Raw genomic sequence first — 54,725 nt, forward strand, 5'->3', positions numbered from 1 at the left:
AGCCTTGAATCAGTCATCTGGTGATTTGGGAATCCACTTTGTCCACACTACCTAGAGAAGTCGTTCATAGAAGCCGAAAACGCCGCTTCACCCCAAGAGTTCCTAGGCTTGTGTGTTTTTATGCTCAAGCTTGTGTTTCGTGCGTGGAACCCTTGCGCGCTATGGGCGTTTTGACGGACTGGCGCGTCCTCAGATCGGGGACGCCGACTGTCGGGGAATTTGTATGAGTCTACTGGCCAGACTGGCGCCGCATCTGCCCTATGTCCGCCGCTATGCGCGCGCGCTGACCGGCGATCAGATCACGGGCGACAACTATGTGCGCGTGGCGCTGGAGGCGCTGGCCGCCGGCGAGCGGCAGCTGCCCACCGATATGACGCCGCGGGTGGCGCTCTATCATGTCTTCCACGCCATCTGGTCGTCGACCGGCGCCCAGCTGGAGGACGTCAGCGATCTGGAAGCGGGCGACGACGCCGCGCGCCGCCTGATGCGGATTGCGCCGCGCTCGCGACAGGCCTTCCTGCTGACCGCCTTGGAAGGCTTTACGCCTTCGGAAGCGGCGCAGATCCTGGGCGTTGACCCGCGCACGGTCGAACGCCTGATCGCCGAGGCTCAAACGGACATCGACGCCGAACTGGCCACCGACGTCCTGATCATCGAGGACGAAGCCATCATCTCGGCCGATATCGAGAGCCTGGTGCGGGAACTGGGCCATAAGGTCACCGGCACCGCCACCACGCATGACGAGGCTGTGGACGCCGTGACCAGGCACCGTCCGGGTCTGGTCCTGGCCGACATCCAGCTGGCTGACGGCTCGTCGGGCATCGACGCGGTCAAGGACATCCTGAAACGCTTCGACGTGCCGGTCATCTTCATCACCGCCTTCCCCGAGCGTCTTCTCACGGGTGAACGGCCAGAGCCGACCTTCCTGATCACCAAGCCCTTCCAGCCGGAAACGGTGAAGGCGGCGATCAGCCAGGCGCTGTTCTTCCATCCGTCGCGTCAGAAACAGGCCGCCTGACCCTTCGACGCTGACGACCTATCGGCCCCGACAGTTCGCTGTCGGGGCCTTTTCGTGTTGCCTAGGTCGCGGGCGGGCTGGCGGTCGCCGCAGGGGCCGGGGCAGGGGCAGGCGCCGCGCTGGGGGCGTCAAAAGCGGCGGAATCCTCGCGGGTGCCTCCGGCGTCGGCATTGACCGTCTGGAAGCCGCTATTGCTCAGCAGCCACATGCCCAGCAGCAGGACCGCTGCCGCCCCGGCGGAGACGATCAGCAGCCACAGAATACGCACCCCGCCACGGCCCTGACGGACATACTGGGCTTCGATCGGCGCATGGTGTTCGACAGCGTCGGCGGAATGGGAATGGGGGTCCTGATGGGTCATCGCGGTCTCCGTGGCGGCCCGTTCGGTTGTTCGGCCTAATGGCTTAGCAACGCGGCGCAAGGCGCCGTCGTTCCGGCGGGCGGGCCGCTCCATCGCTGATGGAACCCAAATCCGGCGCTGTCGTTATGCCAGTGCGGAGGCGACAAAGCCCCCCCGACTTGACCGGCTCGCCGGTCCGTCGCCTCCGCTCCTCATTCTCGATGATGCCACCTCAAGCGGACCCGAAACGGTCCGCTTTTTCTTTGGAAGCCTCTCGACAGGGGCTGTGCATCCGCCACTATGAGTTCTCAAAGAAAACGCATTGGAGACGCGCCATGAGCCTTCGCAATCGTCAGTGGGTTCTTCGTCAGAGGCCGCAGGGCCTGATCCAGGACGGCGACCTTGAGCTGATTGAGACGCCGGTGCCGGACCTCAAGGACTCTGAGGTTCTGGTTCGCACCATCTACCTGTCGCTGGACCCGACCAACCGCACCTGGATGAACGACAGCCAGGGCTATCTGCCGCCCGTCGGTCTGGGCGAGGTCATGCGCGGCCTGACCCTGGGCGTGGTCGAGCAGTCGAAGTCCGAACGCTTCAAGGAAGGCGACATCGTCACGCCTCTGTCGGGCGGCTGGGCCGATTATGCGGTCGTGCATGAACAGGGTCTGCGTCCGGTGCATCGCGCGCCCGGCATGCCGCTGACCGCCAATCTGTCGGTGCTGGGCATGACCGGCCTGACCGCCTATTTCGGCGTCACCGACGTGCTGAAGGCCAAGGCGGGCGAGACCCTGGTGATCTCGGCGGCGGCGGGGGCCGTCGGCTCCATCGCCGGACAGGTGGCCAAGCAGCGCGGCGCCCACGTCATCGGCATCGCCGGCGGACCGGACAAGTGCCGCTGGCTGACCGAGGAGCTCGGCTTCGACGCCGCCATCGACTACAAGAACGAGGACGTCGGCGAGGCCCTGGATCGTCTGGCCCCCAACGGCGTCGACCTGAATTTCGAGAACGTCGGCGGCGACATCATGATCGCGGTGTGGAACCGGCTGAACGTCCATGCCCGCATGGCCGTCTGCGGCCTGATCTCGTCCTACAACGCCACGCGGATGCCGCCCTCGCCGAACTTCAGCCGCATCATCACCCATCGCCTGAACGTCCAGGGCTTCCTGGTGCTGGACTACGCCCCGCGCGCCCGGGAGATGGTCGAGGAGATGGGCCCCTGGCTGGCTGACGGCCGGATCAAGTGGAAGGTCCATGTCGATGACGGCCTGGAAGGGGCGGTCACATCCTTGAACCGCTTGTTCACCGGCGACCATGACGGCAAGCTGCTGGTCCGGGTCTCGGAAGAGCCCGCCGCCTGAGGAGCCTGACGGGATGACCGAGCCGCTGCACGTCCATTTCGAGGATCTCGAGGTCGGTCAGGTCATCCCCCTGGGCGCCTGCGCGGTGGACGCGGGGGCGCTGGACGTCTTCGCCGAACGCTTCGCGCCGGGCTGGGACGTGGCCTACGGCGCGCCCGACGCCCTCGTCTACGCCCTGTGGAGCCGGCTCTCGGCGGAAAAGTCCGGTCATTGGGCCGGGACCAAGACCCTGGCCATCGACGGCCTGCGCTTCCTACGCAATCCGCCGCCGGGCGAACTGCTGCGCGGCCGGCTGACCATCATGGGCAAGGACCCGGTCGGCGACGAAAAGGGCATCGTCATCGCCCAGCAGGACCTGCTGGACGAGGCCGGTCGGCTGGTCTTTTCCTGCCTGACCCGCGCCCTGGTCGCCCGGCGCTAAAACACGGCCCAAGAAAAGCCCCGCTGTCGCCAGCGGGGCTTTTCATCTTTGGCTTCAACCGGGCCTCGCGGTAGGCCCCCCAAAGAAGGCCTCAAGCAGCGCGAATGCGCGATAGGCCCCTAAAAGAACGCCTTTAGGCGTTCGCCGCAACCGGCGTCGCGGCGGCGCGGGCGAAGGCCATGGCGATCAGACGGTCCCAGCCGAGCAGCGACACCAGGTGGGCGTAGATCTGGCCCAGGGCGCCGTTGTCGCGCAGTTCGGCCAGCTTCTCGACCGGCAGGGCCTTCAGCTTGTCTTCCGAGACGGCGTAGTATTCGGCCAGCTTCTGCACTTGACCGGCCGAGCCGTCGGCGTTGCGCGGGGTGAAGTTGGCTTCACGCGTTTCGAACAGGTCCAGATCCGTCAGCAGCTTGACGAAGGATTCGGTGCGCAGACGCTCCTGCTCGAAGTTGTTGCAGAACTCCATCGCATTGTTGACGTAGGCGCTGGGCTGGCCGTTCTCGAACAGCGGGGTTTCACCGCCTTCGCTGACGAAGGGGGCGGCGCGGTCGATGCACAGGATCATGCGCTTTTCGACGTCGTCGTTGGCGAAGACGAAGGGATAGCGGCGCACATAGGCCGGCAGGTAGGCCTCGGGGCGCACGTCGCCGTTGGCTTCGATGAACAGGTTCTCGCCCTGGCGCAGGCCCATGGCCGCGACCGGCTGCTTCTGATCACCGACGAAGATGACCGGGTAGGACAGGGCGGCGGGCGCGAACTCGGTCACGGTCAGCGGCACGATGTTGGTCTGGGCGACGAAGGCATAGGGCTTGTCAGCGGGCGTCACGCCCAGCTTGCCGTGCACGTCGGCCGACAGCGGCTCCGGCTGGGTGTAGAAAAGGACGGTGCCGGACAGCGGGCCGGACGATTGGGTCGTGGTGTCGGTCATGATTTGTCGGATCGGCTCTGAACAGAAAGGTCGAGCCTTCTAGCCTATGGTCGGACGCGCCGCAAACGCGTTGGTTCGACGAACGCGGGGCCGCGACGGCGGGGTGTGCGGCGGCGCACCCGGTTGCAGTGCGGCGGCGGAGCCCTTAGCTGTGAGGCATGGGCCTTGCTTGCGATCACGATCATTCCGACAGCCGACCCGGTCCCGCCGAGGTCGAGCAGGCCATTGTCTCGGTCGAGGCCCGCTGCGCCGCCGAGGGCGAGCGCATGACGGCTCCGCGCCGTCGCGTGCTGGAATTGCTGCTGGCGGCGGGCGAGCCGGTCAAGGCCTATGACCTGATCGCGCGCTACGGTCTGGACGGCCAGGCCGCCAAGCCGCCGACCGTCTATCGCGCCCTGGAGTTTCTGGAACGTCGGGGCGTGGTCCACCGCATCGCCTCCATCAGCGCCTATGTCGCCTGCACCGCCGCCGCCGGGGACGCCCCGGCCCACGCCGCGGCCTTCCTGATCTGCGACTGCTGCGGCGCGACCGAAGAGGTCGCCGTGGCGGGCGGCGACGCCTTCGCCGATGCCGCCAACGCCGCCGGCTACGCCATCGAACGCACCACCATCGAAGGGCACGGCCGTTGCCCGGCCTGTCGTATCGCGGCCTGACGATGGACGCCGCCGCCCTGTCGCCGCCGCGTCGCCTGACCGTTCCCATCCGCAACCGCTGGGGCGACGGCGACATGGCCGTGCTGGACTTCGGCGATCCCAAGCGCCCGGTCGACCTGGTCTTTGTCCACGCCAACGGCTTCAACGCCGCCACCTATCGCACCCTGCTGCAGCCGCTTGGCGGGTCGCTGCGCATCTGGGCCCCCGACCTGCGCGGTCACGGCCGCAGCCGTCTGCCGGCGGTGGTCGAGGGACGGCGCTGCTGGGGCGATCATCGTGATGATCTGGCCGCCTTGCTCGACGCGATCGACGGGCCGCCGGTGGTGATGGCGGGCCATTCGCTCGGCGGCGCCAGCGCCCTTCTGGCCGCCGCCGAACGGCCCGAGCGGGTGTCCGGTCTGGTGATGATGGACCCCGTCGTCTGGCCCCGCCCCATGGCCTTCGCCCTGAACCTGCCTGTGGTCGGACGGGTGGCGGCGAACAATCCGATGGTGCGCGGGGCGTTGAAGCGCCGCGCCCTGTTCGACAGTCGCGAGCAGGCGCTGAACGCCTATCGCGGGCGCGGCGCCTTCCAGGGTTGGCCGGACATGGTGCTGGCCGACTATCTGTCCGACGGCCTGATCGAGACCGATCAGGGGCTGGTCCTGACCTGCGCGCCGACGTGGGAGGCGTCCAACTACGGCGCCCAGGCCAATGATCCCTGGGGCGCGATGAAGCGGCTGGGGCGGCCCGTGCGCATCCTGAAGGCCGAGACCGGCACCACCTGCGCCGTGTCCGCCGCGCCGAGAGGGCTGTCCCACGTGTCGGTCGAGACCGTGGCCGGGGGGACGCATTTCTTCCCCATGCTGAAACCCGACATCGCCCGCGATGCCCTGTTCGACGCCGCTGTCTGAGGTGTGATAGCCGACGGCGGCTCGCGGGGTGGCTCGGTCCATCGGTTCGATGTTAGGCCTAGGGCCTCATGAGTTCGCCCGCCGCCAATGATCTGAACCGCATCCTGCTGGGCTCGGCCATCGGCGCGGGGATCGGCCTTCTGCTGTTGGCGCTCGGCGTGGCCATCCTGTGGACCGCCGCCGATCAGCGCCTGACTGAACCCGCGCCGCCGCTTCCAGAGGCGTCGGAAGCGCCCGCGCCGACGGCGGAGGCCATGACCTATCCGGCCCTGCCGCCCGCGCCGCCGGTCCCCGCGCCCCTTCCGGTTGAACCGCCTCAGGCCGCCCGACCCTCGCTGTGGGGCTCGATCTTCGACACGGACGACGAGGCGGCACCGACGCCGCGCGCCGATCCGCCCGCGCCCGCCGCCCGCCCTGCGACGCGTCCCGCCACGCCCCGCCGCGCGCCCGAGCCGCAGCGCCAGGAAGACAGTCTCTTCTTCTAGGCCGTCAGGTCAGGCGGGCGCAGGCATGGATCAACCGCTCCACGTCCTCCTCGGATTGATACAGGCCGAAGCCGAAGCGGATGACGTCGTCGCGCACGTCCGTGACCACGTTCATGTGTTGCAGATCGGCCTTCCAGCGCGCGGCCTCGTCCGAGCGCAGGGCCAGGAAGCGGGCGCGCGGCGCCTCGCCCTCGACCGGATTGAGGATTTCGGCCTGCGACAAAGCCCCGGCCTCGCCGGCCTCGACCGCCGCCTGGAACCGGGCCTGATGCCCGCGCGCATGGGCGGCGACGTCGGCGGTGGTCAGGCCCTGCTCCTCCAGCATCCGGCGCACGGCGTTGAGGCGGTACAGCGCGCTGACGTCGAAGGTGGCGCCCCAGAAACGCCCGCCGTCGGTGCGGTACTGCACCCCGCCGGGCGGGCCTTCCAGATGGCCGAACTCGGCGAACCAGCCGGTGATGACCGGACGCGGACAGAAGCCGGGCGGGGAATGCAGGAAGCAGGCGCCTTCGCCCGCCATGGCGTATTTGTAGCCGCCCGCCAGATAGAAGACCCTGTCCGCCACCGCCGACAGGTCGGTCGGCATGGCCATGAAGCCGTGATAGCCGTCGATGACCACCCAGGGCCCCGCCGGATCGGCCAGTTCGGCCAGTTCAGCCAGGGCGTCGAACACCTGGCCAGTGCGGAAGAAGACCTGGCTGACCAGGATCAGGTCATGGCCGCCCGCCCGCGCAGCCGCCACGAAGCGCTCGGCGAAGGTGGCGAAGGGCTGCAGCGGCACGCGCGTGACCACGGCCTCGCCGGCCTCTTCCCAGCGTTCCGACTGGCGGCGGAAAGAGTGAAACTCGCCGTCGGTGGACAGGATGCGCACCGGCTTTGTCTCCACGCCCGAGACGATGCGCAACAGGATGTCGTGGGTGTTGGGCGCAAAGATCAGGCTGTCGGGCGAGGGCAGGTTCAGCTCCTTCGCCACGTGCGTCTGCGCCTCGGGAATGACCTCGCCGAAGATCAGGTCCCACTTGCGGTCGGCGAAGCGGTTGGCCTCGGCCCAGGCCTGCACCTGGGCGTCGAAACTGGCGTCGGGCCACAGGTGATGGCTGTGGGCGGCGAAATGCAGCCGCTCGGGATCGAGACCCAGGGCGCGCGAGAAGAGGGCTTTGTAGCTCATGGGGCGAAGCTAGCGGGCGGAGGGGGCGGCGTCACCTGTCGTTCCTCCGTCATCCCGGGGCCGCGTAGCGGAACCCGGGACCCAGGCGTGAGCGACTGCACAGGTGGCGGATCGTTCAGGCGTCTGGGTCCCGGATCGACCTTTCAGGTCGTTCGGGATGATGGCGGTGGAGGAGAGAGCAAAGAAAAAGGCGGGCCGCTTTCGCAAACCCGCCTCATTATTTCTAGATCAAACTACCGTGGCAGTGCTTGAACTTGCGGCCCGAGCCGCAGGGGCAGTCGGCGTTGCGGCTGGTGCGTTCCCAGCCGAGGGGCAGGGCCTCGACCGGCAGTTTGGAGCGGTCGTCGCCGGTCAGCATGCCTTCCGGGTTCTGGGCCGACGGATTGGCCATTTCGTTCTCGCCGGTGCCGGGGTTCAGGTGGATTTCCTGGAACTCGGGCATCTCCATGGCGGGCGGAGCCTCGAAGCGGAACTCGACCGTCATCAGCCAGCGGGTGACGTTGTGGCGCAGGTCGTGCAGCAGCGTCTCGAACAGGTTGAAGGCTTCGGTCTTGTATTCGTTCAGCGGGTCGCGCTGGCCGTAACCGCGCAGGCCGATGACGCCGCGCAGGTGGTCCAGATGGACCAGATGCTCACGCCACTGCATGTCGATCATCTGCAGCATGAACTGCTTTTCCAGACCGCGGGTCTGGTCGGCGCCGATCATTTCCAGACGCTCGGCGGCGCGGGCTTCGGCGGCGGCCATCAGCCGCTCTTCGATTTCCTCGTTCGAGACGCCTTCTTCGGCGGCCCATTCCTTCAGCGGCAGTTCCAGGCCGAGGGTCGACCGGACCTTCTCGTCCAGACCGTCCATGTCCCACTGCTCGGCATAGGCCTTGGGCGGCATATAGCGTTCGACCAGGTCGTTGATCACGTCGCTGCGGAAGTCGGCCACCAGTTCGGACAGGTCCGTGGCGTCCATGAACTCCTGGCGCTGTTCGAACACGGCCTTGCGCTGGTCGTTCACGACGTCATCGTACTTCAGCACGTTCTTGCGCATGTCGTAGTTGCGGGCTTCGACGCGCTTCTGGGCGGTTTCGACGGCGCGGTTCAGCCAGGGGTGGCTGATGGCCTCGCCCTCGGCCACGCCGAAGGACTTCATGATCGAGTCCAGACGGTCGCCGGCGAAGATGCGCAGCAGGTCGTCCTCGCACGACAGATAGAATTTCGAGGTGCCGGGGTCGCCCTGACGGCCGGTGCGGCCGCGCAGCTGGTTGTCGATGCGGCGGCTTTCGTGGCGTTCGGTGCCCAGCACGAACAGACCGCCGGCGGCCAGGGCCGTCTGACGATGGACCGCGATCTCGGCCTTGTACTCGGCTTCCTTGGCGGCCAGGGCCTCGGGCGTGACCTCGATGGCCATGTTGCGCTGTTCCTGGGTCCAGCGCTGGATGCGCATCTCCAGGTTGCCGCCCAGCTGAATGTCGGTGCCGCGACCGGCCATGTTGGTGGCGATGGTCACCGCGCCGGGCAGACCGGCGTCGGCGACGATATAGGCTTCCTGCTCGTGCTGACGCGCATTCAGGACGTTGTGCGGAATGCCGCGGCCGGAGACATAGGTGATGTCATAGGCGTCGTCGCCGACCTTCTGCGCTTCCTTCTCGCGGCCGGCGTATTCGGCCTTGAGGGTGCGGCCGGTCTCGACCTTGTACTCATAGGTCTTCAGGACCTCGGACAGTTCCTCGGACTTTTCGATCGAGACGGTGCCGACCAGGATGGGCTGGCCCTTGACGTGGCACTCGGCGATCTGGGCGGCGATGGCCGCGTTCTTTTCCCTGAAGGTGCGATAGACCTCGTCGTCATAGTCCTTGCGCAGGACCGGACGGTTGGTCGGCACTTCCAGGACGTCCATCTTGTAGATGTCGAGGAATTCCTGGGCCTCGGTCGCCGCCGTGCCGGTCATGCCGGACAGCTTTTCGTAGAGGCGGAAGTAGTTCTGGATCGTCACCGAGGCCAGGGTCTGGTTCTCGGGCATGATCTTGACGTCTTCCTTGGCCTCGATGGCCTGGTGAAGACCTTCGGACAGGCGACGGCCCGTCATCATGCGGCCGGTGTATTCGTCGATCAGGACGATCTCGCCGCCCTTGATGATGTAGTCCTTGTCGCGCGTGTACAGGGTGTTGGCGCGCAGGGCCTGGTTGACGTGGTGGACCAGGCTGACATTGGCCGGGTCATAAAGATCGGTGGTGTCCTCGGCGAAGTGACCGCCGGCCTCCAGCATCTCCTCGATGCGCTCCGAACCCAGCTCGGTCAGCAGGGCCTGGCGCTGCTTTTCGTCGAGGTCGTAGGTGGCCTTGTCGACGATCAGATCCTTCACGATCGCGTCGACGATCTTGTAGAGGTCCGAACGGTCCTCGGTCGGGCCCGAGATGATCAACGGCGTGCGCGCCTCGTCGATCAGGATGGAGTCGACCTCATCGACGATGGCGAAGTGGTGGCTGCGCTGCACCATCTCGCGACGGTCATAGACCAGGTTGTCGCGCAGGTAGTCGAAGCCGAATTCGTTGTTGGTGCCGTAGGTGATGTCGGCGTTGTAGGCCGCCTGACGCTGGCCCTGCGACAGGCCGTTGACGATCACGCCGACCTCAAGACCGAGGAAGCGATAGACCTTGCCCATGGTCTCGGCGTCGCGGCGCGCCAGATAGTCGTTGACGGTGATGACGTGGACGCCCTTGCCCGCCAGGGCGTTCAGATAGACCGGGGCCACGGCCACCAGGGTCTTGCCTTCGCCGGTCCGCATTTCGGCGATGCCGCCTTCATGCAGGATCATGCCGCCGGCCAGCTGGACGTCGTACTGACGCTGGCCCAGGACCCGCTTGGACGCCTCGCGCACCACGGCGAAGGCTTCATTCTGGATCTTGTCCAGGCTGTCGCCGGCCTCGATCCGGTCCTTGAAGGTCTGCGTCATCATCCGCAGTTCGTCGTCCGAGAAGGCCTCGAACTTGGATTCCAGGGCGTTGATCTTCTGCGCCTGGGCCTGGAAGGCCTTGACCTTGCGGTCGTTGGAGGAGCCGAGGATTTTCTTGGCGAAGCCGAGCATGGGCGATCCGGTAAAGGCGGTCGAGCGGCTGAAGGCTCTGAAACAGGAAGCGTCTTGATCTAGAAGGCCCGGATCGACGACGGTCCCGGCGACCCTCGAAATACGAGGTGTGCGCAGGGGCCGCACAGACGATCGAAAACCCCTCGACTTGGGCGCAGTCGGGACTTAAGCACCGCCCTAACCCCTGTCAACGCGAGGGGCTTTCAAGGGCTTGCGGCGACCGGCCTCCAGCCCCTGTTTTCCGTCCTGTTTTCCGCCCCCGTCCGGAGCGCCTGATGCGAGTTTCGCGTCCCTCCTTCCGAACCGTCCTGCCTCTGCTGGCCTCGGTGCTGGCGGCGATGACGCTGACGGCCGCCTGCGGGCGCGGCGGTGCGGAAACGCCGCCCGAAAAGGATGACCTGGTCGTCGCCCGCGTTCAGGACCGTTCGGTCTGGGCCTCGGACGTGCGCCGCGAGGCGGTGGCCCAGGGTCTGGTCGGCGAAGGCGAGCCGCTGGACGTCAAGTCCGAACTGTTCCGCCGCGTGCTGGACGAGGTGGTCGATCAGAAGCTTCTGGCCGCCGAGGCCCGTCGTCGCGGCCTGGACAAGGACGCCGCCGCCCAGCGCCGGCTGGAGGCCGTGCACGAACGCATCCTCGGCGACATGCTGGTCGAATCCGTCGTCAGCGGCGCCGTGTCCGACCAGGCGGTCGAGCGCCTCTATCAGGAGCAGCAGCGCCGGGCGCAGACGAGCGAAGAGGTCCGCGTCCGCCTGATCCTGTCGCATACGAAAGAACAGGCCGACGCCGTAGTCGGCGTTCTGGGCCAGGGCGCCGCCTTCGAAGCCGTGGCCGCCCAGCGCTCGGTCGACGACGCCACCCGCTATTCCGGCGGCGACCTGGGCTATTCCACGCTGGACGTCCTGCCTGACGCCTACGCCGCCGCCGTGCGCGGCCAGGCGCCGGGCGCCGTTGTCGGTCCGGTGCAGGGCGAGGGCGGCTGGGCCGTGCTGCGCATCGAGGACCGCCGTCTGGAAACCCCGCCGACCCTGGATCAGGCCCGCCCTCTCATCGTCCGCTATCTGACCTATGAGGGCGTGCGCCAGCTGCTGGAGCAGCTGCGCGGCAAGGCCCAGGTCGAAGTCTTCCTCAATCCCGCCAAACCGGCGGCGCAACCGACCGCCCAGCCTGCGCCTGCCCAACCTGCGCCTGCCCAACCTGCGCCGGCCAAGCCTGCGCCCGTCTCTCCCGCCGCCCCTCCCGCCGGAACCGTCGCCTCATGAACCGTCCGCCCGCCAAATCCGGTTCGACCGGCCAGATGATCGAGTCCGCCATCGAAAAGGCGCTGGACCCGCTGGCCTCGGCCCTGAAGCGCGCCACCCAGCCGTCCAAGCCGGCGCCCGGCAAGCCGGGCCTGATGATCTCGCCCCTGGCCGTGCCCTTCCCGGCCATTCCGCCGATCAGGGGCGTCGAAATCGCCACCGCCCGCGCCGGTTTCTACAAGCACGAGCGCGACGACCTGGTGGTCTTCCACTTCCCCGAGGGCGCCGCCTGCGCCGGCGTCTTCACCCGTCACAAGGTCGGCTCGGCCCCCGTTGACTGGTGCAAGCGCCAGCTGGAGGCCGACAGGGGCGGCGGCGAGGGGGTCAAGGCCCTGGTCGTCAACGCCGGCTGCGCCAACGCCTTCACCGGCAAGGCCGGGGCCGACGCGGCCCGCCGCACCGCGGCAGAGGTCGCCAAGCGCTTCGATTGCCGCCAGCGCGACGTCATGCTGGCCTCGACCGGCGTCATCGGCGTGGTGCTGGACGAGACGAAGATCACCGCCCGGCTGCCCGACATCAAGGCCGGTCTGAAGGTCGACAACTGGACTCAGGCCGGTCTGGGCATCATGACCACGGACACCTTCCCCAAGGGCTCCTACGCGGAATGTGAGATCGACGGCGTCAAGGTCAGGATCGCCGGCATCGCCAAGGGCTCGGGCATGATCGCGCCGGACATGGCCACCATGCTGGCCTTCATCGTCACCGACGCCGACATCGCCCCGCCGGTGCTGAAGGCCCTGCTGAACCTGCACGTCCGCACCACCTTCAACTCGGTGACGGTGGACGGCGACACCTCGACCAACGATACGGCCCTGCTGTTCGCCACCGGCGCCTCGGGCGCGCCGCGCATCGGCCGGGTCGGCGACCGTCGCCTGAAGGACTTCTCGGCGGCTCTGGACCGGGTCATGCTCGATCTGGCCCACCAACTGGTCAAGGACGGCGAGGGCGCGACCAAGTTCGTCCGCATCACCGTGGACGGCGCCGCCAGCCCCGCCTCGGCCCGCAAGCTGGCCAAGTCGATCGCCGACAGCCCCCTGGTCAAGACCGCCATCGCCGGCGAGGACGCCAACTGGGGCCGCATCGTCATGGCCGTCGGCAAGACGGAAGAAGCCGTGGATCGCGACCGTCTGGCCATCCATTTCGGCCCCCATGTCGCCGCCGTCGACGGCGCCCCGTCGCCGACTTACGACGAGGCCCAGATGAGCGCCTATATGAAGAACGCGGAGATCGACATCACCGTCCACGTCGGCTCGGGCCGCGCCTCGGCCACTGTCTGGACCTGTGACCTGACCAAACGCTACATCGAGATCAATGGGGACTATCGCTCGTGAGCGAGGCCGCCCCCGTTCCGACTGTCCCCACCGTCCTCGTTGTCGCCGTCGCCCTGATCGACCCCGACGGCCGCGTCCTGATCGCCAAGCGTCCCGAGGGCAAACAGCTGGCGGGCCTGTGGGAGTTTCCGGGCGGCAAGGTCGAGCCGGGCGAGCGGCCTGAACAGGCCCTGATCCGCGAGCTGAAGGAAGAGCTGGGCATCGACGTGAACGAGGCCTGCCTGGCCCCCTTCGTGTTTACCAGTCACGCTTACGAATCCTTTCACTTGTTGATGCCACTCTACCTGTGCCGGCGTTGGTCCGGCGTGGTCACTGCGCGTGAACATGCGGGCTTGGCCTGGGTGAAGCCGAACAAGCTCTCGGACTATCCCATGCCGCCGGCCGACGAACCCCTGGTCGCCTGGTTGCGCGACCTGCTCTGATCAGCCGCCGCGGGAGGGGGCCAGGATGCGACGCTTCATCGGCCAACTCCATCGCGATGACAGCGGCGCCACCGCCATCGAATACGGCCTGATCTGCGGACTGATCTGCCTGGTCATCATCGGCGCCATGGGCGCCTTCGGCGCCGAGTCGAACGCCATGTATCGGAAGATCACCGACGCGATCGACGGCGCCATCAACGGCTGATCCGGGCTCAGTCCTCGCCCCTCTGTTCCCTGACGCCGAGCGCGTCGGCCAGTCGCGTTTTGGCCGAGCCGCGCCGCGCCGGCTGTTGCTGGCTCTCGTGCGGGGCCCAGCCGGCCAGATGCACCATTTCAAACGTCGCCGGGATGCGCCCGTCCGCCTCGGCGTGGCGCTCGGCATAGAGCTGGGCGGCGCGCGCCAGCACCGCGCGGCTCAAGGGCCGGATAGGCCCGGCCAGGACATTGGTCTCGCCCATGGCGCGCAGGTCGCGCATCAGGGCGAAGGGATCAGCATAGCGCACCGTCACCCGATCCACGTCTGTCACCGGCAGGGCGAACCCGGCGCGCTGCAACAGGGCCGCGCCGTCGAATCCATCGGCAAAGGGCGAAATCCGCGCCTGAGCCCCGCCGTTCACCTCCAGCTCGGCCTCGGTCAGCGCCCCGCGCAGCTCCTTCAGCGTCGCCGCGCCGAACAGGCTGGCGACGAACAGGCCGTCCGGCTTCAGCGCGCGCCGGATCTGGCTCAGCGCCCCCGGCAGGTCGTTGGCCCAGTGCAGGCCCAGCAGGTTGACGATCAGGTCGGCTGAACCGTCCTCCAGCCCTAGCGGCCCCGCCCCCGGCGCGGCGCGCTCAGACGTCGTGCCCACGGCGCGGACCTCGCCGACGCGATCCCTCGCCACGCTGTCGGCCACCGCGCGAGCGAAGACGCCAGGGTGCGGCGACAGGTCGACGGGCGTGTGAAACTCGCGCAGGATCACCTCCAGACTGTTCACCGCATTCTCGGCGGCGCGCAGGTGCAGGAAGTCGGCGTCGGGGAAACGTCGGGCTGCGCGGCTCAGGCGCGCGGCGCGGCGGGCGGCGTCGAAGATGATCGGGGGACCGGAGGAGGGGGCGCTCATGTCCGTTCAGGATGGGGGCTGGCGTGCCGAAATGAAAGACGGCGCCGCCCGTATATCGCTGGGCGCGCGTGGAATGGCGCGCGGTCTGCTCGACCTGCTGCTACCGCCCATGGCCCACGACAGCCGCGAGGCCACGGCCTCGGCGGGCCTGTCGCCCGACGCCTGGAGCCGGGTGGTGTTTCTGGAGGCGCCCGTCTGCGACGGCTGCGGCGCGGCGTTTGAGTATGACGGCGGCGACTTCGCCTCCGACCGCTGCCTGGCCTGTCAGGTCCAGCCCTACGCCTTCGCCCGCGCCCGCGCGGCCTGCGTCTATGACGAGGCCTCGCGCGGCCTGATCCTCAAGTTCAAGCATGGCGATCAGCAGCAGTTCGCCCCCCTGTTCGCCCGCTGGATCGCGCGTTCCGGCGCGGACGTCCTGGCCGAGGCCGACGCCGTGCTCCCGGTTCCCCTGCATCGCAGCCGCCTTCTGGCCCGGCGCTTCAATCAGGCCGCCGAGATCGCCCGGCCTCTGGCCCGCACCGCCGGACTCGACTACCTGCCTGACGCCCTGATCCGGTCCACGCCCACCGACACTCAGGGCGGCAAGTCGGCGCGCGGGCGGCGCCTGAACGTCAAATCCGCCTTCGCCGTCACCGAGGCCGGGCGTCGCCGGATCAAGGGGCGGCGCATCCTTCTGATCGACGATGTCCTGACCACGGGGGCCACCGCCGAGGCCTGCGCCCGCGTCCTTTTGTCCGCCGGAGCCCGCGCGGTGGACCTGGCTGTCATCGCGAGGGTGCGAACCGCGCGCGAACCGCCTAAGTAGGGCGCTGATCTGAGTTAAGGAGACTCTGCGTTGGCCGAAGTCGTCATCTACACCAAGCCCGGTTGCCCCTATTGCACCGCCGCCATGGCTCTGTTGAAGCGCAAGGGCGTCGACTTCACTGAAATTGTCGCCTCGCGCGATCCCGAGATCAAGGCCGAGATGGTCGCCCGTGCGAACGGCAAGTCGACCTTCCCGCAGATCTTTGTCGGCGACAAACACGTGGGCGGCTCCGACGACATCCACGCCCTGGACGCGCGCGGCGGTCTCGACCCCCTGCTGGCGGCCTGATGGACCAGCGGCTCGACATCGCGCTGATTCAGACGCGGACGCCGGCGACGGCGGACGCAGGGCTGGCCCATGTCGAGCCGCTGATCCGCGAAGCGGCGGCGGGCGGGGCGCAACTGATCCTGACGCCCGAGGGGACCAACTTCCTCGAACAGCGCCGGGGTCTGCGTGACGCGGCCCTGTCGAGCGAGGAGGCCGACGCCGCCGTCCTCGGGCTGCGCGCTCTGGCCGGCGAACTGGGCGTCTGGCTGCTGATCGGCTCGGTCCTCGTGCGCTCGGATGCGCCCGGCGACGACCGCGCCGCCAACCGTTCCCTGCTGGTCGATCCGTCGGGGGCGGTGGTCGCTCGCTACGACAAGCTGCACGTCTTCGACGTCGATCTGCCGGGGGGCGAGACCTATCGCGAGAGCGCCTCGGTCCGGCCCGGCATGGGCGCGACGGTAGCCGAGACCCCCTGGGGCCGGCTGGGCTTCAGCATCTGCTACGACGTGCGCTTCCCGCATCTGTACCGCGCCCTGGCCAAGACCGGCGCGGCGATGATCGCCGTCCCCGCCGCCTTCACCCGTCCGACCGGCGAGGCCCACTGGGAGACCCTGCTGCGCGCCCGCGCCATCGAGACCGGCGCCTTCGTCCTGGCCCCGGCCCAGGGCGGCGCCCATGAGGACGGCCGCCAGACCTGGGGCCGCTCCACCATTGTCGGCCCCTGGGGCGAGATCATCGCCAAGGCCGACCATGACGACCCGTGCGTCGTCGCCGCGACCCTGGACCTGAGCGCCGTCCAGCGCGCACGACAGGCGGTCCCCTCCCTGCTGCACGACCGCGATTTCGACTGGCCGCAATGATCGGGCCGTCATGATCCGCTACGCCCTGGCCTGCGACCACGACCACGGCTTCGAGGCCTGGTTCGCCTCCTCCTCCGACTATGACGATCAGGCCGCGCGCGGTCTGGTCGAATGCCCCTTCTGCGGCTCGACCGAGGTGCGCAAGCAGGTGATGGCTCCGGCCGTGGCGGGTACGAAGAAGGCCGCGCCCGCGCCGGACATGGCGAAGATGCAGGCCATGATGATGCAGGCGGCGCGCGAGGTGCGCGAGCACGTCGAGCAGAATTTCGACTATGTCGGCGACGCCTTCGCCCGCGAGGCCCGCGACATTCACGAAGGCCGTTCCGAGAAGCGCGAAATCTACGGCGAGGCCACCCCTGCCGACATCAAGAAGCTGAAGGACGACGGCGTGCCCTGCGCCGCCCTGCCCAGCCTGCCGCCCGATCCGAAGAAGGCCAACTGAAGCCACATGGGGGAGGGGGAGAGATACGAAGAGTTCGCGCCGCCCCAGGCCTTGCGCCCCTTCGTGCGCCTCCTGTGGACCTATGCGGCGCCCGCGCCCACCGGCGGGGTCCAGCGCATCGCCCCCGACGGCTGCCCCGAACTGGTGATCGACCTGGCCGCGCCCTACGAGGAAGAGGGCGAGCACGGCGTCTTCCGGCCCCAGCCTTCCGTCATCTTCGCCGGGCAGCTGACCCGCCCCATGGCGATCCGGCCCGTCGGCGCCGTGGAGATCGTCGCCGCCAAGTTCGAGCCGGACGGGGCGCGGGCGTTTCTCGGACGCCCCCTGATCGAGGCGACGGACCTGCGGCTGGACCTCACGGCGTTGTTGCGCGGTTTCACGGCGCCGTCCGGCGACCCGGCGGGGCAGGCGGCGGCCCTGGCCTACTGTCTGGAGACCCTGCGTCGCGCCGGCGACTGGCGCATCGACCCCGCCGTCCGGGCCGAGGTCGCCGCCGTCGAACGCGAGGAGCAGGGGCCGTCTTTGTCGTCCGCCGACCGCCGCGCCCTGCAACGCCGCTTCCGCGACCGGGTCGGCGTGGCCCCGCGCACCCTGCGCTCGGTGTTCCGTTTCCGCCGCATCTTCGACCATGCGCTGGGCCAGGACGCCGACGCCGCCTCCTGGCTGGAGGCCGGTCTGGCGGCGGGCTATTTCGACCAGCCCCAGATGGCGCGCGACTTCCGCCGCTTCCTCGGCTGCACCGCCACCGAATGGGCGCGCGAGCAGATGGAGCTGGCCCGCCAGCTCGCGTCGCAATCCTACAAGCCGCAAGGCTGAGGTCGGCCTAGGCTTCTGGTCGAAACGAGGAGGGAGACCTTGATGTCGCTGCTGACCGCCCTGATGACCGCCGCCCTGTTGCAGGCTCCGGCAACCGCGCCCGACCTGTCCTGGCTGGCTGGCTACTGGCTGGACTGTTCCGACGGACGCGAGGCCTCCGAGACCTGGAGCGACCCGCGCCTGGGACTGGTCGTCGGTTCCGCCGTGACTGTGCGCAATGGCCGCAGCGGCTTCGAATCCGCCCATATCGGCCCCATGCCTGATGGTGGGCCAGAGGGCGGTCTGGCCTATTTCGCCCGGCCCGAGGGCGCGTCCGCCGTGCCCTTCCGCCTGATCGAAAGCGGGCCTCAGCGGGCGGTTTTCGCCAACCCCGCCAACGACTTTCCGCACCGCATCATCTATCAACGCACGGGGGATGTGCTGGCCGCCCGCATCGAAGGGGCGGATGACGATGAGACCCGGAGTGCGGAATGGACATTCAACAAGGCGCCGCTGAACGCGCGCTGCCCGACCTGACAAAGGGGGGGCTAATCTGGCGGCCGATGACGCCCGACGATATCGACGGCGTCGTCGGCGTCGCCCGCCTGTCCTTCCCCGACCATTTCGAGGCGCGCGAGTGCTTCGCCGAGCGTCAGCAACTGGCGCCCGAGGGCTGCTTCGTCCTGTCCGACGACGCCGGAACCGTCATGGGCTATCTGATGGCCTATCCGTGGACGCGCAACGCCGCTCCGCCGCTGGACAGCCTGATCGGCGCGGTCCCGGACGACGCCGAGGTCATCTATCTGCACGACCTGGCCGTCCACCCCGACACGCGCGGCGGCGGCTACACCCGGCCCATCGTCGAGCGTCTGGCGGAACAGTCGAAGGCGGCGGGCTGGAAAGAGATCGCCCTGGTCGCCGTCAACGAGGCTGCCGCCTTCTGGGAACGCAACGGCTTCGTGGTCCAGAACCCGCCCGGCATGGCCGAGAAACTGGCCAGCTACGGCGCCGACGCCCGCTACATGATCAGGACGCTCTGATCGTCTCCAGCATAAAGGCGATACGCTCGGCGACGGACGCCTTCGGCAACTCGATCAGCTCATAGCCGAAACGCGGATAGACTTCGGTCATGGCGTCAAAAGTGCGCTGCGCCTCGTCCAGGTCCTGTCTGCGCTCGGCGTCCTGAGCGAATATCTCGGGCCAGACCGGGGCGATGAAGACGCTCCGGTCATAGCGCACCTCGCGCGCAGCCCGCTCGACATGGGCCGGGATCGGCAGGCCGCACAGGCTCAGGTAGCCGACCACGTCGGGTGTGCCCCGGTCGAAGAAGACCGGCCCCGCCGCGCCCTCGAACCGGGCGTAGGCCTCAAGTTCGCAGTCCAGCATCAACTCCGCGAACAGGGCGCGGTCGCGCCAGGGCAGGGCCTGTCCGCCGATGGCTTGCTGGCGGCGGACAGGCCCTGCCCGCCTCGGGCGAGGTCGCATAGCCCGCCGCCGCCAAGGCCTCGATCAGGCTGGTCTTGCCCGAACCGGGTCCGCCGGTGACGACGATGCGCTGCGACCCGTTCACGCGTCCCGCGTGGCCATCATCATGTAGTTGATGTCCACGTCCTCGCCCTCGCTCCAGCGGTCGTTGAGCGGGTCATAGGCCAGCCCGTAGGGGCCGGTGACGGTCAGGGGCTCGCCGTCCAGCATGGCGCGCAGTTCCTCGGGTTTGAGGAACTGGCGCCAGTCGTGGGTGCCGGCAGGGACCCAGCGCAGGACGTACTCGGCGGCGACCTTGCCCAGCAGCAGGCCCTTCAAGGTGCGGTTCAGCGTGGCGACGATCATCATCCCGCCCGGCTTGATCAGCTTGGAGCAGGCGCGGACGAAGGCCTCTGGATCGGCCACGTGCTCGATCACCTCCATGGTCAGGACCACGTCGAAGGGGCCGGCGCCTGCCTCCACCATCTGCTCGACCGTGGCGGCGCGATAGGTGATGTCGAGGCCGACCTGTTCGGCGTGGGCGCGGGCCGTGCCGATATTCTCGGACGAGGCGTCCAGCGCCGTGACGTCAAACCCCATGCGCCGCATCGGCTCGGCGATCAGGCCGCCGCCGCAGCCGATGTCGATCAGGCTGAGACCGTTGAAGGGCGCACGGATCCGCACGTCGCGGCCGAAATGCTCGGCGGCGCGGTCGCGGACGAATTTCAGCCGCGCCGGATTGAAGCGATGCAGGGGCGCAAACGGCCCTTTCGGGTCCCACCACTCCGCTGCCTGGGCCGAGAAACGGGCCACATCAGCAGGATCGATGCTGGGCCCCTCGGCACGATCGGTTGCAAAGGGTGAAAAACCCTCTTCGCTTTGGGGTTTGCGCGGCTCAAGGCTGTCGTTAGAAGCGGACATGGTCGCAGGCATGAACCGCCTTGGCCGCCCATGCAAGCAGGGGACGAAACGGCACGATGACGCGGCCCGAAACGACACGACTGGTGATGAAGTTCGGGGGGACCTCCATGGGGGACCTCGAGCGTATTCGTCGTGCGGCGCGAATTATCGCCGCCGAGGCCGCCAAGGGCAAACAGATCGCCGTGGTGGTGTCCGCCATGGCCGGCAAGACCAATGAGCTGGTGGCCTGGACCGACGGTGCGGGTCCCGCCGCCGCAGGCCTTCCCCTGTCGGACGACGAATACGACGTGGTGGTCGCCTCGGGCGAGCAGGTGACGTCGGGCCTTCTGGCCCTGACCCTGCGCAACATGGGCCTGAACGCGCGCAGCTGGATGGGCTGGCAGATCCCCATCATCACCGACGACGCCCATGGCCGCGCCCGCATCGAGGACGTGCCCGGCGATGTCCTGGGCGCCGCCGTCGACAGCGGCCAGATCGCCATTGTCCCCGGCTTCCAGGGCGTCACCCGCGACGGCCGCATCACGACCCTGGGTCGCGGCGGCTCTGACACCTCAGCGGTGGCGGTGGCGGCGGCGCTCGGCGCCCCTTGCGACATCTACACCGACGTGGACGGCGTCTACACGACCGACCCCCGCATCGAGAGCCGCGCGCGGCGCCTGGAAAAGGTCTCCTACGAGGAGATGCTGGAAATGGCCTCGCTCGGGGCCAAGGTGCTGCAGACCCGCTCGGTCGAACTGGCCATGGCCAAGCAGGTCCCGGTTCGGGTCCTGTCCAGCTTCATCGAGCCGGATGAGAATGGAAATCTGCCGGAAAACGCCGGCACCCTGATTTGTGATGAGGATGAGATCGTGGAAAAGCGCATCGTTTCCGGCGTGACCATGAGCCGGGACGAAGCCCGGATCACGCTGCTGGGTCTGGCGGACCGCACCGACGCCCCCGCCGACGTCTTCACGCGTCTGGCCGAGGCCAACGTCAACGTCGACATGATCGTGCAGAGCCAGGCCCGCACCGAGGGCGCGGTGAACCTGACCTTCACGACGGGCCGCCGCGACGCCCAGCGCGCCGCCGAGATGATGACCGCGGCCAAGGCGGAACTCGGCTTCGAGGAACTGCGCATCGACGCTGACGTGGCCAAGATCTCTGTCATCGGCGTGGGCATGCGCAGCCATGCGGGCGTGGCCCAGACCATGTTCCGGGCCTTGGCCGACAAGGGCGTCAAGTTCCAGGCCATCTCGACCTCCGAGATCAAGATCAGCGTGCTGATCGAGGACGCCTATTCCGAACTGGCCGTGCGGGCGCTGCATGCGGCTTACGGACTCGACGCGCTATAGAATGAACACGAGGGCCGTCCTATCTGATCGATAGGCGGCAAGGCGGGAGGCGACATGGTGAAGGGCGGATTGACGACGAGGGGGCCTCGCAACCTCCTGCGCCAGATCCGCGAAGCCATGGCCGGCGGCGGCCCGGCGCAGGACCGGCTGGACATGGTGGTGCGCACCATCGCCCAGTCCATGGTCGCCGAGGTCTGCTCCATCTATCTGCGCCGAGCCTCGGGCGAGCTGGAGCTGTTCGCCACGCAAGGCCTGAACCCCGAGGCCGTCCATAACACCCGCCTGCGCCCCGGCGAGGGCCTGGTCGGCGAGGTGGCCCGGCTGGCCCAGCCGATCAGCCTGTCGGACGCCCCGTCCCACCCCAGCTTCTCCTATCGCCCGGAAACCGGCGAAGACCCCTTCCACGCCTTCCTCGGCGCGCCCCTGCTGCGCGGCGGCCGGGCCATCGGCGTCCTGGTCGTCCAGAACCGCGCCGCCCGTCGCTATGACGAGGAAGAGGTCGAGGACATCCAGACCATCGCCATGGTCCTGGCCGAGACGGTCGCCTCGGGCGAACTGCTGGCCCAGGACGAACTGCGCGACGTCGAGGTTGCCCCTCATCGCCCCGAACGGCTGAAGGGTCAGAAGTTCGCCGAAGGCCTGGCCTACGGCGTCGTGGTCCAGCACGAGGCACCGCTGGCGCCTGAACAACTGCTGTCCGATGACCCGACCGCCGAGGAAAAACGCCTGGCTGAGGCCCTGTCGGCGCTCAAGGCCGGCATCGACGTCATGCTGGAAGGCGGCCAGACCAAGCTGGGCGGCACCTCGTTCGAGGTGCTGGAAACCTATCGCATGTTCGCCGATGACCGGGGCTGGAACCGCTCGCTGGAAGAGGCCGTGCGCTCCGGCCTGACCGCCGAGGCCGCCGTCGACCGCGTCCGCAACGAACACCGCGCCCGCTTCGCCAAGGCCCGCGACCCCTATATCCGCGAACGCCTGCACGACTTTGAGGACCTGGCCAACCGTCTGCTGCGGGTGCTGGCGGGCGACAACCCCGGCCACCGCGACCTGCCCGACGACGCCATTCTGGTGGCCAGAAACCTCGGCCCCGCCGACCTGCTGGAATACCCGCGGCACAAGCTGCGCGGCCTCTTGCTGGAAGAAGGCTCGGCCGCCAGCCACGCCGTCATCGTCGCCCGCGCCCTCCAGATCCCTTGCGTCGGGCGTCTGCAAGGCCTGCGAGACCGCCTGTCCGAGGGCGATCAGGTCATCGTCGACGGCGAGACGGGCGAGGCCTACCTGCGTCCGCGCCCCGACATGCTGGCGGCGGTCCAGACCCGCATGGCCGTGCGCGCACAGCGCCGCGCCGAGTTCGACCTGCTGCGCGACACCCCCGCCATCACCAAGGACGGCACGCGCATCACCGTCCTGACCAACGCCGGTCTGGCGGTCGATCTGGAAAATCTGGACGCGACGGGGGCCGAAGGCATCGGCCTGTTCCGCACCGAGTTCCAGTTCATGGTTTCGGACGAGCTGCCGCGTCTGGACGCCCAGACGGCGCTCTACAAGCTGGTGCTGGACGCGGCGGGCGACCGGCCCGTCACCTTCCGCACCCTGGACATCGGCGGCGACAAGGTCCTGCCCTATCTCGACAATGAGCGCGAAGAGAACCCGGCCCTGGGCCGTCGCGCCATCCGCCTGGGCCTCGACCGTCCGGCCCTGCTGCGGATGCAGGTGCGCGCCCTTCTGGCCGCCGCCGCCGGACGCGAGCTGCGCGTCATGTTCCCCATGATCGCCACGGTGGACGAGTTCCGCGCCGCGCGCGAACTGGTCGATGTCGAATGCGACTGGGCGCGGCGTCGCGGGCGGCCCCTGCCGTCCCTGCTGCGGGTCGGGGCCATGGTCGAATGCCCCAGCCTGCTGTGGCACCTGGACGCCCTGCTGCCGCTGACCGACTTCGTCTCCATCGGCACCAACGACCTGTTGCAGTATATGTTCGCCGCGGATCGGACCAATCCCCTGGTCTCGGACCGCTATGATCCCCTGTCGCCCCCGGCCCTGCGCGCCCTGGCCGAAATCCAGCAGAAGTGCGCCGATAGCGCCACGCCGGTCTCGGTCTGCGGCGAGCTGGCCGGTCGTCCGCTGGAAGCCTTCGCCCTGATCACCCTGGGCTACACCCGCCTGTCCGCCCCGGCGGGGGGGGTGGGGCCGGTCAAGCGGATGATCCTGTCGGCGGACCTGCCGGCCGCCCGTCGCGGCATGAACGTCCTTCTCGGCTCCTCGGCCGGATCGGTGCGCGGCGAGATCGAGTCCCTGGCGCGCAAGCTGAACGTCATCGTCTGATCCAAGCGGGGCCGCTTTCCCGCGTTGCCCGCAGCACAGGCCTCGTCTAAGCGAGGGGAGGGCGCGTTCGCGTCCGCACTGACGGAACCCCGCATGGATCAGGATCGGCAGGACGCGCCGTCCCTCGAGGACGCCGAGACGCTGGGCGAGGCCCTGCGCGCGGCCCGTCTCGCCTCGGGCCGCTCCATGGCCCAGCTGTCGACCATGACGCGGGTGCATCCGCGCTATCTGACGGCGCTGGAGCAGAACGAGTTCTCGGTCCTGCCGTCGCGCATCTTCTCCATGGGCTATGTGCGGGCCTATGCGGGCGCGCTCGGTCTGGACGAACTGACCGCCGTCGAGCGCTTCAAACGCGAGTTCCCGGAAGCCGCGGTGCCGCTTCAGGCCCCGACCGGCGCCGCCCTGCAACAGGTGCGCCGCACCTCGCCCAAGGTTCTGGCCGCGCTGGGCGTGCTGATCCTGGCCGTCGTCGGCTGGAACGTCTTCCAGCGCGTGGTCCGCATCGAGCCGCCCCATCCCTCCGACCTGGTCGCCGTGCCCAAGGACTGGGCCAAGGCGGCCGACGCCGAGGTCGATAAGGCCTTGTATCTGGGCGCGCCGCGCGCCGCCCCGCCGGATCAGACCACCCCGGCCCTCTACATCACGCCCGGTCTTGAGGCACAGCTGACGGGCGTCGACCCGGACGATCCCAACGCCGTCGTGGCCCCGTCGCCCCCGGTCCAGGCGGCCTTCAACCCGCGCGGGGCGGTCTACGGCGCCTCGGCCATCACCTCCCAGGTCATCCTTCAGGCCAAGAAGCCCGCGACCCTGGTCGTGCGTCAGGGCGACGGCCGCATCCTGTTCGCGCGTCAGCTGGCGGCGGGCGAGGCCTGGCGCGCGCCGCCCAATGTCTCGGCCACGGTGGACGTGTCGGACCCGACGGCCTTTGACGTCTATCTGAACGGCGAGCACAGCGGGGCCTTGCCGGCGCCCGCATCGCCGCTGGGTCAGCTGAACGCCCGCGCCCAGGCCGCCGCCCGCCAGTCCGAGGCCCGCGCCGCCGCCGCCGCAGAAGCCCAGACCCGCGCCCGCGCCGCCCAGGCCGCCGCCGCCCTCGCGGCTGCGCCCCCGCCGGTCGCACCAACGCCCGCCGCCCAGGCGCCGCCGCCCGCGAGATGAATCGTCGCGGTCCGCGACTGATGTCGTGGTTTTGCCGTCCTTCCTCGCCTATGTTCCGCGCGACATGAGCAGTTCCGAACTCGGCCACATCCGTCCCTGGCGCCACATCGAGCGCCGCAAGAGCCGCCAGATCATGGTCGGCTCGGTTCCGGTCGGCGGCGACGCCCCGATCAGCGTCCAGTCGATGACCAATACGCCGACGACCGACGCGGCGGCGACGCTGGAACAGATCCGCCAGCTGGAGGAAGCCGGGGCCGACATCGTCCGCGTCTCCTGCCCCGACGAGGAGTCGACGGCGGCCTTCAGGACCATCGCGCGCGAGGCCCGCGTGCCGCTCGTGGCCGACATCCACTTCCACTACAAACGCGGCGTCGAAGCGGCCCAGGCGGGCGCCGCCTGCCTGCGCATCAACCCGGGCAACATCGGCTCCATCGACCGTGTGAAGGAGGTCGTCCAGGCCGCCCGCGACCACGGCTGCTCCATGCGCATCGGCGTCAACGCCGGGTCGCTGGAGAAAGAGCTGCTGGAGAAATACGGCGAGCCCTGTCCCGACGCCATGGTCGAGAGCGCCCTGAACCACGCCCGCATCCTGCAGGACCTGGACTTCCACGAGTTCAAGATCTCGGTGAAGGCGTCGGACCCCTTCCTGACGGTCGCCGCCTATCAGCAGCTGGCCGAGGCCATCGACTGCCCCCTGCACCTCGGCGTGACCGAGGCCGGACCCTTGCGCACCGGCACCATCAAGTCGGCCATCGGCATGGGCAACATGCTGTGGGCCGGCATCGGCGACACCATCCGCGTCTCGCTGGCCGCCGATCCGGTGGAAGAGATCAAGGTCGGCTTCGACATCCTCAAGTCGCTGGGCCTGCGCCACCGGGGGGTGAACATCATCGCCTGTCCGTCCTGCGCGCGTCAGGGCTTCAACGTCATCGAGACGGTCGCGATTTTGGAAGAGAAGCTGGCCCACGTCTCGACGGCCATGTCGCTGTCCATCATCGGCTGCGTCGTCAACGGCCCCGGCGAGGCCCTCTACACCGACGTCGGCTTCACCGGCGGCGGCAAGGGCGCGGGCATGGTCTATCTGAACGGCAAGATCGCCGGCAAACAGGCCAATGACCGCATGATCGACCACATCGTCGAACTGGTCGAAGCCAAGGCCGCCGAACTGGACGCGGCGCGCGCCGCCGCAGACGCTTCCCGCCAAGCTGCCGAGTAGATTAGCTGGCGTTTGATCTGCCAGTTTTTCGATGGTGCATTTGGTGTCGATGCTGCTGAACGTCTTTGATGCGGTGCGGGAGTTCGAATGCTACTTCGATGAAGATCTTGAGGAAGTGCGCGTAAGCATACGCTAGCTCGGGGTCGCCTTTCAGTTCATGAGCCGCTTCGTTCCGATCTAGCCTAACGACGTGGGCCCATTCAGCGACAGCTTCAGTGATGACGCCTTTGCTTCGTAGGCGATCTATTCGGGCGGCGTGACTTCCGGATTTTGGCTGGCAGCCCCCTCAATGTGCCTAAGTGCGACTTCGAGAATCGAGCCGCAGATGGCTAGGTTCCCCGCTGCATTTCGACGACGAGCCACGTCCTCAAGAAGGTCGGGCATGGCCTGACGAATTTCCTCGGGGACGGCCCTGCTGAAGGAGACTGTGGGCGTGCCGGGATGCTGTTCGACCAGTTTGATGTCGGCTTGATAGTGCCCCCATTCACTGGACGGCACATCTTCGGCCATGATGGGGCGCAGGATCGAGTCTTTACCTTGCACCACGAGGCTCAGAAGACCTTCGCACTCTGGGCAGTAGGACGCTACGGCTGCAGTAGCGACTGGATCAGCCAGAGGATTTTTCTCAAGCTCTTCTTCATCTGGCCACCAACGAAAAAACGCCTCCGCTGATGCCCTTGTCGGTTCTGAGCAATAGGGGCAGATGACTCTAAAGGCCAAGGCCATAAGAAGCGTCCTGTGAGTCGAAAATGAAACTCTACATCACCACCCCGTCGCCATTCTCCCGCAAGGTCCGCATCGTCGCCCATGAAAAGGGTCTGTCCGACCGCATCGAAGAGATCGCCGTCGACCCCTACGCCAATGCGCCGGAACTGCTGGCGACCAATCCGGTGGTTCAGGTCCCGACCCTGATCGCCGAGGACGGCCTGCCGCTGACCGATAGTCCGGTGATCGCCGAGTATCTGGACATGATCGGTTCCGGCCCGCGCCTGCTGCCCGCCGACGGCGCCGAGCGCCTGCGCGTCAAGCGTCTGGAGACCCTGGCCAACGCCACGCTCGAAATGGGCGTCAAGCTGCTGCTGGAGAAACGCCGTCCCGAGGCCGAGCGCTCGCCGTCGTGGATGGACCGCTGGACCTTCAACATGGGCCGGTCGCTGGACGCGCTCGAAGCCGCCGCCCCGTCCGCCGAGGATTTCAACATGGGCGTGCTTAGCGCCGGGATCACCGTCAGCTGGGTCAGCTTCCGCCATCCTGATTATGACTGGAAGACGGGCCGCCCCAATCTGGTCGCGCTTCAGGCTGCGCTGGAGCAGCGCCCCAGCTTCCAGGCCACCACGCCGGTCTGAGGTTCGACAAACCGTGTCGTGTCGGTCACGCGTCTGTGATTGACGAACGAACATTGTGATGCGACCTTGAGGGCAGGTCCGCCGGGGGGGCGGGACCGTTTCCTTCTAGGAATCATCATGATTTCCAAACGTCATGCACGCTTCGCCGTGCAAGCCCTGACGCTCGCCGGATTGAGCCTCAGCCTGCCGGCCTGCGCCACGATCACGCGCGGCACGACCCAGCCGTTTACTGTCGAGAGCAGCCCGCCCGGCGCTCGCGCCTCGACCTCCAACGGTTTCCAGTGCGAAGCCACGCCCTGCACCTTCCGCATGCCGCGCAAGGACGCTTTCACCGTGACCATCTCGCGCGACGGCTATGCCGAGCAGACCCACTCCATCGAGAGCAAGATGTCGGGCGGCGGCGGCGCGGCTCTGGCGGGCAATGTTCTGGTCGGCGGCCTGATCGGCGCCGGCGTGGACGCCACCTCGGGCGCTCTGAACGACCTGACGCCGAACCCGCTGATTGTGACGCTTGAACCCGCCGGGGCTGCCAAGCCCGCCGCCGCTGCTTCGCAGGCCCAGCCGTGAGCCGCGCCGTCATGATCCGCCGCGCCGCCGTCGTCGCCGTCTCGCTCGGCCTGCTGTCGCTGGGCGCCTGCGCCTCGGCCGCGCGGCCCGACGCCATGACCGTCCTGCCCTCGACCATCGCCGCCGCCAAGGCCGGCGACGTCAGCTATCAGGCGGTCAAGATCGTCAATGTCTCGGGCGGCACGGACACCAATCCCCTGCTGTGGTCCGAGGTCGCCAGCGGCGACTTCCGCCTGGCGCTGGAAAACTCGCTCAAGGCCACCGGCTATCTGGGCGCGACGGAAACCGCCCCGCTGTCGCTGACGGCGGCCATGCTGGAACTGAAGCAACCGATGGTCGGGCTCGACATGTCGGTGACCAGTCGCGTCCGTTATTCAGTGACCGACGCCTCGGGCAAGCTGATCTTCGACGACACCATCGCAGCCACCGGCACCGCCAAGATGGGCGAGGCCTTCGTCGGTACGGAACGCCTGCGTCTGGCCAACGAATACGCCATCCGCGAGAACATCAAGGCCTTCATCGAACGCTTCCGCACGCACACCGCGCGCTGATCCGAGCGACAGACCTGAAGGGGGCGGGGCGGGCGCAGGCCGGTCCCGCCTTTGTCTATCGGCCGAACAGTCCCGCCAGCTGCAGGCCCTGGAAACCGGCCAGGAAGATCAGCAGGAAACCAACCGCATAGGCCAGCACCTTGCGTGGCACCTTCTTGACGATCAGCCCGGCGAAGGGCGCGGCGATCAGGCCGCCGACCACCAGTCCGCCGACGGCGGCGGCGTGGTTTTCCAGCGCTCCCGCCTCTTCCCAGTGGCCCGTCACTATGGCCCAGACGAAGGTGGCGGACACGGCGACCGTCAGGAAGAACTCGGCGGTGTTGACCGTGCCGATGGCCTTGCGCGGATCATGCCCGGCGCCGACCATGGTCGAGGACACCGTAGGACCCCAGCCGCCCCCGCCGATGGCGTCGAGGAAGCCGCCGACCACGCCGATCGGGGCGGTGATCCAGACGGGCAGGTGCCGATGCGGAATGTCATGCCCGGCTCGCCACAGTATCCAGACCCCGATCAGGGCCAGATAAGCGATGATGAAGGGCTTGATGACATCGCCGTCGATCCCGGTCAGGACATAGGCCCCCAGCACCCCGCCGATGACGCCGGCGACGGCCAAAGGCAGGAACAGCCGCCACTCCACATTCCTGTGCCAGGCATGGCTGCCCGCCGAGGCGGCGGTGGTGAAGACCTCCGCCGCATGGACGCTGGCCGAGGCCATGGCCGGGGGCACGCCCAGCGCCAGCAGCACCGAGGACGAGATGACGCCATAGGCCATGCCCAGGGCGCCATCGACCGCCTGGGCCAGAACGCCCACCAACAGAAACAGGAAAAAGGTGTCCATTCAGCCCTCTGGGCCGCATCGGGCGGCCCTTTGACGGCATCAGACGCATCGGCGGCCCGCTTGGCAATGGCCTAAACGGCGCGCCGCGTCAGCGTCGGGGCTCCAGTCGCGCCAGGGCGTCCAGCACGTCGCGCCCGGTATAGGGTTTGATGACCATGGCGGCGGCCAGTTCGGCGTTGGCGGCGGCGGCGCTGACGTCGCCCGACAGGAAGATGACCGGCACGCCCCAGCGCGCCTTCAGGCTGCGGGCCAGATCGACCCCGGTCGCCTCGCCCGACAGGTTGATGTCCAGCAGGGCCACGTCGATCGGATGCAGGGCGGTCGCCGCCTCGGCGGCCTCGGCGCTGTGGAAGGGGCCGACCACGCGGTGTCCGGCGGCGTCCAGGGCCTCGGTCAGGGCGACGGCGGCCTCGGCGTCGTCCTCGACCAGCAGGACGGTCAGGGGCTCGGCTTGCGGGGCGACGGGGGGCGCTTCGGCTGGGACCTGCCGCACCAGGACGGCGCGCACATAGGGCCACAACTCGGCGACGGGGCGCTCGGCGTCCAGGTCGAAGATGTTGGCCAGAGCCTTCAGCTCGGTCTCGGCTTCGGGCGACACCGTCGCGTCCGAACGCTCCAGAAGCCCGTCGTAAAGGGCGCAAAGCCGCGCCACATTGTCGTCCGCCCCCGCGGTGGAATCAGCGCTTCCATCGAACATGCCCGTCTCCTGTCTTGTTTCAGCCCCGGTGCAGCTAGAAGGTTTGCAGGTGCGAAGGAACCGTCCTGACGGGCTTGTGACGGCTGTTCACAATCGCTCCATCTGGGCGTGTTCCGGCCTTTTCATCGACAGCGGGCGGTCCGGGGGGTAAGGCTCCGCGCTCGATTTTTCCTTCAGAGGACGCTCCCTTGCGACTGCCCCAGGCCCGGCTCGATCAGGTGCTCGACCGCTTCCACCAGGTGGAGGCGCGCATGGGCGCGGCCTCGGACGGCGCCGAGATCGTGCGCCTGTCGAAAGAGTACGCCGAGTTGAAGCCGGTGGCCGACGCCGTCCAGACCCTGGCCCGCGCCCGCGCCGAGGTCGAGGACCTGCAGGCCATGGCCTCGGACCCCGAAATGGCCGCCATGGCCGCCGACGAACTGGACGCCCTGAACACGCGCCTGCCTGAGCTGGAGCGCGAGGTCGCCCTGCTGCTGGCCCCCCGCGACGCCGACGAAAACGCCTCGGCGGTGCTGGAAGTGCGCGCCGGCACCGGCGGGGACGAGGCGGCCATCTTCGCCGGCGACCTGTTCCGCATGTATTCGCGCTACGCCCAGTCGCGCGGCTGGCGGGTCGAGGTCGACAGCATGACCGAGGGCGACGCGGGCGGCTTCAAGGAAATCATCGCCACCGTCACCGGCGAGGGCGTGTTCGGCCGACTGAAGTTTGAGAGCGGCGTCCACCGGGTCCAGCGCGTGCCGGCGACCGAGTCGCAAGGTCGCATCCACACCTCGGCGGCGACGGTCGCCGTCCTGCCCGAGGTCGAGGACGTCGAGATCGAGATCCACGACAAGGACATCCGCATCGACACCTATCGGTCGTCGGGCAGCGGCGGCCAGCACGTCAACACGACCGACTCCGCCGTGCGCATCACCCACCTGCCCACCGGCATCATGGTGACGTCGTCGGAGAAGTCCCAGCACGTCAACCGCGACAAGGCGATGAAGAACCTGCGGGTGCGGCTCTACGACATGCAGCGGCAGGCCAAGGACCTGGCCCGCTCGGACACGCGCAAGTCTCAGGTCGGTTCGGGCGACCGCTCCGAGCGCATTCGCACCTACAATTATCCGCAAGGCCGGGTCAGCGACCACCGCATCAACCTGACCCTGCACAGCCTGCCCCAGATCATGGAAGGCGACATCGACCCCCTGCTGAACGCCCTGATCGCCGAGGATCAAGCCGCCCGCCTGGCCGACCTGGAAGCCGAGTTCAGCTGAACCAGAATTCTCCCTCCCCTTCAGGGGAGGGGGGCTGAGGCCGTCAGGCCGACGCCGGGTGGGGGCGGCCAGGCCGTTCAAGCGCTGCATCTGTCTCGCCACGCCTCCCCACCCGGTCGCTGCGCGACCACCCTCCCCATGAAGGGGAGGGAGAGTATCGTTTTACCTGCGCCGCACCCGCCGCTTCAGCATCCGGTCCCCCAGGGCCTCGGCGTATTTCAGCGTAAAGGCCAGGGCCGCCGGATTGCCGCGACGCGGGCCGACCGAATCCGCCATGATCGCCCCGCGCTCGCCGATCGGCAGGGGCGCGCCGATAGTGGTGTCCAGCGCCGTCTGATGCTCGATCTCCGCGTTCAGCCGCGCGCCCATCAGGATCACCTGCACTGAAATCCACGTCCACAGCAGGAAACCCATGGCCGCCGCCAGCGGACCGTAGGAATCGGTGCGCACGAAGTTGCCCAGGAACCAGCTGAACAGGAAAGACACCAGCAGGCTCAGCGCCGCCGCGAACAGGGCGCCCGGCGTCAGCCAGCGCCAGCGCGCCCGCGCGCGACACGGCCCCATGCGGTAGATCAGCGCCAGGGCGCCGACATAGCCGAAGTAGAGCAGGGGCCAGCGCAGGGGCGCCAGGTGGGCCCATTCCTCTTCCAGCCCGAACACCGCCAGCACGACCGGCACGCCGACTACCAGACCCGAACTGATGAGAACCGCCAGCAGGCCTGACACGGTGAAGCCCATGCACATCAGGTTGTAGGTGATGATGTTGCGCCGTTCGACCTCGTGATAGGCGAGGTTCAGCCCATAGAAGAGGGTCTTCACCCCGCCGTTGGCCGCCAGCAGCGACAGGGCCAGGGTCCACACCAGGGTGAAGGTCAGCTCGCCGGTCGAACCGCTGGCCAGACGCTGCATTTCCGCGCCCAGGAACTGGGCCACGTTCGACGGCAGCACCTCATAGAGGAAGCTCAGCTGGCTCCAGGCGTCGGCGGGGTCGGCGAACAGGCCGTAGATGGTGACGAAAGCGCCGAGCGTCGGGAACAGGGCCAACAGCATGAAGAAGGTCACGCCTCCGGCGACGAAGCCGACCCGGTCGCCGAAATAGCCCATGGTTGTGCGCCAGATGATGTCGATCCAGCCCTTGCGTGGAATATGGACCGGATGCTGGGCCAGCCGTCCCCGACCGGGGTCCTTGGCGTCATGGTCCTCGGGAGTCGGATCGCGCGGGGGCAGGGGCTCGGGCCGTTTGGGCCGCAGCTCGACCCCGTACTTGTGCCCCTGCGTATAGAGCAGGTGCGCCGCCGTGGCCCCGGCCGCCAGGCCGCCCGCCGCCGCGCCCAGGTAACGCCAGATCGCGCCGCCGTTTCCACGCCGCCGCGCAAGCCGTTTCATCAGGTTCTGCATCCCCATCCGCCCCTCAACGGCCTCGCTCTATCTGCGTTCCGTCTTGAAATCGCCCGCCGCAAGCGCCAATCACCCGTCATGTCCGAAAACGCCCCCGCCGTCCCGACCCTGCTCACCGCCTGGAAAGGTGCGCAAGCCCGCTTGAAAGCCGCCGGCGTCGACAGCCCGTCGATCGACGCCCGCCTGCTGCTGGAAGCCGCCACCGGCGCGGGCCGCGTCGACATCCTGACCGACCCCTACCGCGAGCTCGACGCCGACAAGATCGCCGCCCTGGACGCCATGATCGACCGCCGCGTCCGGCGTGAACCTGTCTCGCGCATCCTGGGCAAGAAGGGCTTCTGGAAGATCATGCTGAACGTCACCCCTGACGTGCTCAGCCCGCGCCCGGACACCGAGACCCTGCTGGACGTCATCGTCCGCGCCTTCCCGCCCCAGCGCGCCTTCGAAATGATCGACCTGGGCACCGGCTCGGGCGCCATCTTGCTGGCGACCCTGATGGAGCGCGCAGGCGCGCGCGGCGTCGGCACGGACATCTCGACCGAGGCCATCGCCGTGGCGCGCGAGAACGCCGCGAATCTGGACCTGAACGGTCGCTGCACCTTCATCCGCACCGACTGGGCCGCCGGTTTCGCCGAGGACAGCTTCGACCTGGTGGTGTCCAACCCGCCCTATATCCCGACCGGCGACATTCCCGGCCTGGACCCGGAGGTGCGCGAGCACGATCCGCATCTGGCGCTGGACGGCGGCCCCGACGGGCTGCAGCCCTATCGCGACCTGGCGCCCGAAATCGCCCGCATCCTGCGCCCCGAGGGCGTCTTCGCCGTCGAGATCGGCTGGGATCAGGGGGCGCAGGTCAAGGCCCTGTTCGAGGCCGCCGGCTTCACCGGGGTCAAGGTGGTCAAGGACCTGGGCGACCGCGACCGCGTCGTCACCAACGGCCCCGACCCGCGCGTCGATCCCATCCCGGAAGACTGACGCGGACCGAAAGCGCCGCGCAATAAAAGCCTTGGAAACGACGCCATCGCGCGCTAAGTCGTTTCTTGTCTCCCACTCATACGCATCCTTTTTCGGGCCGGTTTGCTCGCTCAAGCGCGTCTGGGCCAGTGACGGTCGGGCCGGGTTGGCCCGGCGGACCACAGGGCGACAAACAGTTTTCCGAGCACATCGATACGGGGATTGGCCCCGACCGAACGGAACGACGAACTGGGTCCTGCCCGCCCTCAACCGGCGGCGGCCCGCACCAGCACGGTAAGCTCCGATGAGAGATTTCAAGGGCATGAAGCGTCAGCGCGGACGCAACCGGAAGCCCGGTAGCGGCGGCGGCAACAACGCCAACGCCACCAACCCGAATCGGTCGTGGGATTCGCAAGGCCCCGAGAACATCAAGGTCCGCGGCAACGCCCAGACCGTCTATGAACGCTATATGCAGCTGGCGCGCGACGCCTCGGCCGCCGGCGACCGGGTGCTGGCCGAGAACTACACCCAGCACGCCGAACACTATTTCCGCGTCCTGCGCGCCCTGCAGCCGCAGCGTCCGGTGTCTGAGATCGCCCAACGCGAACTGGCCGGTCAGGGCTTCGACATCGACTTCGAAGACGAGTCGGGCGCCCAGGCCGCCGCCATCATCGCCGCCGCCCAGGCCGAACAGCAGAAGCTCGACGACGAGGCCCGCCGTCAGGCCGAGCGCGCCGAACGCGAAGCCAACCGCGACCGCGACTTCAATAATCGCGACAACAACCGTGACCGCGACCGGGACCGCGACTTCAACCGTGATCGCGATCGTGAGCCGCGCGAGCCCCGCGCCGAGCGCGAACCGCGCGAACCGCGTGAGCAGCAACAGGGCGAACCTCGCGCCGAGGGCGAAGCCCGCGAGGGCGGTCGCCGCGAAACCCGCCGTGAACGCTGGGAGCGTCGCCGCGAGGAACGCAACCGTCGCTTCGAGGCCGGCGAGGCCACGCCCGAGGACGAAGCCCGCGCTCTGTCCGAGGCCGAATATGTCCCCGAGGCCGGTTCGGACGACGCCGCTCCGGTCGTCGAGGCCGCAGAGGCCGAGGCCCGTCCCGCCCGCGCCCCGCGCCGTCCGCGCGCCGAACGCGCCCCTTCTGCCGATGTGGCTGGCGATGCCCCCGCCAAAGGCGAAGTCAGCGACGGCATGGGCCTGCCCGGCTTCCTGACCCGCCCCACGGCTTCGTCCTCGGACGAGGCGGAAACGGCGGAAGAGGTCCCCGCGCCCAAGCGTCGCGCCCCGCGCCGCAAGGTCGAACCAGCCGCCGACGAGGGCTGATCGCCCGCGCGCAACCTTGGCGCGTATATTTACATAACTGCAATCTATAGGCGTCACTCTCGCGGTATCGGAGGGACGTGCGATGGAACTCGTTCTGGTGGTGGTCGCCCTGGCCTTGTCCGGCTGCTGGGCGGGATTGCGGATGGCGATGAAGGCTCGACGCGAGGTCGCGATCCTCCGGCGGATCAACCTCACGCTCGAAGCCTGCGCTGAGCAAAGGGCGCGCGAACTTCAGACCGCCCTGACCGCCGCCGAAGGCCAGGCGGCCCAGGTCGAGGCCGCGCACCGCGCCAAGACCGAGTTCCTGGCCAGCATGAGCCACGAATTGCGCACCCCCTTGAACGCCGTCATCGGCTTCTCCGACCTGATGCGGATGAACGAGGCGAGCGAGCCGCTCACCCATCGCCAGCATCAGGCGCTGGAACAGATCCGCGCCGCCGGCGCCCGTCTGTTGACCCTGGTCGATGAGGTGTTGAACCTGGCCGATATCGAGGGCGGGCGGCTGGCGCTGGCGGTCGAACGGGTCGATCCCCTGCTGGTCGCGCGTCAGGTCTGCCAGGCCCTGGGTCCCATGGCCGAGGCGGCGGGCGTGGACCTGCGCGAACCGCCGCCCGTCGCCGGTCTGGCCGCCCGCGCCGATTGCGAGCGCTTGCGTCAGGTGCTGACCGCCCTGATCGCCAACGCCGTCAAATACAACCGCCCCGGCGGCGCCGTCCTGATCGAGGCGCGCCAGTCCGCCGAAGGGGTCAGCCTCAGCATCCACGACACCGGGCCGGGTCTGCCCGCCGCCCGCATGGCCGAGCTGTTCCAGCCCTTCAACCGCCTGGGCCGCGAAGCCTCGGACGTGCCGGGCGCAGGCCTGGGCCTGGCCGTGGCGCGGCGTCTGATCCAGGCCATGGGCGGGCGGCTGGAGGCCGAAAGCCGCGAAGGCGAAGGGTCGGTCTTCATCGTCCATCTGCCGGTCGCCGCCGAGACGCCGCGCCTGGTTTCGGCCTCGCCCGTGCCGGCGACGCCCCTGCCGGAGGCGACCTTGCTCTATGTCGAGGACAACCCCTCCAACATCGCCCTGATGCGCCATGTGATCACGGCCCTGGGCCGCATCCAGCTGCATGTGGCCGAGACAGGACCGGAGGGTCTGACCCTGGCCCGCGACCTGCGCCCCGACGTCATCATCCTCGACATCAACCTGCCCGGCATGGACGGGTTCGAGGTCAAGGCGCGGCTGGCCGAGGACGCCCTGACGCGGGGCGTGCCGGTCCTGGCCCTGTCGGCCCGCGCGGCCTTCGCCGACATCCGGCGCGGCCGGGAGGCGGGCTTCGCCGAATACCTGACCAAGCCCTTGCAGATCCCGGCCTTGGTCGAGGCCCTGTCGCGCGCCCTGACCCCGACGCCAGCGACGTCGGCGAGCGCAGCCGACGCCGCGTAGAGCGCCTTTTGCAGCCTGCTCGTCGAACGCCGTGCTGGATCGCCGGGGTTGACGCGGCGCGCCCGGAGGGCTTCCTAGGCGGCAGGGGCTTCGACCCTGTGCTAGGGAGAGCCCATGTCACGTTCGTCAGCCGGCATTTCGCGTTTCAAGGCGAGGGTTCCTCGCGCCTTGACGCCGAGCCTTCTGGCGACGGCCCTGCTGGCCGGCTGCGCGACCACGCCGCCGCCGCCTCCGCCCCCTCCGCCGCCGTCCGCGCCCGACGCCCCCGGCGGCGCCGTCCTCACCGACTGGCGCGGGGTCATCACCGCCGCCGACCGCGACCGTTATCAGCGCCGCGACGCCGCCTGGACCCTGGCCCTGCAACAGGCCAAACGTCAGCCCGGATCGGGGGATCTGTCCAGCCTGGGCGACCTGATCGACCCGGGCGCGGCGCGTCCCTCGGTGACGCCGCCCGTTGGCGCCTACCGCTGCCGCACCGTCAAGCTGGGCTCGCAGGGCGGCGACGAGGGCCTGGGCTATGTCGTCTATGGCTGGTTCGCCTGCCGCATTGAACAGACCTCGGCCGGGCTGAAATTCTCCAAGCTGACCGGGTCGCAGCGCCCCAGCGGTTTGCTCTTCCCCGAGAACGACCGTCACATGGTCTTCCTGGGTTCAATGGTCCTGGCCTCCGAACCCGCCGCCCGCTCCTATGGCCAGCGGCCTGAACGCGACATGGTGGCCGTGGTCGAGCGCATCGGCGAACGCCGCTGGCGCATGGTCATCCCCTGGCCGGCGAACGAGTCCAATCTGGACCTGATCGAACTGGTCCCGGCGCCCGCTCGGCGGTAGCGCCGGTCAAGCGGTCCGGTATGCCGGATAGCGCCGCCAGCGCTTGATCAGGATGTTGCCATAGGTGCCAAGCGCCGGCAGCGGGTCCAGGGGATCAAAGATGGCGTGGCTGCACTGAACGGCGTCGACGGCGATCTGGGTCAGCCGCCGCAGCGCCTCGCCCGGCTTCGCCTGGCCGCGCCTGATCTGCTTGCCCAGCAGGGTCAGATCGCCCTTGGTCCAGACATAGCGCACCCCGCGCCGATAGACGGCCCAGGGATCAGCGGGCGGCTCAATGGCCTGTCCCAGGGCCAGCTTCAGCCCCCAGACGCTGTGCGGCAGACCGGCGCATTCCGAAATCCGTCCCAGGCTGACGCGCGGATTGACCTCCATGAAGGTCACGGCCCCGGTCGTCGGACAGACGATGAATTGGGCGCAGCCGGTCGAGGAATAGGCCAGGTGCGCCGCCAGCCTCTCGACCCCCTCGCGCACCAGGGGCGTCGGCTCGACCGTCACGCCATAGGTGGTGTAGCCGGTGCCGTCGTACTCGTGGGTGCGCGCCGCCTTGATCTCGACCGCCCCCAGCAGCCGTCCGCGATCAGCGCTGAAGATGACGCTGTGGCGCGGGCCGGTCAGATATTTCTGAACGATCAACTCGGGGTGGATGTCCGGCCAGTGCGGCATGGCGACGGCCAGTTGCGCCGTATCCGTGATGATCAGCGCCTTGCGGTCGAACAGCTCGGCGTCGACCACGGCCGGCTTGACGATCAGGGGATAGCCTATGGCCTCGGCGGCCGCGAACAGGCCCTCCATGTCGCGCACCCGCCGATAGGGCGCCAGGGCGACGCCCAGGGTCTCGCACAGCTCGAACATCGCCGTCTTGTTCATGCAGGTCTCGACCGTCTCGGCCTCGGGCATGATCAGTCGCCCGCGCGCCTCGAACGCGGCCCGGTGGCGCGTCATGAAGCGCGAGCCCGCCTCGCTGACCGGCTGGATGACGTCGACGGGGTTTCGCTCCAGCCAGTTCAGGATGACCGGCAGGGCCTCGTCCGTGCCCGGCTCCAGCGGCGAATGGCGGAAGGACCCGCTCACATGGCGCGACCATTCCAGATAGTTGCTGGAGATCGAAACCCCGGCGAAGACCCGGCAGCCCGCCTGGTTCAGGGCCTTGGCCACGGGAAAGGCCATGCGCGCGTCGCCGACCAGAAGGACGCGCAGGGCCGATAACCGAGAATGGGGTTCGCCAATCATCGCGGCTGACTAGGCCGCGCAAGTTGTGCGGTAAATCAAATACGCCTGTAGCGAGATGTCGCCGGGTCGTGCTTGACCGCCGCCGTTTGCGGCGTCCACCCTGAGCGCCTTCAGATTTCAGGGGAGGCGCGGATGCGCGGCGTGGGTTTCACTATCGGTTCGGTCATCGCTGTCGGCGTGCTGATCGCCGTCGTTCTGGTCGGCTTCCCGACCTACAACGTCTATTCCAAGCAGATGGCGGGCAAGGCGGCCTACGAAGAGGCGGTGCAGAACCGTCGCATCCGCGTGCTGGAGGCTCAGGCCGCCCTGGACTCGGCCAAGCTGACCGCCGCCGCCGAGATCGAGCGCGCCAAGGGCGCGAACGAGGCCAACCGCATCATGGCCCAGGCCCTGGGCGGACCCGAGGCCTATCTGCGCTGGTCCTACATCAACATGCTGCAGGAAACCGCCGGCAAGGAAGGCCGCCAGACCATCTACATCCCCACCGAGGCCGGCATGCCCATCCTCGAAGCCGGCCAGCGTCCGCCGGCGCGCTGAGGCTAGACCGGCTGCGAATGCAGCCGCAGATAGGTCGGGCCGAACTCGGCGATCTGCGACAGGCGCGGCCAGTCCAGAATTTCGACCTGAGGATTGCTCCAGCGAACCAGGCCTTCGCGCCGCAGTTCCGCGATCAATCGGTTGACGTGCACGGTCGACAGACCGAGCGCGTCGCTCAGGACCGTCTGGGTCAGCGGCAGGTTGAAGGTCTGGCCCTCGGTCAGACCGACAGCGCTCAGGCGTGTGAAGAGTTCGCACACCAGGTGCGCCAGATGGCCCAGCCCGCTGCGCCGCCCCATGGCCACCAGCCACTGGCGATGGATGGCGGCGTCGACGATGGTGTCCAGCCACAGCAGCCGCGTCAGGTGGGCGTGCTCCTCGGTCAGGCGGCGCAGGCGGCTGTGCGGCGCATGGGCGATGACGCAAGGACACAGCGTCACCACGCCATGGTCCATCTGCTTCATCAGCAGACTGTGAAGATCGACGAAATCGCCGGCGACATTGATCTCGGTGATCTGACGGCGCCCGTCCGCCAGGGTGGAATAGCGCGCGGTGAAGCCTTCCAGCAGCAGGATGCTGTGCTCGGTATAGGCGTGCTCCAGCACGATATCCACATGGGCGTCCACCTTGCGCGGCGCGTCGAGCACCTCGGCCAGGGCGGTGAGCTCGCTGGCCGAGACGATGTCGCGGCGCGTCAGTTTTTCGATAAGGGCGTTGGTCATTGGGGAGGGCCCACAAAAAAGCGACTGTGCGAACGCTTGAAGCGTCGAAGCGTTGCCGTAGGTCAGTGTCGTACTTTGCCGATTTCCGAACTTACATATGTGAATGCAGAGATTTCTGAACGGCTTAGGTTTCTCGGTGCGCGGCCCTCGCGTGGGGAAGCTCTATGACGACCTATCTCTGTCTGATCACGGTTCGCGAGGGTCAGGTCCCGCATCTGCGGCATATCGACTGCCCGGCCGAGGGTGAAATTTCCCAATTCCTTGCGCCGGTGCTGGCCGAATGGCCCCAGGTTCATCGGGTCGAGGTGCTGGACGGCGACCACCTGGCCTTCGTCATGGAAGCGCCGACCCGGATGACCGCCTAGGTCGACGACTGACTGGCGCAGGTCGTCAGCCTGACGACTTCGGTCTGGCGATCGTCGGTGACGATCACCCTGAACTGGCGGGTCTTCCAGAAGGCCCGTCCCTGATAGCGCAGGATCTCCCCCATCGTATCGAGGGCGACGGCGTGGGCCGCGTCCGCATCGGCCAGTTCCTGACCATCTTCATCGGGGATCAGGCGCCCGTTTTCGGTATGAAAGAAATAGCGCGGCAAGCGGGGTCTCCTTTGCGGGTCCCGACTAAAGACTCCCGCGCCGACTTTTGTTCATCGTCCTGTGCAGAAGGTCAGATCCGCGTCAGCCGCAGGTCCTGATAGTCGTAAGAGAAGTCGATGTCGGGCGACACGCCCTTGACCGTGGCGGTCGCGGGCTTGGCCGTGGCGATGTTGAAGGTGATGAAGGCGTCTTCTTCGCGCTTGTCGGGGAAGCGGGTGCGGAAGGTCTCGCCGTCATAGGGCTCCAGCCATCCCTGCAAGGCCGGGGTGTGGGTGAAGCGCAGCCACAGCCCGGTCTTGCGGTTACGGCCGCGCCCCTCGATCTTCGGCTCGATGACGATGTCGCCGTACCAGGGGTCGCGCCAGGTTCCGACATAGGCGTCCAGCGGCATGGAGGGCGCCGCGCCCGCCGTCTGCTTGGCGTCGATCTCGACGGCGGCCTTCAGCGACTTCTCGACCCCCTCGGCCTCCCGCTTTTTGGAGTCGGCGATCCAGTCAACGTCCACTTGGTTCATAGCGATGTCCGACAGGCCCGAGCGCAGGGCGCGCAGCAGGAAGCTCTCCTCGGCGTTGGTGAAGACGCTAAAGCCGATCTTGCGGCCGGGGATCAGCACCGTGGCCGAGATGCCGCCGGGCGAGCCGCCCCCGTGGGTGGCCAGACGCTCGCCGCGATAGTCCTGCACCTGCAAGCCCATGGCGTAGGTCGAGGCCACGGCGCGGTTGGGCAGCTCCGCCGTCGGTCCGTTGGACGAGGAGACGATGATGTTGGGCTTATACATCTCGCGCGCGGCGGCTTCGGAGAACAGCCGCGACCCGTCGGCCAGCTTGCCGTCGTTCAGGCGCACGGCGATCCATTTGGCCCAGTCGTGGGCGCTGGCGCAGATGCCGCCCGCCGCCGCCGCGGAATCCCAGTTCCACACCTCGACGATGGACTCCGCGATCTGGGTCATCGCGCCCTGATAGCGCAGCGGCGGCCCGACCCGACCGTGGGGCAGAGCGCTCTTCTTCGGATCGGCCAGGCGCGCCAGGGGCACGCTCTCGCTCATGCCCACCTTGTCGAAGATGCGGGTCTGGACAAAGTCCTCCCACGACAGGCCGGACACCTTCTCGATCACCGCGCCCGCCACCACGAACATCAGGTTGCAGTAGTGGTAGTCCTCGCGGAACCCGTCCTCGATGGGCACGAAGGCGGCCTGGGCCAGGACCTCGGCGCGCGTCCGGTCGCTGTTGGGCCAGAACAGCAGGTCCCCGGCGCCCAGACCGAACCCGGCGCGGTGGCTCAGGGTGTCGCGCACGGTGATGCGTTCGCCCACCATCGGGTCAGACAGGGTGAAGCCCGGCAGATAGGTCCTGATCGGCTCGTCCCACTTCACCTTGCCCTCGTCGACCAGGATGGCCAGGCAGGCGGCGGTGACGTTCTTGGAGTTTGAGGCGATGGCGAACAGGGTGTGTTCGTCGGCGGGCTCGGCCTTGCCCTGACGCCGTACGCCATAGCCCTTGGCCAGTACGGTCTTGCCGTCGCGGACCAGGGCCAGGGACACGGCGGGCTGTTCCGGCCAGGCGGCCATGCAACGCTGCACCCAGGCGTCGGCGGCGGCGGCGATCTCCTCGTCGGTACGCGTATCGGCGCGGACCTGGGCCAGGGCCAGACCGGGCAGGGCGGCGCTGGAGGCGGCGACGGCGGAGGAAATCAGCGCCGCGCGGCGCGACAGGCGGATGGACATGGGCAGGCTCCGAAACACAGAACCGCGACGCTAGCGTTCTGCGTCCGTCGGGCCAAGACCTGACTGTGCCCGTCATGCCGGCCGCAGCCTCGCTGGCGAGGCGAAGAGCCGGGACCGCTCAAGACGCCGCCGTCTGCGTTTCCTGCGGTCCCGGATAGCGGCTGCGCCGCTTCCGGGATGACGGAAGTCAGGCCGCCAGCCGCCACCGTTGCAGATGGTCCAGCACGTCGGCCACGATCTGCGCCCGCGTAAAGCCGGTGACGTCTCGGGCGCGCGTGCCGTCCCCGGTCTGGGCCGTCATCCGCCATTCCAGCGCGCGTCTCGCCTCCGGCGCCTCCAGCGCGGTCAGGGCGGGCAGGGGCCGCGACCGGGCGCCGATGCGATAGAGGAAGTCGCGGCCATTGGCGTGTTCGACCACCAGCCAAACCCCGGTTTCGTCCATCTCGACGCGGCTGTTCTCCAGCCCGCCCTCGACCAGGGCGTCGCGCACCTCGACCAGGGCCGGCGCGCCCTGCCGCTCGATCTGACGGGCGATGTCCTTGCGGCTGGCGGGGGCGAAGATGCGCTTCAGCCGCTCTCGGATCGGCGGCGCCTCGGTCTCGATCGCCTCGCCCTTGAGGTCGGCGTCCATCTGCCGCGCCAGTCCGAAGGCCAGCAGGATCATGATGACCGCAAACGGCAGGGCCGCCACCAGGGTCGCGGCCTGAAGCGCGCCCAGACCCCCCGCCAGCAGCAGCAGGGCCGCCGTCAGCCCCAGAAGCCCGCACCAGTAGACCCGCTGCCAGCGCGGCGTCTCCTCGGCTCCGCCCGACGCAATGGTGTCGATGACCAGCGAGCCGGAATCGGCCGAGGTGACGAAGAAGACGGCCACCAGGGCCACCGCCAGGGTCGAGGTGATGGCCGTGCCCGGCAGGTATTCCAGGAAGTGGAACAGGGCCGTCGACAGGTCGGCCTGCACCGCGTCCGAAATGGCGCCGCCTGCTATGCCGAGGTCCAGGCCCATGGCCGAGTTGCCGAAGACCGTCATCCACAGGAAGGTGAAGGCGGTCGGCACCAGCAGCACGCCGATGACGAACTCCCGCACCGTCCGCCCGCGCGAGATGCGGGCGATGAACATCCCCACGAACGGCGACCAGGCGATCCACCAGGCCCAGTAGAACAGGGTCCAGTCCGCCATCCAGGCCCGCGGCTCATAGGCGTAGAGGGTGAAGGTGCGGACGAAGAAGTGATCCAGATATAGGCCGAAATTCTGCACATAGGCCCGCAGCAGGAACAGGGTCGGCCCCACCGCCAGCACGAACAGCATCAGGCAGACGGCCAGGATCAGGTTCAGCTCGGACAGCCGCCGCACCCCCTTGTCCACCCCGGTTAGCACCGAGATCGTCGCCGCCCCCATGACCACGACGATCAGCCCGACCTGTACCATCACCGTATTGGGTACGCCCGCCACATAGTTCAGACCCGAGGTGATCTGGGCCACGCCTAGGCCCAGGGAGGTGGCGATGCCGAACAGGGTGCCGCAGATGGCGAAGATGTCGACCGCGTCGCCGATCGGCCCGTTGATGCGCTTGCCCAGCAGCGGATAGAGCCCCGACCGCATGGTCAGCGGCAGACCCTTGCGGTGGGCGAAATAGGCCAGGCTCAACCCCACGACGGCATAGATGGCCCAGGCGTGGACGCCCCAGTGGGTATAGGTGATGACCATGGCTTCGCGCGCGGCGTCTATCGTGCCGGGCGCCGCCTCGGGCGGGGCGATATAGTGCTGCACCGGCTCGGCCACGGCGAAATACATCAGGCCGATGCCCATGCCCGCCGCGAACAGCATGGCCAGCCATGAGACATAGGGGAAGTCCGGCTCCGCGTCGTCCGGTCCCAGCTTCAGCCGCCCCGTCGGTCCCACGGCCAGAACGGTGACGAACAGCAGGAAGCCCGCGACGACGGCCACATAGAACCAGCCGAAGGTGTCGATCACCCAGGCCTGGGCCGCGCCGAAAATCAGGTCGGACGTCGAGGGCGCGATCATGGCGAGGAGAAGCAGGGCGCCCGCGATGGCGCTGGCCCCCCAGAAGACACGGGGGTTCATCTTGGTCGTCAGCATGGGTCCCTAGCGCACGGCGACGCTTGGGGTTCCATGTCATGTCACAGAGCGGCCATCGGCATGAAGAAGATGTAACTGTGGTCGGCGACGACCGGCTGATAGTCGCTCTGTTCGAGGGGGCGTCGAGGGGACGTCCGCAGGGACGCGACCATGTCGAAACTGAAGCTTGCTCCGCTGCTGGGAGCCGTTCTGGCCTTGCCGGCGGGCGCCGTCCTGGCCGCCCAGACGCCGCCGCCCGCGGCAGGAACCCAGCAGGCCCAGACGCCCCCGGCCACGCCGAGCCCGCAGGACGCGGAAGACAAGGATCAGCCCGCCACCGTGGGCGACGTCGTCGTCACCGCCCGCGCCAACGACGTGCGGACCTCCATCGATTCCATCAGCTACAGCCTGGCCGACGATCTTCAGGCCGCGAACGGCACCCTGGCCGAGGCCCTGCGCAACCTGCCCTCCGTCGATGTCGACCCCCAGGGCAATGTCTCCCTGCGCGGCGACAGCAATGTCACCATCCTGGTCGACGGCCGCCCCTCGGCCATCTTGTCCGGGCCGAACCGCGCCGACGCCGTCCTGCAACTGCCCGGCAGCCGCTATGCGCGGATCGAGGTCATGACCAACCCCTCCGCCGCCTATAGCCCCGAGGGCTCCGGCGGCGTCATCAACCTGATCACCAAGCCGACCCCGCCGGCCGCTGTCGGAGCGCCCGGCGCTCCGGCGACGACGACCACCACCGGCTCCCTGCGGGTCAATGTCGGCGACAACGGGCGTTGGAACCTCGGCGCCAGCGGGTCGCGCCAGCGCGGCAAGCTGACCCTGACCGGCGACGTCAACTATCGCTACGACGATCAGAACTTCGCCTTCGACCGGCTGCGGGAACAGCTCGACCCCGTCACCGGCGCCGTCACCTCCACGACCACGACGGTCCAGGAGAACGACATGATCCAGAAGGGAGTCTTCGCCCGGCTCGCCGCCGAATACCGCCTGACCGACAAGACGATGCTGACCGGCGAGCTGCGCGCCAACCGCTTCGAGGCGGACTCCGAGGCCTGGGGGCTGTTCGAAACGCGCGATGCGTCGGGCACCCTGACCTCGGCCTACGCCCGCGACGGCGTGGGCGGCTTCAGCATGGACGGTTGGGGCGCCACCGCCCGCGTCCTGCATCAGTTCGACACCTCGGGCCATGAGTGGTCCAACGAGCTGCGCTACGACCGCAACGACCATGAGAGCACGTCGCTGAACGCCAACGTCTTCTCGGTTCCGGCGTCGCCGACGTTGTACGAGCAGCAGAGCAATCTCAGCGCTCAGGAAACGGTCGGCTTCACCAGCGCCTATACCCGCCCGATGGACGACGGCTCCAAGCTGCGCGCCGGTTATGAGCTGAGCCTCAGCCGCCCGGATCAGGACGCCGTGCTTCGGCGCGGCCCGTCGGAGGCCGCCCTGGCCCCCGTGCCGAGCCTGAGCAACCGCTTCGAGGCCGAACAGACGGTCCACGCCCTCTACGCTACCTATGAGCGCCCGTTCGGCGAGAAGCTGTCGGCCCAGTTCGGCCTGCGCCTGGAGCAGGCTGAAGTCGAGGTCGAGGACGTCACCAACGCCGTGCGCGCCTCTCAGGACTACTTCCGCGCCTATCCGACCGGCCACGTTCAGTACAAGCTGACGGATACCCAAACCCTGCGCGCCAGCTATTCGCGCCGCATCCAGCGGCCGCAGCCGACCCAGCTCAACCCCTTCGTGAGCTACGGCGATCCGCTGAACCTGCGCTCGGGCAACCCCGGCCTGGAGCCGCAAGAGACCGACAGCTTCGAGGCCATGTGGCAGATGCGGCGCGGCCAGAGCTTCTATCAGGCCACCGCCTATTACCGCGACACGACCAAGGCCTTCACCGACGTGGCGACCGACGTCGGCGGCGGGGTCCTGCTGACCCGGCCCGAGAACCTCGGCGCCCGGCGCGACCTCGGCGTCGAAGTGACCGCCAGCGGTCGCCTGCACCCGACCCTGCGCTACAACGCCAGCCTCAACGCCTTCCGTCAGGAGATCGACGCCGCCGGCATCCCCGGCGCGCGGGACCGCGAGGGCGACCTGGTGACGGGCCGCCTCAGCCTGAACTGGCAGGCCACGCCCAAGGACTTCGTCCAGGTCATGGGCTTCTGGCAGGGCGACCAGCTGCTGGCGCAAGGCACCCGCGAGAGCGGCGGGATGGTCAATCTGGGCTATCGCCGCAAGCTCAACGAGACTCTATCGCTGCAGTTCACCGCGCGCGACATCCTCAACTCCTTCGGCGGCGCCACCACCTATGACACGCCCCTGTTCCGCGAGCGCGTCGATCAGGACATCAACCTGCGCGCCTTCTACCTGGGTCTGACCTGGTCCTTCGGCGGCGGTCCCCGCAAGCCCGAGCCGCAGTTCGACTTCTCGACCGGCCCGACCGGGGGCTGATCATCAGGCCCGCGTCTCCCAGGCGGTCCAGACCGCGACGGCGACCAGGCCCAGGGCCATGGCGGCGCGCATCCTCGGCCCCTGGGCGCGCGTCAAAAGGGCGCCGCCCGCCCGCGCCGCCGTCAGCACGATGACCGAGTGGACGATGACGCTGACCACGACATGCAGGCTCCCCAGCGTCAGGGCCTGCGCCAGCAGCGGCCCCTGCGCCGGTCGGATGAAGCCGGGCAGCAGGACGACATAGAGCAGGGCCGCCTTGGGGTTCAGCAGGTTGCCGATCAGGCCGCGCCGGAACAGGGCGCGCCGCCGCGTCTCGATGGGCGCCGCGTCCGCACCGTCGCCGGTGCTGCGCCAGGCGTCCCAGGCCAGCCACAGCAGGAAGCCCACCCCCGCCCAGCGGATGGTCTGGTAGAGGGCGGGCCAAAGCAGCACCACCTCGGTCAGGCCGAAGGCGGCGGCCACCATCCACAGCGTCAGGCCCAGGGTGATCCCGGCCACCGCCGCCAGCCCCGCCGTCCGCCCCTGCGACAGCGAGACGATCGCCAGCCAGCCCATGTTCGGCCCCGGCGTCAGCTCCATCAGCGCCACCGCCGCCAGGAACGGCAGGACGACCGTCCGATCGACCGGCACGTGCGTCAGAAATTCCATGAAGCCTCCGATAGCCACGCTAGGCCCGGACGACCCCTTTCATCAATCGCGGGTGACGGGGCTTGCGTGGCCGATCCGCCACACCCACCTCGGTTTGACACAACTCAAGGCGTCGCTTCGTCGAAGGGCGCGTTGATGTATTTCCGCCTTCCGAGTGGACTGCACCATGAATCTCGACCTCTATTCCGACCGCGCCAAACAGGCCGTCCAATCCGCCCAGTCGCTGGCGCTCGCCCGGCGGCACCAGCAGTTCGCGCCCGAGCACCTGCTGAAGGTGCTGCTGGAGGAACGCGACGGCCTGGCCCGCAAGCTGATCGATCAGGCCGGCGGCGACCCGTCCGCCGTCGAGCTCGTCACCGAAGGCCTGCTGAAGAAGCGGCCCCAGGTCGAGGGCGGCTCGGGCCAGCTCTATCTGGACGGCGACACCGCCCGCGTCTTCAACGCCGCCGAGGAGGCCTCGAAAAAGGCCGGCGACGCCTTCGTCACCACCGAGCGCCTGCTGGCCGCCATCGCCAAGGAGGGCGGGGCCGCCGCCGAGGCGCTGAAATCCGCCGGCGTCACGCCCAAGAAGCTGGATGAAGCCGTCGCCGAGATGCGCAAGGGCAAGACCGCCGACAGCGCCGGCGCCGAGGATTCTTACGACGCCCTGAAACGCTACGCCCGCGACCTGACCGAGGCCGCGCGCGACGGCAAGGTCGACCCCGTCATCGGCCGCGACGAGGAGATCCGCCGCACCATCCAGGTCCTGGCCCGCCGCACCAAGAACAACCCCGTCCTGATCGGCGAGCCTGGCGTCGGCAAGACCGCCATCGTCGAGGGCCTCGCATTGAGGATCGTCAACGGCGACGTGCCCGAAAGCCTGAAGGACAAGAAGGTCCTGTCGCTCGACATGGGCAGCTTGATCGCCGGCGCCAAATACCGCGGTGAGTTCGAGGAGCGCCTGAAAGCCGTGCTCAACGAGGTGGCCCAGGCCGAGGGCGGCATCGTCCTCTTCATCGACGAGATGCACACCCTGGTCGGCGCCGGCAAGGGCGACGGGGCCATGGACGCCTCCAACCTCTTGAAGCCCGCCCTGGCGCGCGGCGAACTGCACTGCGTCGGCGCCACCACGCTCGATGAATACCGCAAGCACGTCGAAAAGGACGCGGCCCTGGCCCGCCGCTTCCAGCCGGTCTTTGTCGCCGAACCCACCGTCGAGGACACGGTGTCGATCCTGCGCGGCCTCAAGGAGAAGTACGAGGTCCACCACGGGGTGCGCATCAGCGACAGCGCCATCGTCGCCGCCGCCACCCTGTCGAACCGCTACATCACCGACCGCTTCCTGCCGGACAAGGCCATCGACCTGATCGACGAGGCCGCCAGCCGCGTGCGCATGGCCGTCGATTCCAAGCCCGAGGCGCTCGACGAAATTGACCGCCGCCTGGTCCAGCTCAAGATCGAGCGCGAGGCCCTGAAGAAGGAAAGCGACAGCGCCTCGCAGCAGCGTCTGGAGAAGATCGACGACGAGATCGCCGACCTCGAAGGCCAGTCGGACGACATGACCGCCCGCTGGAAGTCGGAAAAGGCCAAGGTCGGCCAGGGCGCGCAACTGCGCGAGACCCTGGACCGTCTGCGCGCCGAACTGGCCGCCGCCCAACGCGCCGGCGACCTCGGCCGCGCCTCAGAGATCGCCTACGGCCAGATTCCGCAGCTGGAACGTCAGCTGACCGACGCCGAAGCCGCCGAGAAACCCGCCGAAGGCCCCCTGACCCCAGAGGTCGTCGACGCCGAGCAGATCGCCGCCGTCGTCAGCCGCTGGACCGGCGTGCCCGTCGACAAGATGCTGGAGGGCGAGCGCGAGAAGCTGCTCAAGATGGAGGATGAACTGGGCCGCCGCGTGGTCGGTCAGGACGAGGCTCTGGAAGCCGTGTCCGACGCCGTGCGTCGCGCCCGCGCCGGGCTGAACGACCCCAATAAGCCGCTGGGCAGCTTCCTCTTCCTCGGCCCGACGGGCGTGGGCAAGACCGAGCTGACCAAGGCCCTGGCCGGCTATCTGTTCGACGACGACAACGCCATCACCCGCATCGACATGTCCGAATACATGGAGAAGCACTCGGTCAGCCGCCTGATCGGCGCCCCTCCCGGCTATGTCGGCTATGACGAGGGCGGCACCCTGACCGAGGCCGTGCGCCGTCGCCCCTATCAGGTCATCCTGTTCGACGAGGTCGAAAAGGCCCACCCCGACGTCTTCAACGTGCTTCTGCAAGTGCTGGACGACGGTCGCCTGACCGACGGCCAGGGCCGGACCATCGACTTCAAGAACACCCTGATCATCATGACCTCCAACCTGGGCAGCCAGTATCTGGCCGACCAGCCCGAGGGCGAGGATGTCGAGGCCGTCCGTCCCCTGGTCATGGAACAGGTCCGCGCCCACTTCCGGCCCGAGTTCCTGAACCGCATCGACGAGATCATCCTGTTCCACCGCCTCGGCCGCGAACAGATGGGCGGCATCGTCCGCATCCAGCTCGCTCGCCTCGAAAAGCTGATGGCCGACCGTCGCCTGACGCTCGCCCTGGACGACAGCGCCCTCAACTGGCTCGCCGACAAGGGCTACGACCCCGTCTACGGCGCCCGCCCCCTCAAGCGCGTCATCCAGAAGGAACTGGTCGACCCCATGGCCAAAAAACTCCTCGCCGGCGAGATCGAGGACGGGTCCGTGGTGGCCGTGTCAGCCGGCGAGGACGGGCTGGAGATCGGCAAGGCGCGGGTGCATTAGCACTCGCGCAACTCGTTCAGCTTATGCGGCTTCCGCTTGCAGGATTCGCGCACTTATTTCCTCAGTGCTGTGAAGAGGTCGAAAGCGAATTCGGCGCTGATCAGCCTGCCAAGTAAGTTGTTCAACTGTTTCATTCAGTCGATCAGCATCGCGTCTACTCATCTCGTCTCTTTGCGGAACTTCTACAAGCATTTCGTGAGAGTCCGACGGGGCATTGTCGTTGCTACCCCGATCTATCTCGAGATCCCACATTCTCTTGACGATCCTGTTCACGGTCTGTGCGCGAAAATTCGGAGCCATAAAATCAATATTGGCCACAATGCTTTCGCTTTTGTAGTCAACGTCGTTCTGGTGCGCAGGAAGTCTTTTGGCTCTAATAAAATGAGGTCTAAAATTGCTGATCAAGCTAGGTTTTTCGGCAAGAACTTTGCGTATTACTTCGGCTGCTGGCGCCTTTTTGCTTTCTGTTGTCTTATTATAAAGCGCGACGTTCTGGTCTGATGAAAAAATTTCTCGACGGTTATTATCATGTAGCGAAGAAGTTGCTGCGAGCCAAAACTCACAAATCTCTACAAGCGAGATTCCTGCCGCATCTTGTGGGTTGCCAATCATCACTCCGCTCACAGGTGCACGAAACTCGCGACCTATAAGGAGCCCGTGCTCAGCGAGTTGCTTTTCGAATGAACGTAAAGCTAGCCGTGCGACTTCAATTACTTCCGAGGCTTTGCCAGCCAGAAGGCATTCAAGACGTTCGAGTGAATTTGCACATTCTAGGTGGAAGTCATCCTTGGATACAGCAGCGATGCCAAGGACAAGACGTTCCGGGGAATCGGCGAATGGTCGCAACAGCAGTGGCATCCATTGCGCGTCAACGCGCTGCCGGAGAGATGGAAATCTCATCTCCATCACGCCGCTCCGACGCTCGTTTGTAGCGCGTCCGCCACAATCGGTTTTAGGTGCTGCCCACGATCTTTCAGAAACGAGACAAGGGCAGACCCTTCGCTCGCATCCAAAAATTGACCGAAGTTGCTCGCTGCGCCAGCCTCGGTCAGAGAATTATCATTGGCGAGCGAGCACACACTCATAGCTTCAGCCAATTTTTGGTCTCGCTGGTCCTTCGGGATGTAGGGCGTCAGCCAATCGCGCAACTTGTTTGAAAATATCTTGCTAGGGTCAAGGTCTGCGACGGTCCAAGTTGGCCCTGCAAAAGCGTGACCGTGATCAATGAGATAGACGTTGTCTCCCTCGAACAGAAGATTGCCTTGGTGCCTATCCGTATTCGCAATCCAGCTATCGAACCCATACATCAGCCCAGTTTTCGGCCACACCCCCAAGCGACGACAAGCGTCTTCGTACGCTGTTGGGTCTGCCCGGTCGTAGCACTGCCAAATGGCGGGTGTCTGAGCATCGACTGACACGAAAACGTACCGCCCAGAACCATCCGCCGAGGCAGGAGCCGCTGACAAGGAAAGGTCTCCATCCGGCACAAAGCCAAGGTAGGGACGTGGGATCGGCAAGCCTGCCGCGGTTGCCAACGCGGCGGCCAAGAGTTCGTTAGCTAGCTGTTTGCTGTCGAGGTCTTTGATGAAGGCGAGCCTAATATCGTTGTCGCCGACGACCACGCGCCCTCTGTAGGTCGGGTTTACATTGTTCTCGAAGTTGAAGCGGGTTGCGCCGGGAAGAACCGTCGCAAGGCCCACGTCCATGGTCGGCACTGTCATTTATAGGTCCCCATCTTGGGGCCAGTCTTAGCTCTGAAGTTGTTTTCCGCAATAGCTATAGCCAAGCCTACGACAATGGCGTCAATGGCTGACGGTAAGAACCAGCACGGTCATCACCCCAGCACCGGCATCACCTCCACCCCGTCGCAGACGAAGATGGACATGTGCGGGTGGCCCTCGAACAGGCGGGTCGCCGCCTCGTGGCTGTCGGCGCGCACCACCATGAAGACGGTCAGCAGGTTTACCATGTCCGTCACGGCGCCGTCGTCGCCGATGCGCTTGGTCGGGCCCAGCGGGCCGCCCTGATAGACGATGGCGTCGCGGTGCGCCTCTTCCCAGGCGGCGACGGCGGCCACGCCGATGCGGGCCGTCTCGGCCTGCTCGGCCTCGCTCATGGCGCGCCATGCCCGCCATTTGGGGCCGGTCTTGTCGCTGGTGAAGACGGCCAGGTAATGGGTCTCGGCGCTCATCGAAGCCTCCCGTTTGCGGGGAGGGTCGGACTTTCGTTTGACGAGGGCAAGCGGGACCGGTTCCTTCTCCCCTTGAGGGAGAAGGTGGGCGCCGGAGGCGCTCGGATGAGGGGTGTCAGCGCTGAGGGGTCAGGAAGAAGAATGGCGGCGCCTGAGCGAGCAAGCGGCGGCGCCGTCACCCCTCATCCGTCATGCTCCGCACGACACCTTCTCCCACGAGGGGAGAAGGAAGAACGCGCTCAAGCAGCGAGCGACTTTAGATGTGTATAGCGTGCCCCAAGGCCCGCAGGCTGGCCTCGTGGAAGGCCTCGCCCAAGGTCGGGTGGACGTGGATGGTTCCCGCCACGTCCTCCAGCACGGCGCCCATTTCCAGCATCTGGGCGAAGCTGTTGGACATCTCGGAGACGTGCTGGCCGACGGCCTGGATCCCCAGGATGCGGTGGTCGGTCTTGGAGGCGATGACGCGGACGAAGCCGCCGTCCTCGCCGGCCTCGATGGCCAGGGCGCGGCCGATGGCGGCGAAGGGGAAGACGGACTGGATCACATCGTCGCGGCCCTCGACGTCCTGCGGACCCAGGCCCGCCGAGACGATCTCCGGCTCGGTGAAGCAGACGGCGGCGATGGTGACGGGATCGAAGACGCGGTCATGGCCCGCGATGATCTCGGCCACGACCTCGCCCTGGGCCGAGCCCTTGTGCGCCAGCATGGGTTCGCCGGTCAGGTCGCCGACGGCCCAGACGTTCTTCATCGAGGTGGCGCAGCGCCTGTCGATCTTCACGAAGGCGCCGTCCATGGCGACGCCCATGGTCTCCAGACCCCAGCCCTTGGTGCGCGGGCGACGGCCGACGGTGACCAGCACCTTGTCGGCGTCCAGTTGCATCGGATTGCCGTCCTTGTCGGTGACGTTCAGCTTGCCGTCGCCAAAGCCGCCCGCGCGGGCGCCGAGGAACAGCTCGACGCCGTGCTTCTCCAGCCACTTCTGCACCGGGTCGGTCAGGGCCTTGTCGTAGAGCGGCAGCAGCCGGTCGGCCATCTCGACGATGGCCACCTCGGCGCCCAGCTTGCGGAAGGCGATGCCCAGTTCCAGGCCGATATAGCCGCCGCCGACGACGACCAGCTTCTTGGGCACCTCCGACAGGCTCAGGGCTTCGGTGGACGAAATCACGTCGCCGCCGAAGGGCAGGAAGGGCAGTTCGACCGGCTCCGACCCCGTGGCCAGGATGACGTGTTCGGCGGTGATCAGGATGGGGCCGTCAGCGGTCTCGACGCGGCAGGTCTTGGCGTCCGAGAACTCGGCCCAGCCCTTGATGACCTTGACCTTGGCCTTCTTCAGCAGGGCGGCGACGCCGGCGTTAAGCTTCTTGACGATGCCGTCCTTCCATTCGACCGTCTTGGACAGGTCGATGGCCGGGGCCGACGCGGTGATGCCCAGGGTGCCGTCGCCAGCGGCCTTGGCCACCGTCTCATACTTGCCCGCGGCGTGGATGATGGCCTTGGACGGAATGCAGCCGACGTTCAGGCAGGTCCCGCCCAGGCCGTCGCCGCCGTCCACCAGCACGGTGTCCAGCCCCAACTGGCCGCAACGGATGCCCGCGACATAGCCGCCGGTGCCGGCGCCGATGATCAGGACTTTGGTTTTCAGGGTCTGCATGATCCGAACAACTTCCGCTCATCCCCGCGGAGGCGGGGACCCAGGTTTTTGGCTATGCGCTCAGCGTCTCGACGAGATCGCGCCAGCCGGGGTTCATTTCTTCAATCAGCCGCAGTTTCCACTGCCGATTCCATTTCTTGATCTGACGCTCCCGTCGAAACGCCGCCTCGCGGGTTTCGTGCGTTTCGAACCAGACCAGCCTCTCTACGTCGTGCTCGGCGGTGAACTTGGACCCCGCCCCTTCCTTGTGCTGCCAGGCGCGCAGACCAATGTCGTCGGTCGAACCCGTATAGAGCGTCCCATTCCGTCGGCTGGCCATGATGTAGGTGAAAAAGGCCAAGGGCGGGGTCCGAAGCTAAAGCCTGGGTCCCCGCCTCCGCGGGGATGAGCGGAAGGAAGGTGCTGGGTTCTCAGTTCATCCAGAGCGTGGCCGGGTGCTCCAGCAGGCCCTTGATGCGCTGCACGAAGACCGCCGCATCATGCCCGTCGACGATGCGGTGATCGAAGCTGGAGCTGAGGTTCATCATCTTGCACACGACCATCTGGCCGTCCTTGACCACCACGCGCTCGGCGATCTTGTTCGGGCCGACGATGGCGACCTCGGGGTGGTTGATGATGGGCGTGTGCACCACGCCGCCCAGCGTCCCCAGCGAGGTGATGGTGATGGTCGAGCCGGACAGTTCCTCGCGCTTGGCCGAGCCGTCCTTGGCCGCGCCCGAGACGCGGGCGATTTCCAGGGCGGTGGCGTAGGGGTCCAGCGCCTCGGCGTGGCGGACGACCGGCACCATCAAGCCGTTCGGCGTCTGGGCGGCGATGCCCAGATGGACCGGGGCGTGCGTCGTCAGGACGCCGGCCTCGTCGTCGTAATGGCTGTTGATGGT

At 67.8% G+C, this 54,725-nt stretch carries 57 protein-coding genes and 1 pseudogene (1 of these 58 running past the window's edge); 33 read left to right on the plus strand and 25 right to left on the minus strand.

What is annotated here, in order from left to right:
• Positions 1-223 precede the first annotated feature (223 nt).
• Entirely contained in the window at positions 224-1,018 is a 795-nt protein-coding gene (gene phyR / locus DXK21_RS09230; protein ID WP_114817494.1) for an anti-anti sigma factor/receiver protein PhyR, read from the plus strand.
• Between the two features lie 61 nt (positions 1,019-1,079).
• On the opposite strand, the gene DXK21_RS09235 is transcribed toward phyR, so the two are convergent.
• Positions 1,080-1,379: a hypothetical protein gene (locus DXK21_RS09235; RefSeq protein WP_114817495.1), complete on the minus strand. Its 300-nt coding sequence runs from the start codon at positions 1,377-1,379 to the stop codon at positions 1,080-1,082.
• A 314-nt stretch (positions 1,380-1,693) separates the two neighbouring features.
• Between DXK21_RS09235 and DXK21_RS09240 the strand changes: the two genes are divergently transcribed.
• Positions 1,694-2,716 carry an NADP-dependent oxidoreductase gene (locus DXK21_RS09240; protein WP_114817496.1) on the plus strand — a complete coding sequence of 341 codons (1,023 nt, stop codon included), beginning with the start codon at positions 1,694-1,696 and terminating at the stop codon, positions 2,714-2,716.
• A gap of 13 nt (positions 2,717-2,729) precedes the next feature.
• Positions 2,730-3,137, plus strand: coding sequence for a MaoC family dehydratase (locus tag DXK21_RS09245; RefSeq protein WP_114817497.1), 408 nt, complete (start codon positions 2,730-2,732; stop codon positions 3,135-3,137).
• 133 nt (positions 3,138-3,270) lie between these two features.
• On the opposite strand, the gene DXK21_RS09250 is transcribed toward DXK21_RS09245, so the two are convergent.
• Positions 3,271-4,065 (minus strand): SapC family protein, encoded by a 795-nt coding sequence (locus DXK21_RS09250; protein ID WP_114817498.1) that lies wholly within the window; start codon positions 4,063-4,065, stop codon positions 3,271-3,273.
• A 158-nt stretch (positions 4,066-4,223) separates the two neighbouring features.
• Between DXK21_RS09250 and DXK21_RS09255 the strand changes: the two genes are divergently transcribed.
• The 3 genes from DXK21_RS09255 (at position 4,224) to DXK21_RS09265 (ending at position 6,096) form a co-directional block, all read left to right on the plus strand.
• Positions 4,224-4,718 carry a Fur family transcriptional regulator gene (locus DXK21_RS09255; RefSeq protein ID WP_114817499.1) on the plus strand — a complete coding sequence of 165 codons (495 nt, stop codon included), beginning with the start codon at positions 4,224-4,226 and terminating at the stop codon, positions 4,716-4,718.
• A 2-nt stretch (positions 4,719-4,720) separates the two neighbouring features.
• Positions 4,721-5,611 carry an alpha/beta fold hydrolase gene (locus DXK21_RS09260; RefSeq protein ID WP_114817560.1) on the plus strand — a complete coding sequence of 297 codons (891 nt, stop codon included), beginning with the start codon at positions 4,721-4,723 and terminating at the stop codon, positions 5,609-5,611.
• A gap of 68 nt (positions 5,612-5,679) precedes the next feature.
• Positions 5,680-6,096, plus strand: coding sequence for a hypothetical protein (locus DXK21_RS09265; protein WP_114817500.1), 417 nt, complete (start codon positions 5,680-5,682; stop codon positions 6,094-6,096).
• Positions 6,097-6,100: 4 nt separating this feature from the next.
• Here DXK21_RS09265 and DXK21_RS09270 read toward each other — a convergent pair whose 3' ends face one another.
• Entirely contained in the window at positions 6,101-7,264 is a 1,164-nt protein-coding gene (locus DXK21_RS09270; RefSeq protein ID WP_114817501.1) for an aminotransferase class V-fold PLP-dependent enzyme, read from the minus strand.
• 223 nt (positions 7,265-7,487) lie between these two features.
• Complete coding sequence (secA, locus tag DXK21_RS09275; RefSeq protein ID WP_114817502.1) at positions 7,488-10,340, minus strand: preprotein translocase subunit SecA; 2,853 nt, start codon at positions 10,338-10,340, stop codon at positions 7,488-7,490.
• Between the two features lie 275 nt (positions 10,341-10,615).
• On the opposite strand from secA, the gene DXK21_RS09280 reads away from it, so the two are divergent.
• From DXK21_RS09280 to DXK21_RS09295, 4 genes are read left to right on the plus strand one after another with little or no spacing between them, the layout of a single operon-like run.
• Positions 10,616-11,599 carry a peptidylprolyl isomerase gene (locus DXK21_RS09280; RefSeq protein WP_114817503.1) on the plus strand — a complete coding sequence of 328 codons (984 nt, stop codon included), beginning with the start codon at positions 10,616-10,618 and terminating at the stop codon, positions 11,597-11,599.
• Positions 11,596-12,969 (plus strand): bifunctional glutamate N-acetyltransferase/amino-acid acetyltransferase ArgJ, encoded by a 1,374-nt coding sequence (argJ, locus tag DXK21_RS09285; RefSeq protein WP_114817504.1) that lies wholly within the window; start codon positions 11,596-11,598, stop codon positions 12,967-12,969. Before DXK21_RS09280 ends, argJ begins: the two co-directional genes overlap by 4 nt.
• A complete protein-coding gene (locus DXK21_RS09290) occupies positions 12,966-13,391 on the plus strand; it encodes a (deoxy)nucleoside triphosphate pyrophosphohydrolase (RefSeq protein WP_114817505.1) in 426 nt (141 codons plus the stop codon). Before argJ ends, DXK21_RS09290 begins: the two co-directional genes overlap by 4 nt.
• 25 nt (positions 13,392-13,416) lie before the next feature.
• Positions 13,417-13,596, plus strand: a complete 180-nt coding sequence (locus DXK21_RS09295; RefSeq protein ID WP_114817506.1) for a Flp family type IVb pilin — start codon at positions 13,417-13,419, stop codon at positions 13,594-13,596.
• A 7-nt stretch (positions 13,597-13,603) separates the two neighbouring features.
• Here DXK21_RS09295 and DXK21_RS09300 read toward each other — a convergent pair whose 3' ends face one another.
• A complete protein-coding gene (locus DXK21_RS09300) occupies positions 13,604-14,491 on the minus strand; it encodes a methyltransferase domain-containing protein (RefSeq protein ID WP_114817507.1) in 888 nt (295 codons plus the stop codon).
• Here DXK21_RS09300 and DXK21_RS09305 point away from each other — a divergent pair.
• The 7 genes from DXK21_RS09305 to DXK21_RS09335 are packed head-to-tail and all read left to right on the plus strand — an operon-like array spanning position 14,490 to position 18,700.
• A complete protein-coding gene (locus DXK21_RS09305; protein ID WP_114817508.1) occupies positions 14,490-15,296 on the plus strand; it encodes a ComFC family protein in 807 nt (268 codons plus the stop codon). The two genes, DXK21_RS09300 and DXK21_RS09305, sit on opposite strands and share 2 nt — an antisense overlap.
• 30 nt (positions 15,297-15,326) lie before the next feature.
• Positions 15,327-15,584: a glutaredoxin 3 gene (grxC, locus tag DXK21_RS09310; protein WP_114817509.1), complete on the plus strand. Its 258-nt coding sequence runs from the start codon at positions 15,327-15,329 to the stop codon at positions 15,582-15,584.
• A complete protein-coding gene (locus tag DXK21_RS09315; protein WP_114817510.1) occupies positions 15,584-16,423 on the plus strand; it encodes a carbon-nitrogen hydrolase family protein in 840 nt (279 codons plus the stop codon). Before grxC ends, DXK21_RS09315 begins: the two co-directional genes overlap by 1 nt.
• Positions 16,424-16,433: 10 nt before the next feature.
• Complete coding sequence (locus DXK21_RS09320; RefSeq protein ID WP_114817511.1) at positions 16,434-16,865, plus strand: DUF1178 family protein; 432 nt, start codon at positions 16,434-16,436, stop codon at positions 16,863-16,865.
• Between the two features lie 6 nt (positions 16,866-16,871).
• A complete protein-coding gene (locus tag DXK21_RS09325; protein WP_114817512.1) occupies positions 16,872-17,681 on the plus strand; it encodes an AraC family transcriptional regulator in 810 nt (269 codons plus the stop codon).
• A gap of 42 nt (positions 17,682-17,723) precedes the next feature.
• On the plus strand, positions 17,724-18,197 hold the full coding sequence (locus DXK21_RS09330) for a DUF6265 family protein (protein WP_114817561.1): 474 nt from the start codon (positions 17,724-17,726) through the stop codon (positions 18,195-18,197).
• Entirely contained in the window at positions 18,152-18,700 is a 549-nt protein-coding gene (locus tag DXK21_RS09335; protein WP_114817513.1) for a GNAT family N-acetyltransferase, read from the plus strand. The genes DXK21_RS09330 and DXK21_RS09335 overlap by 46 nt, the downstream gene beginning before the upstream one ends.
• Here the strand turns inward: DXK21_RS09335 and DXK21_RS09340 are convergent.
• From DXK21_RS09340 to ubiG, 3 genes and pseudogenes are all read right to left on the minus strand, one after another.
• Complete coding sequence (locus DXK21_RS09340) at positions 18,687-19,145, minus strand: AAA family ATPase (RefSeq protein WP_281269030.1); 459 nt, start codon at positions 19,143-19,145, stop codon at positions 18,687-18,689. The genes DXK21_RS09335 and DXK21_RS09340 overlap by 14 nt on opposite strands.
• 16 nt (positions 19,146-19,161) lie before the next feature.
• A pseudogene (locus tag DXK21_RS17100) lies at positions 19,162-19,230 on the minus strand (AAA family ATPase); the annotation flags it as partial.
• Entirely contained in the window at positions 19,227-20,045 is an 819-nt protein-coding gene (gene ubiG / locus DXK21_RS09345) for a bifunctional 2-polyprenyl-6-hydroxyphenol methylase/3-demethylubiquinol 3-O-methyltransferase UbiG (protein ID WP_114817562.1), read from the minus strand. The gene ubiG and the pseudogene DXK21_RS17100, both read right to left, overlap by 4 nt.
• 56 nt (positions 20,046-20,101) lie before the next feature.
• Here ubiG and DXK21_RS09350 point away from each other — a divergent pair, with 56 nt between their 5' ends.
• The 4 genes from DXK21_RS09350 to ispG all read left to right on the plus strand — a co-directional run bounded on the left by DXK21_RS09350 (position 20,102) and on the right by ispG (position 26,072).
• Positions 20,102-21,376: an aspartate kinase gene (locus DXK21_RS09350; protein ID WP_114817514.1), complete on the plus strand. Its 1,275-nt coding sequence runs from the start codon at positions 20,102-20,104 to the stop codon at positions 21,374-21,376.
• A 54-nt stretch (positions 21,377-21,430) separates the two neighbouring features.
• Complete coding sequence (gene ptsP / locus DXK21_RS09355; RefSeq protein ID WP_114817515.1) at positions 21,431-23,698, plus strand: phosphoenolpyruvate--protein phosphotransferase; 2,268 nt, start codon at positions 21,431-21,433, stop codon at positions 23,696-23,698.
• A gap of 93 nt (positions 23,699-23,791) precedes the next feature.
• The gene (locus DXK21_RS09360; protein ID WP_114817516.1) at positions 23,792-24,856 is read left to right on the plus strand and encodes a helix-turn-helix domain-containing protein; all 1,065 of its coding nucleotides are present in this window, start codon (positions 23,792-23,794) and stop codon (positions 24,854-24,856) included.
• Between the two features lie 64 nt (positions 24,857-24,920).
• Positions 24,921-26,072, plus strand: a complete 1,152-nt coding sequence (ispG, locus tag DXK21_RS09365) for a flavodoxin-dependent (E)-4-hydroxy-3-methylbut-2-enyl-diphosphate synthase (RefSeq protein ID WP_114817563.1) — start codon at positions 24,921-24,923, stop codon at positions 26,070-26,072.
• A 1-nt stretch (position 26,073) separates the two neighbouring features.
• On the opposite strand, the gene DXK21_RS17125 is transcribed toward ispG, so the two are convergent.
• Both DXK21_RS17125 and DXK21_RS16510 read right to left on the minus strand, forming a co-directional pair.
• On the minus strand, positions 26,074-26,319 hold the full coding sequence (locus DXK21_RS17125; RefSeq protein WP_114817564.1) for a DUF4145 domain-containing protein: 246 nt from the start codon (positions 26,317-26,319) through the stop codon (positions 26,074-26,076).
• Positions 26,316-26,798, minus strand: coding sequence for a hypothetical protein (locus DXK21_RS16510; RefSeq protein WP_162790617.1), 483 nt, complete (start codon positions 26,796-26,798; stop codon positions 26,316-26,318). Before DXK21_RS16510 ends, DXK21_RS17125 begins: the two co-directional genes overlap by 4 nt.
• A gap of 23 nt (positions 26,799-26,821) precedes the next feature.
• On the opposite strand from DXK21_RS16510, the gene DXK21_RS09380 reads away from it, so the two are divergent.
• From DXK21_RS09380 to DXK21_RS09390, 3 genes are all read left to right on the plus strand, one after another.
• Positions 26,822-27,418: a glutathione S-transferase N-terminal domain-containing protein gene (locus tag DXK21_RS09380; RefSeq protein WP_114817518.1), complete on the plus strand. Its 597-nt coding sequence runs from the start codon at positions 26,822-26,824 to the stop codon at positions 27,416-27,418.
• A gap of 117 nt (positions 27,419-27,535) precedes the next feature.
• On the plus strand, positions 27,536-27,985 hold the full coding sequence (locus DXK21_RS09385; protein WP_114817519.1) for a translation initiation factor 2: 450 nt from the start codon (positions 27,536-27,538) through the stop codon (positions 27,983-27,985).
• On the plus strand, positions 27,982-28,536 hold the full coding sequence (locus DXK21_RS09390) for a hypothetical protein (protein WP_162790618.1): 555 nt from the start codon (positions 27,982-27,984) through the stop codon (positions 28,534-28,536). The genes DXK21_RS09385 and DXK21_RS09390 overlap by 4 nt, the downstream gene beginning before the upstream one ends.
• Positions 28,537-28,591: 55 nt before the next feature.
• Here the strand turns inward: DXK21_RS09390 and DXK21_RS09395 are convergent, their stop codons facing one another.
• Positions 28,592-29,374, minus strand: coding sequence for a sulfite exporter TauE/SafE family protein (locus tag DXK21_RS09395; RefSeq protein WP_114817521.1), 783 nt, complete (start codon positions 29,372-29,374; stop codon positions 28,592-28,594).
• Positions 29,375-29,462: 88 nt separating this feature from the next.
• Positions 29,463-30,071: a response regulator gene (locus DXK21_RS09400; protein WP_114817522.1), complete on the minus strand. Its 609-nt coding sequence runs from the start codon at positions 30,069-30,071 to the stop codon at positions 29,463-29,465.
• Between the two features lie 188 nt (positions 30,072-30,259).
• Here DXK21_RS09400 and prfA point away from each other — a divergent pair, with 188 nt between their 5' ends.
• A complete protein-coding gene (gene prfA / locus DXK21_RS09405; RefSeq protein WP_114817523.1) occupies positions 30,260-31,327 on the plus strand; it encodes a peptide chain release factor 1 in 1,068 nt (355 codons plus the stop codon).
• 162 nt (positions 31,328-31,489) lie between these two features.
• On the opposite strand, the gene DXK21_RS09410 is transcribed toward prfA, so the two are convergent.
• Complete coding sequence (locus DXK21_RS09410) at positions 31,490-32,731, minus strand: YihY/virulence factor BrkB family protein (RefSeq protein ID WP_114817524.1); 1,242 nt, start codon at positions 32,729-32,731, stop codon at positions 31,490-31,492.
• A gap of 72 nt (positions 32,732-32,803) precedes the next feature.
• On the opposite strand from DXK21_RS09410, the gene prmC reads away from it, so the two are divergent.
• From prmC to DXK21_RS09430, 4 genes are all read left to right on the plus strand, one after another.
• Positions 32,804-33,700, plus strand: coding sequence for a peptide chain release factor N(5)-glutamine methyltransferase (prmC, locus tag DXK21_RS09415; protein ID WP_114817525.1), 897 nt, complete (start codon positions 32,804-32,806; stop codon positions 33,698-33,700).
• Positions 33,701-33,983: 283 nt separating this feature from the next.
• On the plus strand, positions 33,984-35,009 hold the full coding sequence (locus DXK21_RS09420) for a DUF4167 domain-containing protein (RefSeq protein ID WP_114817526.1): 1,026 nt from the start codon (positions 33,984-33,986) through the stop codon (positions 35,007-35,009).
• An 82-nt stretch (positions 35,010-35,091) separates the two neighbouring features.
• A complete protein-coding gene (locus DXK21_RS09425; RefSeq protein ID WP_114817527.1) occupies positions 35,092-36,435 on the plus strand; it encodes a hybrid sensor histidine kinase/response regulator in 1,344 nt (447 codons plus the stop codon).
• A gap of 114 nt (positions 36,436-36,549) precedes the next feature.
• Positions 36,550-37,263, plus strand: coding sequence for a DUF4893 domain-containing protein (locus DXK21_RS09430; protein WP_114817528.1), 714 nt, complete (start codon positions 36,550-36,552; stop codon positions 37,261-37,263).
• A gap of 6 nt (positions 37,264-37,269) precedes the next feature.
• Here the strand turns inward: DXK21_RS09430 and DXK21_RS09435 are convergent, their stop codons facing one another.
• Entirely contained in the window at positions 37,270-38,430 is a 1,161-nt protein-coding gene (locus DXK21_RS09435) for an ATP-binding protein (RefSeq protein ID WP_211306005.1), read from the minus strand.
• 135 nt (positions 38,431-38,565) lie between these two features.
• Between DXK21_RS09435 and DXK21_RS09440 the strand changes: the two genes are divergently transcribed.
• Complete coding sequence (locus DXK21_RS09440; RefSeq protein ID WP_245945169.1) at positions 38,566-39,030, plus strand: SPFH domain-containing protein; 465 nt, start codon at positions 38,566-38,568, stop codon at positions 39,028-39,030.
• A gap of 2 nt (positions 39,031-39,032) precedes the next feature.
• Here DXK21_RS09440 and DXK21_RS09445 read toward each other — a convergent pair whose 3' ends face one another.
• Positions 39,033-39,752 carry a Crp/Fnr family transcriptional regulator gene (locus DXK21_RS09445; RefSeq protein ID WP_114817531.1) on the minus strand — a complete coding sequence of 240 codons (720 nt, stop codon included), beginning with the start codon at positions 39,750-39,752 and terminating at the stop codon, positions 39,033-39,035.
• A 164-nt stretch (positions 39,753-39,916) separates the two neighbouring features.
• Between DXK21_RS09445 and DXK21_RS09450 the strand changes: the two genes are divergently transcribed.
• On the plus strand, positions 39,917-40,117 hold the full coding sequence (locus DXK21_RS09450; protein WP_114817532.1) for a hypothetical protein: 201 nt from the start codon (positions 39,917-39,919) through the stop codon (positions 40,115-40,117).
• On the opposite strand, the gene DXK21_RS09455 is transcribed toward DXK21_RS09450, so the two are convergent.
• The 3 genes from DXK21_RS09455 to DXK21_RS09465 form a co-directional block, all read right to left on the minus strand.
• A complete protein-coding gene (locus DXK21_RS09455) occupies positions 40,114-40,347 on the minus strand; it encodes a DUF6894 family protein (RefSeq protein WP_114817533.1) in 234 nt (77 codons plus the stop codon). The genes DXK21_RS09450 and DXK21_RS09455 overlap by 4 nt on opposite strands.
• A 71-nt stretch (positions 40,348-40,418) precedes the next feature.
• Entirely contained in the window at positions 40,419-42,071 is a 1,653-nt protein-coding gene (locus tag DXK21_RS09460; protein ID WP_114817534.1) for a serine hydrolase, read from the minus strand.
• Positions 42,072-42,258: 187 nt separating this feature from the next.
• Complete coding sequence (locus DXK21_RS09465) at positions 42,259-44,169, minus strand: BCCT family transporter (RefSeq protein WP_114817535.1); 1,911 nt, start codon at positions 44,167-44,169, stop codon at positions 42,259-42,261.
• A 150-nt stretch (positions 44,170-44,319) separates the two neighbouring features.
• Here DXK21_RS09465 and DXK21_RS09470 point away from each other — a divergent pair, with 150 nt between their 5' ends.
• Positions 44,320-46,599: a TonB-dependent receptor domain-containing protein gene (locus DXK21_RS09470; RefSeq protein WP_114817536.1), complete on the plus strand. Its 2,280-nt coding sequence runs from the start codon at positions 44,320-44,322 to the stop codon at positions 46,597-46,599.
• A gap of 3 nt (positions 46,600-46,602) precedes the next feature.
• On the opposite strand, the gene DXK21_RS09475 is transcribed toward DXK21_RS09470, so the two are convergent.
• Positions 46,603-47,247, minus strand: a complete 645-nt coding sequence (locus DXK21_RS09475) for a LysE family translocator (protein WP_114817565.1) — start codon at positions 47,245-47,247, stop codon at positions 46,603-46,605.
• 166 nt (positions 47,248-47,413) lie between these two features.
• Between DXK21_RS09475 and clpB the strand changes: the two genes are divergently transcribed.
• Positions 47,414-50,002: an ATP-dependent chaperone ClpB gene (gene clpB, locus DXK21_RS09480; protein WP_114817566.1), complete on the plus strand. Its 2,589-nt coding sequence runs from the start codon at positions 47,414-47,416 to the stop codon at positions 50,000-50,002.
• 21 nt (positions 50,003-50,023) lie between these two features.
• On the opposite strand, the gene DXK21_RS16515 is transcribed toward clpB, so the two are convergent.
• The 6 genes from DXK21_RS16515 to DXK21_RS09505 all read right to left on the minus strand — a co-directional run.
• Positions 50,024-50,908 carry a hypothetical protein gene (locus DXK21_RS16515; protein WP_162790619.1) on the minus strand — a complete coding sequence of 295 codons (885 nt, stop codon included), beginning with the start codon at positions 50,906-50,908 and terminating at the stop codon, positions 50,024-50,026.
• The gene (locus DXK21_RS09485) at positions 50,908-51,723 is read right to left on the minus strand and encodes a HipA family kinase (RefSeq protein WP_162790620.1); all 816 of its coding nucleotides are present in this window, start codon (positions 51,721-51,723) and stop codon (positions 50,908-50,910) included. The genes DXK21_RS16515 and DXK21_RS09485 overlap by 1 nt, the downstream gene beginning before the upstream one ends.
• Positions 51,724-51,836: 113 nt before the next feature.
• Positions 51,837-52,193 (minus strand): hypothetical protein, encoded by a 357-nt coding sequence (locus tag DXK21_RS09490; RefSeq protein WP_114817538.1) that lies wholly within the window; start codon positions 52,191-52,193, stop codon positions 51,837-51,839.
• A gap of 256 nt (positions 52,194-52,449) precedes the next feature.
• The gene (gene lpdA / locus DXK21_RS09495; RefSeq protein WP_245945170.1) at positions 52,450-53,844 is read right to left on the minus strand and encodes a dihydrolipoyl dehydrogenase; all 1,395 of its coding nucleotides are present in this window, start codon (positions 53,842-53,844) and stop codon (positions 52,450-52,452) included.
• Positions 53,845-53,896: 52 nt separating this feature from the next.
• Positions 53,897-54,184: a GIY-YIG nuclease family protein gene (locus tag DXK21_RS09500; protein WP_114817540.1), complete on the minus strand. Its 288-nt coding sequence runs from the start codon at positions 54,182-54,184 to the stop codon at positions 53,897-53,899.
• A gap of 70 nt (positions 54,185-54,254) precedes the next feature.
• Positions 54,255-54,725 carry the 3' portion of a 2-oxo acid dehydrogenase subunit E2 gene (locus DXK21_RS09505; RefSeq protein ID WP_114817541.1) on the minus strand. Its footprint extends 1,167 nt past the window's final position, so only the last 471 of its 1,638 coding nucleotides appear in the window; its start codon lies beyond the right edge, outside the window — the gene reads right to left on this strand; its stop codon occupies positions 54,255-54,257.

This window comes from Brevundimonas bullata (assembly GCF_003350205.1).
In the GTDB taxonomy this organism is placed as follows: domain Bacteria; phylum Pseudomonadota; class Alphaproteobacteria; order Caulobacterales; family Caulobacteraceae; genus Brevundimonas; species Brevundimonas bullata.

Bases quoted from the DNA above. Each gene is read 5' to 3' on its own strand.
- ptsP (WP_114817515.1), top strand. From the start codon at position 21,431: ATGGTGAAGGGCGGATTGACGACGAGGGGGCCTCGCAACCTCCTGCGC.
- DXK21_RS09470 (WP_114817536.1), top strand. From the start codon at position 44,320: ATGTCGAAACTGAAGCTTGCTCCGCTGCTGGGAGCCGTTCTGGCCTTG.
- DXK21_RS09445 (WP_114817531.1), bottom strand. From the start codon at position 39,752: ATGACCAACGCCCTTATCGAAAAACTGACGCGCCGCGACATCGTCTCG.
- DXK21_RS09335 (WP_114817513.1), top strand. From the start codon at position 18,152: ATGGACATTCAACAAGGCGCCGCTGAACGCGCGCTGCCCGACCTGACA.
- DXK21_RS09485 (WP_162790620.1), bottom strand. From the start codon at position 51,723: ATGACAGTGCCGACCATGGACGTGGGCCTTGCGACGGTTCTTCCCGGC.
- argJ (WP_114817504.1), top strand. From the start codon at position 11,596: ATGAACCGTCCGCCCGCCAAATCCGGTTCGACCGGCCAGATGATCGAG.
- DXK21_RS09465 (WP_114817535.1), bottom strand. From the start codon at position 44,169: ATGCTGACGACCAAGATGAACCCCCGTGTCTTCTGGGGGGCCAGCGCC.
- DXK21_RS09460 (WP_114817534.1), bottom strand. From the start codon at position 42,071: ATGTCCATCCGCCTGTCGCGCCGCGCGGCGCTGATTTCCTCCGCCGTC.
- DXK21_RS16515 (WP_162790619.1), bottom strand. From the start codon at position 50,908: ATGGAGATGAGATTTCCATCTCTCCGGCAGCGCGTTGACGCGCAATGG.
- DXK21_RS09260 (WP_114817560.1), top strand. From the start codon at position 4,721: ATGGACGCCGCCGCCCTGTCGCCGCCGCGTCGCCTGACCGTTCCCATC.
- DXK21_RS09385 (WP_114817519.1), top strand. From the start codon at position 27,536: ATGATTTCCAAACGTCATGCACGCTTCGCCGTGCAAGCCCTGACGCTC.
- DXK21_RS09265 (WP_114817500.1), top strand. From the start codon at position 5,680: ATGAGTTCGCCCGCCGCCAATGATCTGAACCGCATCCTGCTGGGCTCG.
- ispG (WP_114817563.1), top strand. From the start codon at position 24,921: ATGAGCAGTTCCGAACTCGGCCACATCCGTCCCTGGCGCCACATCGAG.
- DXK21_RS09270 (WP_114817501.1), bottom strand. From the start codon at position 7,264: ATGAGCTACAAAGCCCTCTTCTCGCGCGCCCTGGGTCTCGATCCCGAG.
- DXK21_RS09400 (WP_114817522.1), bottom strand. From the start codon at position 30,071: ATGTTCGATGGAAGCGCTGATTCCACCGCGGGGGCGGACGACAATGTG.
- DXK21_RS09255 (WP_114817499.1), top strand. From the start codon at position 4,224: ATGGGCCTTGCTTGCGATCACGATCATTCCGACAGCCGACCCGGTCCC.
- secA (WP_114817502.1), bottom strand. From the start codon at position 10,340: ATGCTCGGCTTCGCCAAGAAAATCCTCGGCTCCTCCAACGACCGCAAG.
- DXK21_RS09340 (WP_281269030.1), bottom strand. From the start codon at position 19,145: ATGCGACCTCGCCCGAGGCGGGCAGGGCCTGTCCGCCGCCAGCAAGCC.
- DXK21_RS09305 (WP_114817508.1), top strand. From the start codon at position 14,490: ATGTCCGTTCAGGATGGGGGCTGGCGTGCCGAAATGAAAGACGGCGCC.
- DXK21_RS09430 (WP_114817528.1), top strand. From the start codon at position 36,550: ATGTCACGTTCGTCAGCCGGCATTTCGCGTTTCAAGGCGAGGGTTCCT.
- lpdA (WP_245945170.1), bottom strand. From the start codon at position 53,844: ATGCAGACCCTGAAAACCAAAGTCCTGATCATCGGCGCCGGCACCGGC.
- DXK21_RS09315 (WP_114817510.1), top strand. From the start codon at position 15,584: ATGGACCAGCGGCTCGACATCGCGCTGATTCAGACGCGGACGCCGGCG.
- DXK21_RS09395 (WP_114817521.1), bottom strand. From the start codon at position 29,374: ATGGACACCTTTTTCCTGTTTCTGTTGGTGGGCGTTCTGGCCCAGGCG.
- DXK21_RS09435 (WP_211306005.1), bottom strand. From the start codon at position 38,430: ATGGCCTTTCCCGTGGCCAAGGCCCTGAACCAGGCGGGCTGCCGGGTC.
- DXK21_RS09360 (WP_114817516.1), top strand. From the start codon at position 23,792: ATGGATCAGGATCGGCAGGACGCGCCGTCCCTCGAGGACGCCGAGACG.
- DXK21_RS09245 (WP_114817497.1), top strand. From the start codon at position 2,730: ATGACCGAGCCGCTGCACGTCCATTTCGAGGATCTCGAGGTCGGTCAG.
- DXK21_RS09250 (WP_114817498.1), bottom strand. From the start codon at position 4,065: ATGACCGACACCACGACCCAATCGTCCGGCCCGCTGTCCGGCACCGTC.
- DXK21_RS09300 (WP_114817507.1), bottom strand. From the start codon at position 14,491: ATGAGCGCCCCCTCCTCCGGTCCCCCGATCATCTTCGACGCCGCCCGC.
- DXK21_RS09295 (WP_114817506.1), top strand. From the start codon at position 13,417: ATGCGACGCTTCATCGGCCAACTCCATCGCGATGACAGCGGCGCCACC.
- prmC (WP_114817525.1), top strand. From the start codon at position 32,804: ATGTCCGAAAACGCCCCCGCCGTCCCGACCCTGCTCACCGCCTGGAAA.
- DXK21_RS09475 (WP_114817565.1), bottom strand. From the start codon at position 47,247: ATGGAATTTCTGACGCACGTGCCGGTCGATCGGACGGTCGTCCTGCCG.
- ubiG (WP_114817562.1), bottom strand. From the start codon at position 20,045: ATGTCCGCTTCTAACGACAGCCTTGAGCCGCGCAAACCCCAAAGCGAA.
- DXK21_RS09380 (WP_114817518.1), top strand. From the start codon at position 26,822: ATGAAACTCTACATCACCACCCCGTCGCCATTCTCCCGCAAGGTCCGC.
- clpB (WP_114817566.1), top strand. From the start codon at position 47,414: ATGAATCTCGACCTCTATTCCGACCGCGCCAAACAGGCCGTCCAATCC.
- DXK21_RS09235 (WP_114817495.1), bottom strand. From the start codon at position 1,379: ATGACCCATCAGGACCCCCATTCCCATTCCGCCGACGCTGTCGAACAC.
- phyR (WP_114817494.1), top strand. From the start codon at position 224: ATGAGTCTACTGGCCAGACTGGCGCCGCATCTGCCCTATGTCCGCCGC.
- DXK21_RS09490 (WP_114817538.1), bottom strand. From the start codon at position 52,193: ATGAGCGCCGAGACCCATTACCTGGCCGTCTTCACCAGCGACAAGACC.
- DXK21_RS09325 (WP_114817512.1), top strand. From the start codon at position 16,872: ATGGGGGAGGGGGAGAGATACGAAGAGTTCGCGCCGCCCCAGGCCTTG.
- DXK21_RS09420 (WP_114817526.1), top strand. From the start codon at position 33,984: ATGAGAGATTTCAAGGGCATGAAGCGTCAGCGCGGACGCAACCGGAAG.
- DXK21_RS09425 (WP_114817527.1), top strand. From the start codon at position 35,092: ATGGAACTCGTTCTGGTGGTGGTCGCCCTGGCCTTGTCCGGCTGCTGG.
- DXK21_RS09320 (WP_114817511.1), top strand. From the start codon at position 16,434: ATGATCCGCTACGCCCTGGCCTGCGACCACGACCACGGCTTCGAGGCC.
- DXK21_RS09330 (WP_114817561.1), top strand. From the start codon at position 17,724: ATGTCGCTGCTGACCGCCCTGATGACCGCCGCCCTGTTGCAGGCTCCG.
- DXK21_RS09450 (WP_114817532.1), top strand. From the start codon at position 39,917: ATGACGACCTATCTCTGTCTGATCACGGTTCGCGAGGGTCAGGTCCCG.
- DXK21_RS16510 (WP_162790617.1), bottom strand. From the start codon at position 26,798: ATGGCCTTGGCCTTTAGAGTCATCTGCCCCTATTGCTCAGAACCGACA.
- DXK21_RS09240 (WP_114817496.1), top strand. From the start codon at position 1,694: ATGAGCCTTCGCAATCGTCAGTGGGTTCTTCGTCAGAGGCCGCAGGGC.
- DXK21_RS09410 (WP_114817524.1), bottom strand. From the start codon at position 32,731: ATGGGGATGCAGAACCTGATGAAACGGCTTGCGCGGCGGCGTGGAAAC.
- DXK21_RS09350 (WP_114817514.1), top strand. From the start codon at position 20,102: ATGACGCGGCCCGAAACGACACGACTGGTGATGAAGTTCGGGGGGACC.
- DXK21_RS09280 (WP_114817503.1), top strand. From the start codon at position 10,616: ATGCGAGTTTCGCGTCCCTCCTTCCGAACCGTCCTGCCTCTGCTGGCC.